This window comes from Fibrobacter sp. UWP2 (assembly GCF_900141705.1).
GTDB lineage: Bacteria > Fibrobacterota > Fibrobacteria > Fibrobacterales > Fibrobacteraceae > Fibrobacter.
Genome location: NZ_FQYM01000006.1, coordinates 57,009 through 114,679, shown reverse-complemented (window position 1 = coordinate 114,679; position 57,671 = coordinate 57,009). Strand labels below are relative to the sequence as shown.

Annotated in this window: 45 protein-coding genes (2 of these 45 cut by a window edge); 35 read left to right on the top strand and 10 right to left on the bottom strand. The window is 54.5% G+C overall.

Annotation, left to right across the window (positions count from 1 at the left end):
• The 5 genes from ileS to BUB55_RS05125 form a co-directional block, all read left to right on the top strand.
• A protein-coding gene (ileS, locus tag BUB55_RS05145; protein WP_073188807.1) for an isoleucine--tRNA ligase crosses the window boundary here: on the top strand, positions 1-1,382 show its end. Its footprint begins 1,804 nt before the window's first position; the window shows 1,382 of its 3,186 coding nt (coding positions 1,805-3,186); the start codon falls outside the window, past its left edge; its stop codon occupies positions 1,380-1,382.
• Positions 1,383-1,480: 98 nt separating this feature from the next.
• Positions 1,481-1,756, top strand: a complete 276-nt coding sequence (locus BUB55_RS05140; RefSeq protein WP_073113499.1) for a UPF0175 family protein — start codon at positions 1,481-1,483, stop codon at positions 1,754-1,756.
• The gene (locus BUB55_RS05135) at positions 1,753-2,253 is read left to right on the top strand and encodes a PIN domain-containing protein (protein ID WP_073188805.1); all 501 of its coding nucleotides are present in this window, start codon (positions 1,753-1,755) and stop codon (positions 2,251-2,253) included. Before BUB55_RS05140 ends, BUB55_RS05135 begins: the two co-directional genes overlap by 4 nt.
• A gap of 495 nt (positions 2,254-2,748) precedes the next feature.
• A complete protein-coding gene (locus BUB55_RS05130) occupies positions 2,749-3,366 on the top strand; it encodes a hypothetical protein (RefSeq protein WP_143152910.1) in 618 nt (205 codons plus the stop codon).
• On the top strand, positions 3,335-4,021 hold the full coding sequence (locus tag BUB55_RS05125; protein WP_083596888.1) for an FISUMP domain-containing protein: 687 nt from the start codon (positions 3,335-3,337) through the stop codon (positions 4,019-4,021). Before BUB55_RS05130 ends, BUB55_RS05125 begins: the two co-directional genes overlap by 32 nt.
• 297 nt (positions 4,022-4,318) lie before the next feature.
• Here the strand turns inward: BUB55_RS05125 and BUB55_RS05120 are convergent, their stop codons facing one another.
• Complete coding sequence (locus tag BUB55_RS05120; RefSeq protein WP_083596887.1) at positions 4,319-6,085, bottom strand: glycoside hydrolase family 44 protein; 1,767 nt, start codon at positions 6,083-6,085, stop codon at positions 4,319-4,321.
• Positions 6,086-6,371: 286 nt separating this feature from the next.
• Here BUB55_RS05120 and BUB55_RS05115 point away from each other — a divergent pair, with 286 nt between their 5' ends.
• The gene (locus BUB55_RS05115) at positions 6,372-6,959 is read left to right on the top strand and encodes a uracil-DNA glycosylase family protein (RefSeq protein WP_073188800.1); all 588 of its coding nucleotides are present in this window, start codon (positions 6,372-6,374) and stop codon (positions 6,957-6,959) included.
• Positions 6,960-6,970: 11 nt separating this feature from the next.
• On the top strand, positions 6,971-7,780 hold the full coding sequence (locus BUB55_RS05110; RefSeq protein WP_073188798.1) for an alpha/beta fold hydrolase: 810 nt from the start codon (positions 6,971-6,973) through the stop codon (positions 7,778-7,780).
• A 33-nt stretch (positions 7,781-7,813) separates the two neighbouring features.
• Here BUB55_RS05110 and BUB55_RS05105 read toward each other — a convergent pair whose 3' ends face one another.
• On the bottom strand, positions 7,814-8,701 hold the full coding sequence (locus tag BUB55_RS05105) for an MBL fold metallo-hydrolase (protein ID WP_073188796.1): 888 nt from the start codon (positions 8,699-8,701) through the stop codon (positions 7,814-7,816).
• Between the two features lie 96 nt (positions 8,702-8,797).
• Between BUB55_RS05105 and BUB55_RS05100 the strand changes: the two genes are divergently transcribed.
• From BUB55_RS05100 to BUB55_RS05020, 16 genes are all read left to right on the top strand, one after another.
• Complete coding sequence (locus tag BUB55_RS05100; RefSeq protein ID WP_073188794.1) at positions 8,798-10,171, top strand: anaerobic C4-dicarboxylate transporter; 1,374 nt, start codon at positions 8,798-8,800, stop codon at positions 10,169-10,171.
• On the top strand, positions 10,171-10,602 hold the full coding sequence (locus BUB55_RS05095; protein WP_073188792.1) for a very short patch repair endonuclease: 432 nt from the start codon (positions 10,171-10,173) through the stop codon (positions 10,600-10,602). The genes BUB55_RS05100 and BUB55_RS05095 overlap by 1 nt, the downstream gene beginning before the upstream one ends.
• 16 nt (positions 10,603-10,618) lie before the next feature.
• Positions 10,619-11,326 (top strand): DNA alkylation repair protein, encoded by a 708-nt coding sequence (locus tag BUB55_RS05090; RefSeq protein WP_073188790.1) that lies wholly within the window; start codon positions 10,619-10,621, stop codon positions 11,324-11,326.
• A gap of 70 nt (positions 11,327-11,396) precedes the next feature.
• Positions 11,397-12,284, top strand: coding sequence for a sulfide/dihydroorotate dehydrogenase-like FAD/NAD-binding protein (locus tag BUB55_RS05085; protein ID WP_073113492.1), 888 nt, complete (start codon positions 11,397-11,399; stop codon positions 12,282-12,284).
• On the top strand, positions 12,284-13,783 hold the full coding sequence (gene gltA, locus BUB55_RS05080) for an NADPH-dependent glutamate synthase (protein WP_072809078.1): 1,500 nt from the start codon (positions 12,284-12,286) through the stop codon (positions 13,781-13,783). Before BUB55_RS05085 ends, gltA begins: the two co-directional genes overlap by 1 nt.
• Positions 13,784-14,126: 343 nt before the next feature.
• On the top strand, positions 14,127-14,810 hold the full coding sequence (locus tag BUB55_RS05070; protein WP_073188787.1) for a DUF4956 domain-containing protein: 684 nt from the start codon (positions 14,127-14,129) through the stop codon (positions 14,808-14,810).
• 11 nt (positions 14,811-14,821) lie between these two features.
• A complete protein-coding gene (locus BUB55_RS05065; protein WP_073188785.1) occupies positions 14,822-15,910 on the top strand; it encodes an HlyD family secretion protein in 1,089 nt (362 codons plus the stop codon).
• Entirely contained in the window at positions 15,910-17,289 is a 1,380-nt protein-coding gene (locus BUB55_RS05060) for a TolC family protein (RefSeq protein WP_073188783.1), read from the top strand. Before BUB55_RS05065 ends, BUB55_RS05060 begins: the two co-directional genes overlap by 1 nt.
• Position 17,290: 1 nt before the next feature.
• The gene (locus BUB55_RS05055) at positions 17,291-18,109 is read left to right on the top strand and encodes a polyphosphate polymerase domain-containing protein (RefSeq protein ID WP_073188781.1); all 819 of its coding nucleotides are present in this window, start codon (positions 17,291-17,293) and stop codon (positions 18,107-18,109) included.
• A gap of 47 nt (positions 18,110-18,156) precedes the next feature.
• On the top strand, positions 18,157-19,836 hold the full coding sequence (locus BUB55_RS05050; protein ID WP_234971807.1) for a lamin tail domain-containing protein: 1,680 nt from the start codon (positions 18,157-18,159) through the stop codon (positions 19,834-19,836).
• A gap of 120 nt (positions 19,837-19,956) precedes the next feature.
• Positions 19,957-21,732: a TolC family protein gene (locus BUB55_RS05045; protein ID WP_083596886.1), complete on the top strand. Its 1,776-nt coding sequence runs from the start codon at positions 19,957-19,959 to the stop codon at positions 21,730-21,732.
• A 3-nt stretch (positions 21,733-21,735) separates the two neighbouring features.
• The gene (locus BUB55_RS05040; protein ID WP_073188778.1) at positions 21,736-22,755 is read left to right on the top strand and encodes an HlyD family secretion protein; all 1,020 of its coding nucleotides are present in this window, start codon (positions 21,736-21,738) and stop codon (positions 22,753-22,755) included.
• An 8-nt stretch (positions 22,756-22,763) separates the two neighbouring features.
• A complete protein-coding gene (locus BUB55_RS05035; protein ID WP_073188776.1) occupies positions 22,764-23,972 on the top strand; it encodes an ABC transporter permease in 1,209 nt (402 codons plus the stop codon).
• Complete coding sequence (locus BUB55_RS05030; protein WP_073188774.1) at positions 23,965-25,155, top strand: ABC transporter permease; 1,191 nt, start codon at positions 23,965-23,967, stop codon at positions 25,153-25,155. Before BUB55_RS05035 ends, BUB55_RS05030 begins: the two co-directional genes overlap by 8 nt.
• A 134-nt stretch (positions 25,156-25,289) precedes the next feature.
• The gene (locus BUB55_RS05025; protein WP_234971806.1) at positions 25,290-25,982 is read left to right on the top strand and encodes a zinc metallopeptidase; all 693 of its coding nucleotides are present in this window, start codon (positions 25,290-25,292) and stop codon (positions 25,980-25,982) included.
• A gap of 8 nt (positions 25,983-25,990) precedes the next feature.
• Positions 25,991-26,275 (top strand): hypothetical protein, encoded by a 285-nt coding sequence (locus BUB55_RS05020; protein WP_073188770.1) that lies wholly within the window; start codon positions 25,991-25,993, stop codon positions 26,273-26,275.
• 12 nt (positions 26,276-26,287) lie between these two features.
• Here BUB55_RS05020 and BUB55_RS05015 read toward each other — a convergent pair whose 3' ends face one another.
• Positions 26,288-27,505 (bottom strand): segregation/condensation protein A, encoded by a 1,218-nt coding sequence (locus BUB55_RS05015; protein WP_083596885.1) that lies wholly within the window; start codon positions 27,503-27,505, stop codon positions 26,288-26,290.
• A 40-nt stretch (positions 27,506-27,545) separates the two neighbouring features.
• Positions 27,546-29,375 carry a glutamine--fructose-6-phosphate transaminase (isomerizing) gene (gene glmS, locus BUB55_RS05010; protein ID WP_073188768.1) on the bottom strand — a complete coding sequence of 610 codons (1,830 nt, stop codon included), beginning with the start codon at positions 29,373-29,375 and terminating at the stop codon, positions 27,546-27,548.
• A 161-nt stretch (positions 29,376-29,536) separates the two neighbouring features.
• On the opposite strand from glmS, the gene BUB55_RS05005 reads away from it, so the two are divergent.
• Entirely contained in the window at positions 29,537-30,634 is a 1,098-nt protein-coding gene (locus BUB55_RS05005) for an FKBP-type peptidyl-prolyl cis-trans isomerase (RefSeq protein ID WP_083596884.1), read from the top strand.
• 93 nt (positions 30,635-30,727) lie between these two features.
• On the top strand, positions 30,728-32,071 hold the full coding sequence (locus tag BUB55_RS05000; RefSeq protein ID WP_234971805.1) for a M23 family metallopeptidase: 1,344 nt from the start codon (positions 30,728-30,730) through the stop codon (positions 32,069-32,071).
• Between the two features lie 9 nt (positions 32,072-32,080).
• Here BUB55_RS05000 and BUB55_RS04995 read toward each other — a convergent pair whose 3' ends face one another.
• The 3 genes from BUB55_RS04995 to BUB55_RS04985 form a co-directional block, all read right to left on the bottom strand.
• Positions 32,081-33,592 carry a S41 family peptidase gene (locus tag BUB55_RS04995; RefSeq protein WP_083596883.1) on the bottom strand — a complete coding sequence of 504 codons (1,512 nt, stop codon included), beginning with the start codon at positions 33,590-33,592 and terminating at the stop codon, positions 32,081-32,083.
• Positions 33,593-33,624: 32 nt separating this feature from the next.
• Complete coding sequence (locus tag BUB55_RS04990) at positions 33,625-34,893, bottom strand: S41 family peptidase (RefSeq protein WP_073188765.1); 1,269 nt, start codon at positions 34,891-34,893, stop codon at positions 33,625-33,627.
• A gap of 61 nt (positions 34,894-34,954) precedes the next feature.
• The gene (locus BUB55_RS04985) at positions 34,955-35,707 is read right to left on the bottom strand and encodes a leucine-rich repeat domain-containing protein (RefSeq protein WP_073188763.1); all 753 of its coding nucleotides are present in this window, start codon (positions 35,705-35,707) and stop codon (positions 34,955-34,957) included.
• 247 nt (positions 35,708-35,954) lie between these two features.
• Between BUB55_RS04985 and BUB55_RS04980 the strand changes: the two genes are divergently transcribed.
• The 4 genes from BUB55_RS04980 (at position 35,955) to sprA (ending at position 47,911) form a co-directional block, all read left to right on the top strand.
• On the top strand, positions 35,955-36,791 hold the full coding sequence (locus BUB55_RS04980; protein WP_073188762.1) for a TIGR02147 family protein: 837 nt from the start codon (positions 35,955-35,957) through the stop codon (positions 36,789-36,791).
• Between the two features lie 15 nt (positions 36,792-36,806).
• The gene (locus BUB55_RS04975) at positions 36,807-38,771 is read left to right on the top strand and encodes an FISUMP domain-containing protein (RefSeq protein ID WP_073188760.1); all 1,965 of its coding nucleotides are present in this window, start codon (positions 36,807-36,809) and stop codon (positions 38,769-38,771) included.
• Positions 38,772-39,047: 276 nt separating this feature from the next.
• Positions 39,048-40,937 carry an AIPR family protein gene (locus BUB55_RS04970; protein WP_073188758.1) on the top strand — a complete coding sequence of 630 codons (1,890 nt, stop codon included), beginning with the start codon at positions 39,048-39,050 and terminating at the stop codon, positions 40,935-40,937.
• Positions 40,938-41,107: 170 nt separating this feature from the next.
• The gene (gene sprA / locus BUB55_RS04965) at positions 41,108-47,911 is read left to right on the top strand and encodes a T9SS outer membrane translocon Sov/SprA (RefSeq protein ID WP_234971804.1); all 6,804 of its coding nucleotides are present in this window, start codon (positions 41,108-41,110) and stop codon (positions 47,909-47,911) included.
• A gap of 30 nt (positions 47,912-47,941) precedes the next feature.
• On the opposite strand, the gene BUB55_RS04960 is transcribed toward sprA, so the two are convergent.
• The 3 genes from BUB55_RS04960 to BUB55_RS04950 form a co-directional block, all read right to left on the bottom strand.
• Positions 47,942-48,709, bottom strand: a complete 768-nt coding sequence (locus BUB55_RS04960; RefSeq protein WP_073188756.1) for a tetratricopeptide repeat protein — start codon at positions 48,707-48,709, stop codon at positions 47,942-47,944.
• Between the two features lie 6 nt (positions 48,710-48,715).
• Positions 48,716-50,530, bottom strand: coding sequence for a BatD family protein (locus tag BUB55_RS04955; protein ID WP_073188754.1), 1,815 nt, complete (start codon positions 50,528-50,530; stop codon positions 48,716-48,718).
• A 339-nt stretch (positions 50,531-50,869) separates the two neighbouring features.
• Complete coding sequence (locus BUB55_RS04950) at positions 50,870-51,907, bottom strand: CofH family radical SAM protein (RefSeq protein ID WP_073188752.1); 1,038 nt, start codon at positions 51,905-51,907, stop codon at positions 50,870-50,872.
• Between the two features lie 153 nt (positions 51,908-52,060).
• Here BUB55_RS04950 and BUB55_RS04945 point away from each other — a divergent pair, with 153 nt between their 5' ends.
• The 6 genes from BUB55_RS04945 to BUB55_RS04920 form a co-directional block, all read left to right on the top strand.
• Complete coding sequence (locus BUB55_RS04945; protein WP_234971803.1) at positions 52,061-53,470, top strand: esterase; 1,410 nt, start codon at positions 52,061-52,063, stop codon at positions 53,468-53,470.
• A 97-nt stretch (positions 53,471-53,567) separates the two neighbouring features.
• Positions 53,568-55,088 carry an ATP-binding cassette domain-containing protein gene (locus tag BUB55_RS04940; protein ID WP_073188851.1) on the top strand — a complete coding sequence of 507 codons (1,521 nt, stop codon included), beginning with the start codon at positions 53,568-53,570 and terminating at the stop codon, positions 55,086-55,088.
• Positions 55,089-55,131: 43 nt separating this feature from the next.
• Complete coding sequence (locus BUB55_RS04935; protein ID WP_073188751.1) at positions 55,132-56,259, top strand: Mrp/NBP35 family ATP-binding protein; 1,128 nt, start codon at positions 55,132-55,134, stop codon at positions 56,257-56,259.
• Positions 56,256-56,552, top strand: coding sequence for a DUF971 domain-containing protein (locus tag BUB55_RS04930; protein WP_073188749.1), 297 nt, complete (start codon positions 56,256-56,258; stop codon positions 56,550-56,552). Before BUB55_RS04935 ends, BUB55_RS04930 begins: the two co-directional genes overlap by 4 nt.
• A gap of 59 nt (positions 56,553-56,611) precedes the next feature.
• Complete coding sequence (locus BUB55_RS04925) at positions 56,612-57,457, top strand: sigma-70 family RNA polymerase sigma factor (protein ID WP_073188747.1); 846 nt, start codon at positions 56,612-56,614, stop codon at positions 57,455-57,457.
• Positions 57,457-57,671, top strand: the 5' portion of a protein-coding gene (locus tag BUB55_RS04920) for a tetratricopeptide repeat protein (RefSeq protein WP_073188745.1). It continues 1,501 nt past the right edge of the window; the window shows 215 of its 1,716 coding nt (coding positions 1-215); the start codon lies at positions 57,457-57,459; its stop codon lies beyond the right edge, outside the window. The genes BUB55_RS04925 and BUB55_RS04920 overlap by 1 nt, the downstream gene beginning before the upstream one ends.

The window sequence follows — 57,671 nt, the reverse complement described above, 5'->3', positions numbered from 1 at the left end:
AAGACGGCTCCAAGATGAGTAAGTCCAAGCGCAACTACCCGGACCCGAACGATCTTATCGAACGCACGGGTGCCGACGCCATCCGCTTGTTCATGATCAACTCCGCCGCTTTGAAGGCCGAAGACCTGCGCTTCAGCGAAGAAGGGGTGAAGGGCATCGTGAAGCAGGTGATGCTGCCGCTTTGGAACGCTGTTGCATTCTTTGTCTCTAACCACAACGCTGACGCCGCCAAGGGCCAGCTCAACTGGCGCCCCGGTCAGGAAGTCAAGAGCGAGAATGAACTTGACCGCTGGATGCTTGCAACGCTGCAGGATTTGGCCGCCAAGGTTGAAGTGGAAATGAAGGCTTACCGCCTGTACAACGTGGTGCCCGCCGTGATTGCCGCGGTCGATGACCTCACGAACTGGTACGTGCGCCGCAGCCGTCGCCGTTTCTGGAAGTCCGAAAACGATGGCGACAAGAACGCCGCCTACGCTACCATGTACAAGGTGCTGGTGGACTTCTCCAAGATTCTCGCCCCGTTCCTCCCGCTCCTCGCCGAAGAAATCTATCAGATTCTCGTGCGCGAAGTGGATGCCAATGCTCCGGTGAGCGTACACCTCTGCGAATTCCCCAGCGCCGACAAGTCCCTCATGGACGAAAAGCTCGTGGAACGCATCGCCATGGTGCGTGGCATGGTCGAAATGGGCCGCGTGATTCGCGCTACGAACAACGTAAAGAACCGTATGCCGATTGCTAGCATGACGGTGGTTGCTCACGGCACCGAAGAAAAGAACGTCGCTGAGACCATGAAGGACTTGATCCTCGAAGAACTCAACGTTCGCGAAATGAAGTTCCTGGAAGACGAGACGAAGCTCGTGCAGCTCTCCGCCAAGCCGAACTTCCTCGCTATCAAGGCGAAGGGCCCGGATTACGCGAAGAACATGAAGGTGATTTCTGCCAAGCTGAATTCGCTGAGCGTCGATGAAATCAAGGCTCTGCAGAATGGCGAGACGATTAAGTTCGACTTCGGTGAAGTCGGTGCCGACTGCCTGATGCTCAACCGCATCGTGGCCGATGGCATGGCCGTGGAAGCCAACCAGCACTTCACCGTGGCTCTGGACCTCAAGATCACGGACGAACTCCGCCGCGCCTGCGTGGCCCGCGAACTCGTGAACCGCATCCAGAACCGCCGTAAAGATCAGAACTACGCCATCACCGACAAAATCGAAGTGACGCTGTTCTCTGCAAGCGACGTATTCAAGCAAGCAGTCGCGGAGAACGAGGCTTACATCGCCGGCGAGACGCAAGCAGTCGCTATCAAGTGGGCTGCCGCTGCCGATGGCCTCGAAGCCAACGACGCCGATGGAGAGGCATTCAGCTTCACGACGGTAAAAGCCTAAATACTCTCAAAAAGATTCTAAAAACGCTCTTTCCTTGCGAAAGGGCGTTTTCTTTATTTGGTCTTTTGTTTGAAAAAGTGTATATTTATAGATGAGGTATGAATATGCAAACCGCAACAATTGAAATAACGACTGCGATGGAACCTTATGTAAATAAGCGTGACATGTGGCTGAAGCAACGTGCGATGCTCCTGTACCCCTATATCCAGAACGGGACGATTTCGCATGGCCGTGCCGCCGAGATCCTTGAAATGGACAAGTGGTCTCTTATCCAGTTGTATGGTTCTATGGGCATTCCGTATATTGACATGGACGAAGCGGAACTTGAGCGTGACATTGCAAACGCCCTTGCTGCATGTGGAGAGTCTAAGTGATAGTTGTCTCTGACACGACACCATTACTGACTCTGTTCAAAATTGGACGGATCGATGTTTTGAATAAACTATATAATTCCGTTCACATCCCTTTTGCTGTATTTGAAGAACTGACTCGTAATACTGAATACCCTGAAGAAGCAGAGTATTTTAGGAATTGCCCGTTTTTAGAAGTTCATTCGGAACTTTCCGCAGAAAGAGTATCCCTATTGCAACGAGCGACTGGTTTGGGTCTGGGCGAAAGTGAAGCGATTATCTTGGCAGATGAAAAACAACCGAGTCTTTTGCTGATTGATGAAAGCAAGGGGCGTGTTGTTGCAGAGAGCATGAAACTGACGATTACCGGAAGCATAGGCATTCTCTTTGCCGCATATCAGAAGAAGTTGCTTACTGCAGATGAAATTGACCAAAGCGTTACTATGCTTAGGGGCATGAACCGCTTTATCGGTGAAAAACTTTTTAATTTGCTGTTGTCGTTGGTCCACGATAAGAAATAGGCCCTTTCTATTCCTTTTTCTCCCTAAAAACACTCTTTCCTCTTTACAAAATAGCGAAGAATCGCCATTTTCATTGCAAAAAAGAACTTTTTTGTAAACTATCAGGGCTTTTCGCCCGTTTTTATGTTATTTTTAAAGAGTAAAAGAGTTTTTGCTCTTGTTCTCCAAACGGAATCTAGACACTTCCAAATACACGAGGACAAGGCGAACGCTCACGCAGATATGCCGTTTTCGGCATATCTCGGTTTGTCGTGTCAGCTATTCGGCTGATTTATGGTCGTATCGACCAATGGCAACAGCCCTTTTGGGGCGTGGGTCGTTTGTGTTTATCGTGTAGAGGCAGTCTAGAGCCCCGTTTGGATAAATGCAACGATCTGCGCCTTTTTTGTATTCATACAAAATTTGGCGAAGTTCCTTGTTGAGCAGGGGCGGAATTCATTAAGACTATGATTTCAAGGCTTTCAATTCTGAAGATTGACAAGCAAGGAGATTGCAATGAACAAATTTATAGCAAAAGTTGAAGTTCTCTCATTAGACTTTTTTATCAATTTGGCTTACGGGCTAGAAGAACTGTCTCCTAACAACCAACTGTTGACAACATATGGTCCGATGCTTGAATTTGCGCAACGTGCTATAAGCAAATTTGACAAAACAATGTTAGTTGGTTTAGCCCATATGGCATATGGTTGGATGCCGACAATGATTCAGAATATAGCATTGGAAGGAAATCCTAGCGAATGGAAAAAACAAATTACTAAAGGCTGTGTTGATGGCTCTTTTCTTTCAGAGGTCACTCGGCTAACCAACGACTCTATTGTTGGTGCTAGTAAACTTCTTCACTTTGTCAATCCTGAATTGTATCCGATATACGATTCAAGAGTTTATAAAACGATTCTTGGCAAGCCGAAACATAATCTTTCAAAAGATATTAACAACTACATAAGTTACACGAATAAGTTAAGATCTCTTGTAATGGATAGAAAAAATATCACAAAGATTTCAAGAATCAAAAAAGAACTTGTGCGAAAAAACTTTATTCCTGCTAAATGTTCTAAGATTCGTGTCCTAGAAGTTTGTCTTTATGCTTCAGCAGATAGCATTTCCTCCAAGTGAATTTCAAATGTATTTAACAACAAACAAGGAGTCAATCATGAGAAAAATAAATAAAATAATATTGTGTATGGTTACAATATTAGCCACAACATCTTTTGCATTAGCAGGAACCGTTTCCGATAGGGACGGATACAAATACAAGACTGTAAAAATAGGAAAGCAACATTGGATGGCTGAAGATTACAGGTTTGAAACAAAATTTTCAAAATGTGCAGATTACCGTGGTGTGGATCCTGACGATTGCATTAGGGAGTATGATTTTCTTTCAACAATTGATTCAGATGAGAATATCTGTCCTAAGGGGTGGAGATTGCCAACAACCAATGATTTTATGAAATTAACGCAGTTTGTAGCTTCTGATTTAGTGACAGAAAATATGACTGCAAAACAAGAAAGGCGTATATGGAGTGAAATCGGCAGCCGTCTTAGTTCAACGTCATGCAAGGGCGGAAAAAATTCTGTTGGTTTCAATGCATCATGTATGTTCGACAATGTAGGACCTGTATATTATGGCCAAGTTAATGGTGGCAAGAATAGAAAGGTTGGTGAAACAGCTTTTGAGTGTTATAAAGTAAGTGGATTGGGACTATCACCTGTCGAATGTCCAAAAGGAGGTTGGGCCGTTTATTTACGAGTCAGGTGTATAGAAGAATAAACTTAAAGTTATTTTGGTTATTAATCGTTAGGGATAGTGACCCCTTGGGGACAAGACTCGCGAAGCGAGGCTTGGTTGCAAGAGCGGCGCGGGTGTGCCGCAGGTGCGCACGGGGCGCCTTGCAATATAGCTCGCCCTTGCCGTAGGCAAGGGAACGCCAAAAAAAATTTTGACCGTAGCACTCCGCTGCGGTCTTTTTTAATCTGTGCGATTTTAGTCAAGTTGCAACTAAGCGGCAAAGCCCTTACTCCGCGAATCCCGGAGGGGGCAGGTGCATGCCGGCCATCAGGAGTTTTTTTATCGCAGAATATAATACCCGGGGCTTGTGCGGGTGTGCGTGACGTTTCGGCCCTTGGTGTCGAAGATCCTTGTGGTTCCGTATTGGGGCGCGGGGCGAATCGTGGCTTTTGGCCTGATGGCGTCTACGACGATCGGCGTTGCCGTAGTGAGCAATACCGCAGTAATTGACTTTGCGGGGAGTTTGAGTGCAACCTTGTTGTCGGAGGCTGTCGCGGTTCCTGCCTGTAGCGCGTTGCTTGTGTGCGAAACGAATGTTTCGCCTTGGAGATTTTGCAAGGTGAGCGTTTTGACCTTTCCGTCGGAGGCGAAGTTTGCGAGACTGAGGTTCACGTCTTGGGCGTCTTTTTCGGCGCGGTTCACGAAGATGACCGTGAGCGAGTCGCCCTTGTTGCTGATGGAACTGTAGGCGGACACCAGCGAGTCATTGCTGGAGGTGGACTGCACGCGGTTCGGGTGGCCGTAGCGGCTGAACAGGTGCACCGTTTCGTACATGCCGTCGCCCCATGTCCACGGGGTGAAAATCTCAACACCGTTGTCCTGCATGGTTCCGAGGAAAGACGCATAGATGAGCGCTGTCACCATAGGATCAGAATCGTTCAGGTCTGTCTCGGTGATGCCGAGCGTGATTCCGTGATCCTTGCCAAAGTATTTTTCGAGCCAGTTGTTGATGCGCACGAAGATGTAGGACCTGTAGCCCTTCTCCTTGTCGCTCCAGTCGCACTTGCCTGTGGCGCAGCGCACACCGTTACCGCCCTTGTAGTAGTAGGTGGTGTCGAACAGAACGCGGTGCCAGTTGACGCGGCTTTCGTAGTCCTTTTCGGTGGGGTACCAGTGGATGTCAAATACGTCGAGGAGCCGCATGCCGCTCGCCTTTTGCGCTTCGGCGATTTTCTTGGTGAAGAACTCGAGCCAGCAGTATTCCTGGCCGTCGATCTTGGGCCTGCTTTCGTCGTTGTAGGCATTGATGTGGCACCATTGCCATTCATTAGCGACCACCGGGCCGGTGAGCTTGATATCGCCCCAGGCGGCGCGCGCCTTCTTGGCCACGTCGATATAGCGCTCTACGAGAAAGTCTCCCGTGACGGGCAGGTCCAAGTCGTTGTGCGTGCCGCGCCAGATTTCTATCTCGTTGTCCATGCTCCAGTATTTAAAACGGCTCATGTCGTACTTGAGTTCATCCTTCCAGTGCGGGATGATTCCGACCGTAGAATCGGCAGGCCATTCCATGTTGTAGAGCGAGGCGTCGCCCGCCTTGATGAGCGTCTGGCCGTCTTCCGATACTTCGCCACCGCCCGCGAGGTCGAATGACCGTGACGGATACGAGCCGTGTTCCTGTTTCCAGTTCCAGTCGGGGAAGTTGTATTCGGTGCTGCTTGCCGCGTAGCCCGTGAGCTGGAAGGCGTACATCGCGTCGACGCCCGGCATCTTGTCGAGCACCTTTTTTGCGGTGATGTCCCAGTCGTGCGCATACACGTTGTTGAACCAGTCCGGGTGAACCGTCATTTTGTGGCGCCAGTTGTAGCGCGTGGAGTTGTTGCCGTTGTTCGCGCGCATCATGTGGATGCCCGCGTCGAGCATCTGTGCGATAAACGCCTCTTCGGTGGAGTCGCTTTCGGCCTTGGTGTCACTGATTTTATCGATGTTACGCCCGTAAATGTATGGCGAAATCTTCTTGATGCCTTTTTGCGCGTCAACGGAAATGTCGATGGCGGCGGTGGACAATGTCGCAGCGCCTGCGACGATTGCGGCTAGAATACGTTTCATAAAACACCCCTTTAAAAAACAACCATTCTTTAAAATAATCTCTTTTTTAAAAAGCGGTTATGAGGCCGGAGGGTGTTTGTGGACATTGATGTTGATTTGCATTTGCTGCAGTATCAAGCAAACTTACGAAAAACTTACGGATTTTGAGGTGTGAGATAAAGCACTTTGTTTTACTAGAAAATTTACAAAAAAAAAGGCGATTTTTGTGGCGAGTTTTTCGCTGAAATTCACTTCACTCATAATGGATTCTTGTTTTTTGAACAATATATAAAGCTACATTCACGGCATGGAAATCCCCGTCGAAAAACATCCGCTCAAGCCGTTTTTGCCGGCAAACGCCAAACTCCTGATGCTCGGGAGTTTTCCGCCGCCGCGGCATCGCTGGTGCATGGACTTTTACTACCCGAATCCGCAAAACGACATGTGGCGGATTTTTGGGCATGTTTTTTTCGGGGACAAGACGCATTTTTTGAACGAGGACAATCGCACATTCAACCGCGAACGTGTGGTCGAATTCGTTTTGCAAACGGGTGTAGCACTGTACGATACCGCTTGTGCCGTGCGGCGCCTCAAGGCGAACGCGGCGGATCAGTTTTTGGAAGTCGCCGAGAATACCGACATCGCCAAGCTTTTGAAAAAAATCCCGGAGTGCCGCGCCATCGTGACGACGGGGGAGAAGGCGACCGATGTGCTGTGCGAGTGGAGCGGCGCCGAGAAGCCCGCCGTAGGTAGCTTCAGCCGGTTCACCTATAAGGGTGAGAAATTCTTGCAGTTCCGCATGCCGAGCTCGAGCCGCGCGTATCCCATGAAGCTCGAAAAGAAGGCGGAATACTACGCGGCGATGTTCCGCACTATTGGGTTTAAAGTGTTTTAGAGGTGTTGAATATGGAAAATTTGGTACATACGGTTTCAACGGAAACATTCGAGATGGACTACGTGCGCTTTGGTTCGGGGCCCAAAAACCTGGTCATTGTCCCGGGGCTGAGCCTTAAGCCCATTACGGCTTCGGCGGCTTTCGTCGAGAAAGCCTACCGCATGTTTGAGGAAGATTATACGGTTTATTTGCTGGATCGCCGTAAGGATGTGCCCGAGGACTTTTCGCTTCAAATGATGGCGGACGACATCTCGGCTACAATGGACGCCCTCCACATACAAACTGCCGATGTCTTTGGAACGTCGCAGGGCGGAATGATTTCGCAGTTACTGGCCATAGAGCATCCCGAGAAGGTACGCCGCCTGGTGCTGGGCTCGTCTACGTCCCGTGCAAAAAAACTCCAGCTCGAAGTGATTGGCGGCTGGACGGCTGCCGCCCGCGAGGGTAGGACTACCGACCTTGTGGAATCGTTTGTGGACAATGCGTTCTCTAAGGCTTATTTGGAACGCTTCCGTCGGGCGTTACTCAAAATGTACAGCCACATTTCGGATGCCGAGCTGGACCGCTTCGCCAAGATTTCCAGCACCTGCGGACTCATCAACACGCAGGACCGCCTGGGTGAAATCAAGTGCCCGGTGCTCGTCATCGGTGCGTCGGAAGACCATGTGGTGACTCCCGAGGCTTCCCTCGAAATTTACGACAAACTCAAAAGCGAAGGCGTTCCCTGCGAACTCTACATGTACGAGGGCTATGGGCACGCCGTTTACGACGAAGCCCCCGACTACAAGGACCGCCTGCTCGCGTTTTTCAGGAAGGGGTAATGTGCCCGCGTCATACCGACGCGTTGAAGTGCTTTACTTGGCGAAGCCGGGTTCCGGCAAATGCATCCCTGCCATAGTGAGGTTGTTCTGTTTGGCGTAATCAAGAATGCGCTTGCGGCTTTCGATGGATTTGGCCTTATCCATGTCGTAGTTCGAATTGATTTCGGGGTGGTTTATTTGCAGGGCGAAACCGTGCATCAGGTCGCCGATGATTAGCATCTCGCCGTAACGGAAGGCGGTATGCCCAGGCGTGTGGCCCACGGCGTCAATTGTAAGCACCTTGTGGGGGAGGCTGTCGCCGAACGCGAACAAGTGCAGGCTGTCGGCGTAGACGCCGAGAATCGCCTTCTGCATGTCGTTCTTTTCGATGTCGTTCATCCAGGCGTCATGCTCCACTTGGCTCAAATATACTGCGGCGTTCTTGAATACTCGCTCCATGCCGGCGTCCGTCTTTTTGACAAGTCCTGAAATGTGGTCCATGTGCAGGTGCGTGAGGTAAATGAGCTTGATGTCGTCGGGGTTCACGCCGAGTTCGCCCAGGTGCCGCGCGAGCTGCCCGCCAAAATCGCCGAGGCCTGCGTCGAACAGAATGTGCTCGCCGTCGATTTTGGCGAGGAACGTGCTCACCGTCGCCGGGATGCCGTCGGGCATGCCGATGCTTGCGTACAGCGAATCGCTCGCGTCGCTAAAGAGCGTGCGCGGGTTCAGCTTGGTGCCTTCGTTGTCCTTGATCCAGGTGAAGGTCGAAGCGTCGCTCAATGTGACAATCTTAGTGTCGGTGATTTGTGTCGCATTTTCGGCCTTCGCGGCGGGTGTGGCGCTTTCAATCTGTGCCGCGCTTTCGGCCTTGTTCTCGGTATTCGAACTGCAGGCGGCGAGCAGTCCCGCGAGCGCGCTCACGGCAATAAAAGTCATTTTCATAGGGAAACTCCGTTCGTTTATATCAATATATTAAGAAAATTTGTTCCCCTTTTCGCTTTTTCGAGTATATCTTTACAAGAAATTGAGAGGTAATGCATGACAATCGCGATGATTTTGGAACTTCTGGTGGTCCTTTTGGCTCTTTACGTAGGCTCCCGTTACGGAAGTCTCGCCTTGGGTGCCATCTCGGGAATCGGCCTTGCCATTTTGGTACTCTGCGTTGGCATGACGCCGGGGAAGCCGCCTTCCGATGTTATCTACATCATCATCGCGGCGGTCACGTGCGCAGGCGTGATGCAGGCGTCGGGCGGCATGGATTGGCTGATTCAGCTGGCCGAGCGGCTTTTGCGCAAGCACCCGAACCACATTACGTTCCTCGCCCCACTTTGCACGTTCTTCCTCACGGTACTCGTGGGTACGGGCCATGTGGTCTATACCCTCATGCCTATCATCTGCGACATCTCCCTTAAAAAGGGCATCCGTCCCGAGCGCCCATGCGGCGTCGCTTCCATCGCATCGCAGGTGGGCATCACGTGCTCCCCGATTGCGGCGGCGGTCGCTTCGTTCGTCATCATCTCGAACGCGAACGGTTTTGGCGTGAACAACCTGCAGGTCATCGCCATCACCATCCCGGCGTGCCTTTGCGGGCTCATGGCTGCGGCTGCGGCCTCGTATAAGCGCGGGCTCGACCTCGACAAGGATCCTGCATTCCAAGCGCGCCTCGCCGATCCCGAAACAAAGAACTACATGTACGGGAACACCGTTTCCGTGCTCGACAAGGAAGTCCCGAAGTCCGCAAAGGCGGCGGTGTTCATTTTCCTTGGGGCGCTCGCCATCATCGTGCTGTTCTCCATTTGCCAAATTCTCGGTCACGACATCCGCCCGCTGATCCCGACGGGGAAGGTAGTCGACGGAGTCGCCCAGATGAAACCCTTGGCCATGAACATCATCATCCAGATAATAATGATTTCTGCGGCGGGCCTCATGATCGTCTTTTGCAAGGCGAACCCCAAGAAGGCCGTGGCCGGCGCCGTGTGGCAGAGCGGCATGGTAGCGGTCATTGCCATTTACGGCATCGCATGGCTCGCCGACACCTACTTTACGAACTACATGGACGTGATGCAGGGCGGCCTCAAGGGCGTCGTGGAACATTACCCGTGGGCGATGGCGTTCGCCTTTTTTGCGGTGAGTGTGCTCATCAACTCGCAAGGTGCGGTCGTGGTCGCCATGCTCCCGCTTGCCTACAAGCTCGGCATCGAGGGGCCGGTGCTTCTCGGAATCTTGCCGAGCGTCTACGGCTACTTCTTTATCCCGAACTACCCGTCCGATATAGCGACGGTGAACTTCGACCGTTCGGGCACGACCGTCATTGGCAAGTACCTGTTGAACCATAGTTTCATGATGCCGGGCCTCATTTCGGTTGTCGTTTCGACCATCGTGGGGACGCTCATTGTGAAGGTTTTCTATTGATGAAGAAAAAGCGAGCTCCGTTGACCCGCTCGCAAATGATGCAGGCGGTACATTCCGAAAATACGAAGCCCGAAGTGCGTGTGCGTAGAGAACTTTTCAAGGAAGGGTTCCGCTACCGCTTGCACCGCCGTGACTTGCCGGGCACTCCCGACCTGTTCATTTTGAAATATGGTGTGGTCGTGTTCGTCAATGGCTGTTTTTGGCACCAGCACGGCTGCAAGTTCACCTCGCGCCCCAAGAGTAATTCCAGTTTTTGGAATAACAAGTTCGACAACAACATTGTGCGTGACGTAAAGACCGCCTGGAAACTTTCGCTTTTGGGCTACCGCGTGGCGACTGTCTGGGAATGTTCCTTGGCTGTGGACTTTGACCACGCCATAGAACGCCTCGTTGCCTTCATTAAAAGCGACGAGGAGACGATTGAAATTTAAAGCGGGATGGAAAACGATGACGGAATTCCAGAAGAAACTTTTTGATTTGCGTGATGTTGAGTACGCCGCCTTCCAGGCGAAACTCACGCCGACGGTGCCGGCGGAACTTTTCATTGGCGTGCGCGTGCCGCAGGTGCGGACCCTCGCGAAGGAACTCGTAAAGTCCTCGCAATACAAACCAACGAAATTCGCGCAGACCGCGGTATCCAAGTTTCTCTCCCAGCTTCCGCACAAGTATTACGACGAGAACATGCTGCACGGGCTTCTGATCTCTGAGATGGAAGACTTTGACACGTGTGTTGCCGCGGTTGACGATTTTCTCCCCTTTGTAGACAACTGGGCCGTATGCGACATCATGAGCCCGAAGGTTTTCAAAAAGCACAAACCGGAACTCCTCAAAAAAATCCGCGAGTGGGCTGGGAGCAATGACGTGTACACTTGCCGCTTTGGCCTCGAAATGCTGATGAAGTATTTCCTCGATGCGGACTTTAAGCCTGAGTACCTCAAATTGCCCGCGGCAGCACGCGGCGAGGACTACTATGTAAAGATGATGGTCGCTTGGTTCTTTGCGACGGCGCTTGCCAAGCAGTGGACTGCGACGATTCCCTATATAGAAAAGCAGAAACTGGCCCTCTGGACGCATAACAAGGCAATACAAAAGGCAGTCGAAAGCTATCGCATCACCGACAGCCAAAAGGACTACTTGCGGAGTTTGAAAAAATGACCTTTTTGGGCTCGTTTTTGCCGGACCTTGGGTGCCCGAGTCCCCAAACCTTTCTATTTTACAGACCACTATGGCAAAAATTCTCTTTAAAAAACAGTTATCTCCTGCGGTATTCCAATTCCGCGTCGAGGCCCCGCTGATCGCCCAAGAGCGTAAGGCCGGCCAGTTCATCATCCTCCAGACGAACAAGGACAACGGCGAACGCGTGCCCCTCACCATCGCCGATGCCGACACGACTGAAGGCTCCATCACCCTGATTTTCCAGACCGTCGGTAAGACCACCACCGAACTCTCCAAGTTCGAAGTCGGTGACGATATCCCGGTGCTCGTGGGCCCGCTCGGTTCCCCGACCCACATCGAGAATTTTGGCCACGTGGTTTGCGTGTGCGGTGGCGTGGGCATTGCCCCGATGCACCCCATCGTTCAGGCCATGAAGAAGGCCGGCAACAAGGTCACCATCATCATGGGTGCCCGTAACGAGAGCCTCTTCCTCATGAAGGAAGAAATGACCGCCCTCGCCGACGAAATCATTTTCATGACCGACGACGGCTCCTACGGCCGCAAGGGTCTCGTGACCGAACCGCTGAAGGAACTCTGCGAAGACACGAAGGGCAAGCCCGACATGGTGCTCGCCATCGGTCCTCCGATCATGATGAAGTTCTGCGCCCTCACCACCAAGCCCTACGGCGTGAAGACCGTCGTGAGCCTCAACAGCATCATGGTGGACGGGACCGGCATGTGCGGTGGCTGCCGCGTGACTATCGGCGGCAAGACCAAGTTCGTCTGCGTCGACGGCCCGGAATTCGACGGCCACGAAGTCGACTGGAACAACATGCTCCAGCGCATGGGCGCCTTCAAGCCCCAGGAACAGGAAGCCTTGCACCGCTTCGGTGCCAATGACGGCCACAAGTGCAACATTGATAAGATGGCTGACGCAAAGGCCAAGGAGAGCAAGTAATGTCTGAACATTTGACTCGTGAACAGTTGGACGCCGCCGCCAAGGTGGAACTTGAAAAGATTAATGCCCTTCCGAAGCCGCTCAAGCCCAAGGACAAGACTGCCATTCCGGCACAGCCCATGCCGCAGCTGGAACCCAGCTACCGTGCCCGCGTGATGGAAGAAGTCGCCCAGGGTTACACCGAAGCTCAGGCCATTGTTGAAGCTAACCGCTGCCTCGCTTGTAAGAACCAGCCTTGCGTCGAAAGCTGTCCGGTGCACATCGACATTCCGGCCTTCATCGCGAAGATTGCCGAAGGCGACTTCAAGGCCGCTATCGCAAAGATTAAGGAAACCAGCTTGCTTCCGGCAATCTGCGGCCGTGTTTGCCCGCAGGAACGCCAGTGCCAGATGAACTGCACCATGGGCAAGATGCACAAGGACGTGAACCAGGCTGTGGCCATTGGCCGTCTGGAACGCTTTGCTGCCGACTACGAACGCAACAACGGTGGCGCCTCTGTGCCGGCCGTGAAGCCCGCTACTGGCAAGAAGGTGGCTGTGATCGGTTCCGGTCCTGCCGGCCTGGTGGTTGCCGCCGACGTGCGCCGCGAAGGCCACGACGTGACCATCTTCGAAGCATTCCACAAGCTGGGTGGTGTGGTCCGTTACGGTATTCCTGAATTCCGTCTGCCCAAGAAGATTGTGGACAACGAAATTGAATCCCTCGCTGCCATGGGCGTGAAGTTCGAGACCAACTTTGTGATTGGCCGTACCCGCAAGCTCAAGGATCTGATTGAAAAGGACGGTTTCGATGCCGTGTTCGTCGGTACCGGTGCTGGCCTCCCGCTCTTCATGAACATCGAAGGTGAAAACCTGGTGGGTGTGTTCGCCGCTAACGAATACCTGACCCGCGCTAACCTCATGCGCGCCTACGACAAGGAACATGCCGATACCCCGATGTGGCCCGGCAAGAACGTGGTGGTTCTCGGTGGCGGTAACGTCGCCATGGACGCTGCCCGTATGGCCCTCCGTCTTGGTGCCGAAAAGGTCCGCATCGTTTACCGCCGCAGCATGAACGAACTCCCAGCCCGTAAGGAAGAAGTTCTCCATGCCCAGGAAGAGGGTGTCGAATTCTGCGTTCTGCAGAACCCGGCCAAGATCCTTGGCGACGAAGCCGGCCACGTGCGCGGCATGCTCGTCGACAAGTACGAACTCGGCGAACCCGATGAAAAGGGCCGTCCGCGTCCGGTCAAGGTCGAAGGTGCAAGCTTCGAAATCGAATGCGACACCGTGCTGGTTGCTATCGGTAACGGTTCCAACCCGCTTATCAGCAATACCACGCCGGAACTCTCTGTCGACAAGAAGGGGCACATCCTTCTCGAAGATGCCGCCGCCAACAAGACCTTCATGGAGAAGGTTTATGCCGGTGGTGACATCGTGCTCGGCGCTGCAACCGTGATCCTCGCTATGGGCGAAGGTCGTCGCGCTGCTGCAGGCATCAACGAATTCCTGAAGAAGTAATTCTTCCTCAAATCTTGGATTTGATAAAAAAGGATGGCTCCGGCCATCCTTTTTTTGCTATCTCCGTTGTTAACCGGTGCAACGTGTATCTTTCTTTTTTCAAACTTTTTGGGGGTACAAAAGCTATTTTTACTCTTGGATTTGACGTATGGGATCCAAAAGCTGCAAAAATGGGGCGAAAATCCCCCGTTTGAGCTGTTTTTAGGAGTTTTGCAAGTTTTTTGTTCTGCCATTTTTACATTGGACGGCTCTAAAAAGTTCGTTTTTTAAGTAGATTATGGAAGCGAAAAACATAAAATGATGCTTGCGAGAAATCGCGGGTAAAACCATATACGGAGTAACTATGCTCGACCTTCTTGCGGTCCAATCCAGCGGCGCTAATGCCACCATCATAACCTTGGTCTACTCACTGCTTTTAGCGTTCATCCTTTCTTCCATTATCGGTTGGACTTACGAAAAGACCTTCCTTGGACTTTCTTATTCCCGTAACTTTGTTCAGGCCCTTGTGCTGAGCTCCATGGTCGCCTGCACGGTGATGCAGGCCATTGGCGATAACGTAGGCCGTGGCCTCGGTATGTTGGGCGCCCTCTCCATTGTGCGCTTCCGTACGAGCTTCAAGGACCCTCGCGACATCATGTTCATATTTATGAGTCTGGGTGCAGGCATTGGTTGCGGTGTGTTCAGTTGGGGAGCCGCCCTCGGCGGTACCATCGCCTTCTGCTGTGTCGCCTTCTTGCTTTCCCGCACGGGCCTCGGCACTAAGCACTTCTTTGATGGCATGCTCCGCTTTGCCCTCCCGAACGAACCGCATGTGCGCGGCCAGATCGAAGATATTATGAAGGGGAACCTCAAGACGTTCATCCTCATTACCATGCGTGAAGTGGACGGCGGGGCGCGCTTGGACGTGGCCTACCAGATTCGCCTGCGTGCAACCAAGCCCGCGGCCGAAATTCTCACGATGTTGTCTAAGGTCGAGGGCATCTCGGACGTACAGTTCATGATGCAAGACGCCACCACGGAAATGTAAGGAGATGAAAAATGAATAAGCTTGAAGATCTCCTCGATAATTTTTGGAACGCCCACAAGTCCAACGCCGGAGTGGCTTACGTGTATGGCCACAAACTCTCCCTCGCTTGGATCCTGGCTCTTATTGCTGCCATTGGTCTAGGTCTCCTTTATCAGGGTAAAATCGCCATGTTCCAGGGCATTGCCGAAGCGAGTGAAACCATCATCAGCGCTCCGGCTGCTACCGAGATTGTGAAAATCCATGTGGTTCCCGGTCAAGAAATCCAGGCTGGTGACACCATCATTGAACTGAACCGCCCGGACCTGAACCTCCGCATTGCCGAACTTAACCGCGAACTTGACGCCATCGAGGGCCGTAGCAGTCTGGGCACTGCCGAAATCAACCAGAAGGTGGCGGCCATCAAGGCCGACGCCGCCTCCCGCAGTTCGAACCTCCGCTCCGAGATCAACCGCCTAGAAACCGAATACAAAAAGAACAAGGAAATCTCGGCGAAGCTCAAGAGCCTGTCTTCTTCGAAGGCTAGTGGCGATGGCAATGACGCCATGACCATGCAGATCAACAGCCTCAAGAACGAACTTGCCTTGGTGCAAAAGAGCGCGAACGAACAAATCGCCCTCCTCCGCGGCAGCAGCAACCTTCAAAAGTCGACGGGCAAGAGCGAAGCCGAAACCCTTCGCAAGGAATTGGAATCCCTCCAAAAGGAATTCCAGGAACTGACCGTGGTGAGCAAGGAAAATTGGGTCGTGGGCGATGTGAACGTCCGCGAAGGTGAAAAGGTCTCGAGCTTTACCCCGGTGGTGACGCTCACCCGCAAATCCCCGACGCTCGTTCGCGGTTACATCAACGAACAAGTTTACCAGCGCATGGACGTTGGCGAGACGGTCAAGGTGATGACTCTCGGCGGCACGGGCAAGGCTGTGGAAGGCGAGGTCGTCGGTCTTTCGAGCCGCATTGTGCCGTTCCCGACCCGCATGTGGAAAATGGCCGAAATGCCGGTCTACGGTCGTGAAGTCACGATCAAGATTCCTGAACAGAACCCGTTCCTGTTGGGCGAAATGGTGACCATTTCTGAATCCAACAAAATCCTCAAGGGCAAGTAATGAAGTCTTTTGCTATTCTCCCTCTGTTGGCGGCGGCCTCCGTTTTCGCGGGCCCGCTCACATGGGACATGTTGATCAATTCTGTTAAAGATGACCCCGTACTGCAGGCGTCCGAAAAACGTTCCACTGCGGCCTCCACGGGAGCCCCTGTCAAGCTGTGGGAAAACGTTGAACTGCGCTACAAGCTGGACGGTTTCTCTTTTGCAACGCACGACTTTGAACTCCGCTTTAAGCCCAAGTCGTTTGGCTCGGGTAGTGCCGACAAGGCGTATTACGAAAGCCAAAAGAATTACCAGAACGCCCGCTTGGCGGTGGACCGTTCCTTGGTGCTTTACGAGCGCTACGAGCGCGCCCTGCGTTATACGAATCGCCGCAAGATTGCCGCGCTGAACCAGCAGGTTTACCAGGTGAACCAGGACCGCATCGAGGTGCTCCACCTCAAGGCGGGCGCCTCCTCCTTCAACACGCAGGACCTGATCTCGGCCATTGAACGCGAGGCGACCCTCCGTGCCGAACTCATGAGCGACAGTGCCGCTCTCCGCGATGCCGAACTCAAGATGAAGTCGTGGGTCTCGGACTTTGAAGGCGTCGAACTGGACAGCTCCTTCCTCCCGACCATGGACGAACTGGCGACCAGTCTCGAGAAGGGCTTTGAAATTGACGAGAACGCCCCGCTTATTATGAAGGCGAAGAGCAAGATGGAAAGCGAGCGCGCTAAGGCCAAGCAGGATTTGGCGAAAAACCGCGACTACATTTCGCATATTGGCATTGGCTACGAGCTCAAGATTGAGTCCCTCATGGAAAAGTACAAGACACTGGAACCGGCCGATGTTTATGGTACTGGCGCCTACGCCGACTACGTGGACGACTTTGAAAAGGAAACGGGCTGCGATGGCGTGATGGGCTGTACCGAAACGGCCAATATCCTGGTGCCCGATTACGACAACCGCAAGACTGCCGACAAGTTCTTTGTGAATTTGGCTGTAAAACTCCCGTTCTTCGACAGCAATAACGGCAGCGCCATCAAGAACCAGGTGGCAGAGCTCGATGCCGAGAGCGATTACCTGGATGCCGTCCGTCAAGTGAACCAGAGGGTGGGGCGCCTTTCCGAAGAAATCGTGGCGCTTGTTGCCCAATGGAAGGTGCAAAAGGAATTTGTTCAAAAGGTGAACGCCGGAAGCATTTTCGAGGACTTTGCCCAGAGCGCCGGTTCCGACCCGCTCCTGTTGCTCCGCGCTCGCGAGAGCGCCCTTGAAAGTGACATGAAGGCGGTCAAGCTCGAAGCCGACATTTTCGACCGCTACCTCATGCTTTTGGACTATGCGGGCGTGTTTGCCAACACGAGTATCCACAACCATCTTCGCGAAGGATTGAAGTAATATGGCAGAAGCCCGCGGATTCAGCCTTCTCGAGCGGTTCGAGCTCAAGTACCATATCCCCGTCGAATGGGCGGACCGGATCGGGGACTTCCTTAAGCCGTATTGTGAAGAGGACCATTATTCGCAGATTACGCCGGGGCACTTTTACTGGATTACGAACTTGTATTTGGATTCGCCCAGCTGGACGTTTTTGGGCTGGAAAAAGAAACAGCTTTTGGACCGCTTTAACATGCGTGTGCGCACCTATGGCGAGCATCCGGCGCAAGATGGCACGTTCCACTTTGAATGCAAACGCAAAATTAGGAACATTTGCTACAAGAGCCGTGCGACTATCAAGGGCATTAACCCTGGTGAGGTTTGGAACATGAAGCCCGAGGAATGGCCATGCAAAACCGACAAGGACCGCATGTACCTGAACGACTTCATTTACAAGACCAGGCTCCACAATGCGCACCCGAGGCTCCTCACGCAATACAAGCGTCGTGCCTGGTTCGGACTTCGCGAAGAGTACTCCCGCGTGACCATCGATACGGGCATGCGGTTCCGTGAAGAGAATGGTTTTGATTACACGGTGGATCCGCACTACATGCACTCAACGGGCATCCCGAGGTTCTTCCAGCCGGGCTGTGATGCCGTGCTGGAGCTCAAGTGCCCGGCTTCCCAAATGCCGTATTGGATGTTCGACCTCATCAAGACTTTGAATTTGAAGCACGGGGCGTTCTCTAAATTTGGCAATGCCGCCGCCGAATGGAAACGAGTATACGAAAATCCACGCCGTTTCAAGAGTCCATATTGGACAAAGCTTTGCGGAAACTTTTAAAAAAATATATATAGGATTAGGACATTAACGAGGATATCCTTATGAACATGAAAAAGTGGTTATGGACTGGCGCCTGTATCTCCTTGATGAGCGCTATGGTTGCCTGCTCCAGCGATGATAGCAGCGAAGAAGAAAACAACCCGGTTCAAGGAGGCGACACCCCGGTGCTTTCGTCGGGCGCGACTCCGGCTTCTGCAGGTAATGATCCTAGTTCTTCGGGTTCCACCCCGGCGTCGGCGGCTACGCCTGGATCTTCGAGCTCCAAGGGCTCCTCCATCTATAGCTCTTCGATGTCCGATACGGACGCTCCGCAAATGGCCTGCTCCGAGATTATGTACAACGCCCCGGAAGGTGACGGCTCTGCTTTGGAATGGATTGAAATCTACATTGCGGGCGGCATGGACATGGACGCCATGACGAATTTCGAAATGCACTTGAGTGGTGCGGTCGACTATGTGTTCCCTGCAGAACCTTTGAAGAAGGGCGAATACATTGTTGTGGCAAACGATGTCAACTTGTTCAAGACGGTTTATCCCCAGTTTGCCGGCCGCGTGTTTGGTCCCTGGACGGACCCTGATACGTACAAACTTGTGAACGAAGGCGACGTGGTGAACGTGAAAATCCGTGGCGAGGGCGACGTGAGCTGCGCCTTTAGCAACGAACCTCCTTGGCCGAGCCTCGCCAACGGCAAGGGAAGTTCCCTGGTTTATGTGGGTGGCAACGCGGCTCAGTCTGTGGCTTGGTGCGCCAGCAAAACAGCAGGCGGTAACCCCGGTGTGGGTGGAGACGCCTGCGTAGAGGTTTCGAATACGGTCCGCATCAACGAAGTTTCCCCGAATGCAACCGGTGCCAATGCCTGGCTTGAACTTTACAATTCGGGCGATGAGGCGGTCGACATCACGGGTTGGACTGTCTATGTCCAGCGCCGTGGCGAGACCTTGACCATCACAAGCGGGTCAGTCCCGGCCAAGGGCTTCCTTGTATTGAATGCCACCGAGAACTTTGACAAGGAACTGGTCGTGAGCGACCAGGGTGGTGAAATTTACCTCTATGGTGCTGTTCCGGGTCAGGAATCGAGCATTTGGGTCTCTGCTGGCCAGTATACGACTGGCGTTCTTGACTTGGCCGATGGTTCCATTGCCCAGGGTCCCATGACCACGGCGACTCCGGGTGCTGCCAATTCTTCTTTCAAGATTGGTTCCGTGTACATCAACGAAATCCATTACCACCCCGCCGAAACGAACAACGCAGGCTTGGGATTTGAATTTATGGAAATCGTGAACAACACCGCTGCCGACCTCAAACTTTACAATGCGACGATTGGCAGGGGCTGGAAAATTGAAGGCATCAACATGACGTTCGGTTCGTCTGATGTTATCCCGGCGAACTCGATGATGGTGCTTTTGCCGGACTCCATGGCAAGCCAGGGAGCCAAGGTGCGCTCGGCGTTCAAGATTGCAGAAACGATTCCCATAGCCTACTACAAGGGCAAGCTCTCGAACCGCAGCGAAACCATTGCCATTAAGGAGCCTTACGCTATTGAAAACCCCGGCACTACAAACGAAAAAATCTTCTATACTTGGCACGATGCCACGCTTTATTCCGATTGCTGGCCAACGCTCAAGGAAGCTGACGGTTTTGGCTATAGCCTGCAGCGTAGCGACAAGACGACCATGGGTTACGAGGAAAATGCGTGGACTGCTGCAGCCCCGACCATGGGTAAGTAAATTGTAGTATTGGTTGTTTTGTATTTCATTCGAGAAAACCCGACGTTGGTCGGGTTTTCTTTTTTGTTGGTCAGTGGCGGAGTTGCTTGCAAAAGGGCTTTTTTTTATTTTATTACCGGTATGAAAAAGAGTTTACTTTACATAGCTTTGGGGAGTGCTTTGGCGCAAGCGGCGTCTTTGTCTCTGCAAGATGCGCTGGAAATGGCCAAGGCGGGAAACTCTCAAATCAAGGCAGAGAAAGCCAAGGTCGAGATGGCGGAGAGCGGGCAGAGCGAGGCCCGTTCCCGTTTTATGCCGACGGTTACCTTGAGCGCGGGCATTACTAGAATTGACGACCCCATATACATTGATTTGACCGAAGTGCAAACGGCGATGAGCGGCCTTGCTAGCGGGCTGGGCTCTGCCGCAGGGGCTGCAGCCTACTCCAAGGCCTACATTGACACTTACAACCAGGCGTACCAGCAGGTTTACGCGCAGGCGACAGGCGCCGGACTTGATGCCGCGACGGCTACCGGCATGGCCGAGAGCAAGGCGAAGGAGATGGCGCAAGAAAACGCCGACACCTATGCCAAGGATGCCACGCAAAAGATGGCGGGCGCCCAGGCTCAAATTGATAACGCCGACTTTAAAAAGAAGGTTCAGGACGACTGGTTCTTTAACGCCAGGCTGAGCGTGGTTTGGCCGATTTTTACGGGCCTCAAGATTTATTCGGCGTATGACGCCGCCAAGGAGAACGTGAACGCCCGCAAGGCTGAGTTCGACATGGCGCAAAACTCCATTTTGCTTGATGTGGCGACCAAGTACTTTACGCTCCGCCTTGCCGAGGAGCTCTCGGTGATGCGCGAGACGACCAAGAAGAACCTGGCCGAGCATTTGGAACGCTCCAAGAAGCTGGAAGCGGGTGGGCAGATTAGCAAGGCGGAACGCCTGCGTGCCGAGGTGGCCCTGGCCGAGGCCGAGAACGCCTACGAGGATGCTCTGCGCGATCAGTCGCTTGCCCGCATGGCCCTGGCGAGCCTGCTCCACACCGATACGAGCCTCACGGCGACAACGCCGGTGGAAGCCCCCGAGAACGTGCGCTCCATGGAAGATTTTAAGGAGATTGCCAAGGAAAAACATCCTGGGCTTCGTCAACTGCGTACCGAACGCAAACGCAGCCAGGCGGCGATTGGCGCTGCCCGTGCCGATTACTTCCCGACTATTGCCCTCTTTGGCTACAAGGAACTCTACACCAAGGATTTGACGATTTTGGAACCGGAATGGGCGATTGGAGCCAAGGCACAGTGGGATTTGTTCAAGGGTGGCGAGACCCGCTCGAAGGTGAGTAACGCCAAGGCTTTGGACCGCTCGCTCTCGAGCATGGAAGAACAGACTTTGGACAACATCGACTTGCTCGTGGAAAAGCGTTGGCGCGAACTGGAGCATGCCAAAGGACGCCTCGCGAGCTTGGTGAAGACTCGCGAGCTTGCCGACGAAGCGCTCCGCAGCCAAACGAGAGCCTACGAGGCGGGCCTTGCGACGGGTCTCGACGTGGTCGATGCCGAACTGGCTTTGTCGCGTTTGCAGGTTGCCGATTTGAAGGCGCATTTTGATGCCGTGATTGCATGGCTCGGATTGCTGGAGGCTGCGGGCGAGGTGGCCGATGCGGGCACGATGCTTGCCGCCAAGCAGCGTCCGGTCGAGAAACCGGCAGAAGTTGTGCCCGAGCAAATCCCGGCGCAGGCTCCAGCCGAAACGCCTATCCAGACTCCTGCCGCAGCCCCTGCTGAACCTGCCGCTAACCCGGTGGCCGCTCCCGAGGGAACGCCCGCTGCTGAACCTGCCGCTAACCCGGTGGCCGCTCCCGAGGGAACGCCCGCTGCCGAACCTGCGCCAAAAGAAATTAAAGGAGAGTAATAGATGAACGTATTGAAACTCATCGGAAAAGTCCTGGTCGTTTTCGCTTTGATTGCGCTTGTAGTTCTTGGGATTCTCGCTTTGCAAAAGTTCGCGACGGAACCGCGCGAAGCCTACTTGCAAGGGCAAATTGAAGCCCGCCGCGTGCTGGTTGCTGGCAAGGTCCCCGGTCGTGTCGAGAACTTGTTCTTCCGCGAAGGCGACATGGTCGAGAAGGGCGCCATTGTGGCGGTGATTAGTAGCCCCGAAATCGAGGCGAAAAAGATGCAGGCTCAAGGCGCTTTGGGTGCCGCCCGTGCGCAGGCCTCCAAGGCAAAGAATGGTGCTCGCAGCGAAGACATCACTGCGCTCAAGGCCATGGCCGACCGCGCGCAAGATGCCGCCAACCTGGCCAAGAATACTTATGACCGTGTGCAGAAGCTTTTTAACGAAGGTGTGATTCCCCTGCAAAAGAGGGATGAGGCCGAAACGCAAATGAAGGCGACGCAGAGCGCTGCCGACGCCGCCAGGGCCCAGTACAACCAGGCTGTCGCCGGCGCCCGCAGCGAAGACAAGGCCGCCGCCAACGCGCTTGTGATGCAGGCCCGCGGTGCCACCGCCGAAGTGGACGCGTACTTGGAAGAGACCAAGATCCGCGCCCCCATCGCCGGTGAAGTTTCCGTGAAGCTCGCCGAAGAAGGCGAGGTCGTGGGCTCGGGCATGCCGGTGGTCGCCATTACCGATCTCTCCGATTCCTGGGCGACTTTCCACCTCCGCGAGGACCTGCTCAAGAACGTCTCGAAGGGCAAGACTTTTGAAATCTTTATCCCGGCGCTCGGCAAGACTGTTGAGATGGAAGTGAGCTACATTGCCTCTGTGGGCGACTACGCCACCTGGCGCAGCTCCAAGGAAAGCGGCGGGTTCGACCTCAAGTCATTTGAAGTCCGCATGCGCCCGAAGGCCGTAATCGAAAACCTCCGCCCAGGTATGAGCGCGCTCTTCCCCGTGGCTAGCATCCAGGCAGAGAACATCGTCAACCCGTAGGCATTCCTGTGTTCCGGGATTTCTTTAGGGCTGTCCGCAAGATTTATTTCAGCCACAACATTGTGCTGTGGCTGATTGCGCTCATTTTGCCCGTTGGCGTTTCGGTGTTCATGCTCGACGTTTTCTCGGCCGAGATTATTCAGCACATCCCCATAGGCATTGTCAAGCAGGACCGTTCCGAGCTTGCCGATAGGCTTTCGCGTGCGCTCGATGCGAGCCCTGTGCTTGACGTTGTGCTGGAGTGCGAACAACTGTCGGATTGCGAACATGCGGTAATTCGCGGAGAACTCCAGGCGTTCATCGTGTTCCCCTACGACATGGAACGTCGGGCGCTCCGGCTTGAAACTCCCGTGGTGCCGGTGTATTCTAGCGGGCAGAACTACCTCACGAATACCTTTGCCGCCAAGGAAGTCCGTTCTATATTCTCGACAATCGGCGGAGACCTTTTTACTCGCGCCATGGAAGAACCCGTGCGCGTGGAACTCAAGTCCGTGGGCAACACCCTGGGCAACTACCAGGGCTTTTTGGCGATGGGCCTCATCACGTCCATTTTCCACTTGGCTAGCATGCTGGTGGCGGTTTACGTGATGAGCCTGCCGTTCCGCGACCATCGCGTTCGCGAATTCCTCGCCGCAGCGGGCAATTCCCGCGTGACGCTCGGGCTTGCGACGGCTCTCCCGTTGGTGCTGGTGCAATGGCTTTCGCTGGTAGGCACGTATGCCTACGCCCACCGCACGCTCTCGCCAATGACTTTTGACGAATTCATCGTTGTCTCGGTGGCACAGCTCGCCATGGTGCTCGCTTGCGTCGGTGCCGGGATTTCGTTTGTGGGCATTACGGGCAACATGCGCATGGGCACGAGTGTCGCGGGCGTTATCGGGAGCCCCGCCTTTGCCTTTGCCGGGCAAACGTTCCCGCTCATGGCGATGCCTTTGGCAGTAAAGCTTTTTGCGATGATCCTCCCGCTTACCCACCTTCTCAAGGTGCAGGCGGCCATGTTGCTTGGCCCCATAGGGAAGGCGCAGGCCTGGGACCCCATTGTGGTTCTCCTCGCCATGGCGCTTTTCTGGAATCTTTTGGGCGGACGCCTTATGTTTATGCGTTGGAAGCGTGCCGCGAAGAGGGAGGCCGCTCGCAACCTTCCTCAGTACAACACTTTGACGGGGACCGAAATCAAGCCCGCATCCGCCATGGTGGAGGAGGCTCCGCATGATTGAACTCTTTAGGCGCATATTCCGCGTGGCGTTTGCCGAATGGAAGCTTTTTTATACGGATCCGGCAGCGGTGCTTTTGCTTGTGGTGGCGGGAGTGCTCTACGCGTTCTATTACCCCACGCCTTACGTAAAGCAGACGGTGACGAAAATCCCCGTTGCCGTTGTGGATTTGGACCATACGATGATGTCGCGCGAACTGACCCAGATGGCGGCTTCGACGCAGCAGGTCGAGGTGCGCTACATCTACTCCGAAATTCGCGAAGCCGAGATGGCGCTTGCAAGCGAGGACATCTATGGCTTCATGGTCATCCCGCAGGATATGGAGAAAAACCTGCGCAATGGCGAGAGTGTAAACGTGAACGTGTTTACCCACGGAGCCTACGTGATGCTCCACGGCAATATCGGCACGGCGTTCACGACGTGCGCCCTCACGGTGGGGGCGACCACCAAGGTAAAGCGCATTGCGCTCGGCAAAAAGGTGCCAGCGGCAAAGGCGATGGCGATGCGTGACCCGGTCCCGCTCAGCATCCAGACGCTCTACAACAATACTGGCAGCTATTCCAATTACGTGGTTCCTAGCGTGCTTGTGGTGATCCTCCAGCAAACGCTGGTCATTGGCATCTGCATTTTGGGAGGCGCCCGCGCCCACCGCAGGTTCCGCCGCAAGCACCGTGAAAGCCCGGTGGAGAACGAGACTCTCCCTTACCGCTATTTTGGTCGGTCGCTCGCATACTTTTTGCATTACTGCACGTTCATTTTGTTCTACCACTGTGTCATTTACAACGTCTTTGATTTCCCGCGCCGCGGAGAAGTGCTCCCGATGGTGGCGTTCGCCATCGTTTTCCTCTTCGCGGTCATCAACTTTGGGATGGTGATTTCGCAAGTCTTTTTGCGCCGTGAAACGGCGATGCAGATATTCCTCTACGCATCCATCCCGATACTCTTCCTCACGAACTTCAGCTGGCCTACCGCCCTGATGCCGGCATGGATGCGCGGCTTCTCGTGCTTGCTCCCTTCGACGTTCGCCGTGCCCGCGTGGCTTTCGATTGAGCAGCGCGGCGCCGATATCTTTGATGCGGCGGGGCTGTTGATCCCGCTTGCGAGCCAGGCCGTGTTTTACCTGCTGCTTGGGCTTCTTTTGACGCACGTGCGCGACGACTCGCGTCTCCTTACGGGCGACATGTGATTTAGACGAAAGAATGCCCCTATGGGCCTACATACGAAGGACGAAAGATTGTATTTTTATAGCGATAAGGATTCTAATCACTAACCACTAATCACTAACCACAGTTTACTTCTATGATGTTTGATCCTTTATATATGACCATCCTATTGGTGACGCTTGCCCTCTCGGGCATTGTCTCCATGCTCGTTAAAACCCGCTTCGCTGCCGGACAAAAGGTAGCCATCTCCAGCGGGCTCACCGGTGCCGATGTCGCCAAGGCCATCCTCATGGATGCCGGGATTACCGACGTGAAGGTCCTGGAACACCATGGATTCCTTTCGGACCATTACAATCCGCTCAACAAAACGCTGAACCTCTCCAAGGAAGTTTATTACGGTCGCAACGCCAGCGCTGCCGGTGTCGCCGCGCACGAGGTGGGGCATGCCATCCAGCATGCGCAGGGGTATTTCCCAATGTGGCTGCGATCTGCCATTGTGCCTGTTGCGAACATTGGCAGCAATCTCGGTCCGTGGCTCGTAATTATCGGAATCGTGCTGATGGGTGCCGGACGCGCTCTCGGCTATTCTCTTGCTCTGGCGGGAGTCGTTCTCTTTGCTGCCGCCACGCTCTTTACGTTGGTGACGGTCCCTGTGGAGTTCGACGCCAGTTCCCGTGCCAAGAAGGCGCTTGCCCGCATGGACGTGGTGGCGCAGGGTCGTGAATACAACACGGTCTCGGGCGTGCTCTTTGCCGCGGGCCTCACGTACGTGGCTGCCGCGATTTCTTCCATTCTGCAACTGCTCTATTGGGCGTACCGCGCGGGGCTTCTCGGCGGGCGCAGGGACTAGGAGGCCTTATGGCTGTAAAGACGCTTACCATCGAATGCCCCATGTGCAAGGGCGAAATCGTCGTGGACGCCGATACGGGCGAAGTCCTCTCGCATAAGGAATACAAAAAAGAGGTCAAGTCGTTTGACGACTTCCTCAAGGAACAAAAAACGCGCAGTTCCGACCTCGAGGCGAAATTTGCCGCGGCGCAGGAGGCGCAAAAGAACCGCGCCGAGCTCTTGCAAAAGAAGTTTGATGCTGCCAAGCAGAACAAGGACCTCAAGGATCCTCCGCCGAGCATCAACTGGGATTAACTTGTATTGAATTTATTCCTGGGCTCCGTAAATCACGGGGCCTTCTTCGTCGTCGGAATTGCTTTCGTCGCTGGCAGATTCCGCGGCAGTTTCGGTTGCAGGCTGCGCGACGTTCTGTTCGGCGGGTTCTGCGATAGGCTCTGTAACTGGCGTTGGGGTCTCGGGTGAGGCGGCGACCTCGGGTGCGGCCACCGATTCTGTTCTAGGGACGGCGGGATTATCGTCCTGCATCAGGTCGGCAAACGGGTTCTCCTGCACTTCGCTCAGGTCTTCGCGGCCCTCGAGCATTGCCTGCAAATCGTCCTCGGTCACGTTCCTGCCGCGGGTGGTCCACAGCACCGCTTCCTTCATCACCGCGGCGATGTCGCCTACGCTGCCCTGCTGGCTGCGGGCAAGCGCTTGGTTGCGAATCTCTTCCACAAGGCCGGGTTTCACGTCGGGGTCTTTGGAGAAGAACACGGTTTCGTTAGCCATTTCTTCGGCGTATTCCGCGTTGTTCTTTTTGCGGTAAATCCAGATAGGTCCAAAGAGCTCGCTCTGGCGGAACACCAGCTCGTCGGTCTTGATCATCTCCAACAGGGCCATGAACGTCACCGCCGCCACGATGGGGTGGGAGTCGTTGTCGAGCAGGTCCTCAAAGAGGGCACGTCCGTTTACGCTCAGGTAGTTGTTGATGGCTTGCTGACGGTCCTGGATGGTTACGTAGTCCAGCTCAATGTGGTGGACCGTTTCCGAAATCTTGGTCTTCAAACTCTTGGTATAGGCGCGGAACAGCTGCCAAATATTGGCGTCGGCGAGGGTGTCGTCCTCATTCTGCGTTTTTTCGAGGCGCCCGCGGCTGTAGGTGCCAAAGTTCTCGCCTTCCATTTCTTGGAGACCGCTGGCGACCTGCTTGTAGCGCTGGTACTCCAGCATCTCCTTCATCAGCTGTTCGCGGTCGGCGTTGAACTCCTCGACCAGTTCTGGGTCGCGCTCTTCGGCGGGCAAAAGCTCTTGCACCTTGAGTGCCATGAGACGGCTCGCCATGTACAAAAAGTCCCCCGCCTTCGAGAGGTCTGTGTCGCCGATACGGTCCACCCATTTGCAAAAATCGTCGGCGATTTCGGCAATGGGGATTTGGTCCAAAGACATTTCCTTTTTTTGGACCAGGTACAGGAGCAAGTCCATGGGGCCGTTGAACGACCCTATGCGTACTTCGTAGTCTTCTTGCTCTTCGACTTCTTGCATCATGGGATAAATGTAGTAACTAGCAACTGCGCCATAGGCGCAGCTACTCCACCGTCACGCTCTTGGCGAGGTTGCGCGGCTGGTCCACGTCGTTGCCGCGGAGCACGGCAATGTGGTAGGCAAGCAGCTGCAGCGGCACGCAGGTGACAATCGGCATGAGCATCGGGAGCGTCTGCGGCACCTTGATGATGTGGTCGGCAATCTCGTCGAGGGGGTGGCAGTCTTCGGTGGTCACGGCAATCACGCGTCCACCGCGTGCCTTGATTTCGCGGACGTTGCTGATCACCTTGTCAAAGAGGGAGTCCTTCGGGGCGATGACCACCACCGGCATGTTCTCGTCAATGAGGGCAATCGGTCCGTGCTTCATTTCGGCGGCGGGGTAGCCCTCGGCGTGGATGTAGCTGATTTCCTTGAGCTTGAGCGCGCCTTCCATGGCGACCGGGTAGTTGAAGTGGCGGCCCAGGTAAAGGAAGTTGCCCGCCTTGGAGTACTGCTTGGCTATCGCCGCGATGTCGTCGGAGAGCTTCAGGGTCTTCTCGACAAGGGTCGGGAGTTCGAGCATGGCTTTCGCGATGTCGGTGCCGTTCTCGATCGAGAGCCTGCGCTGGCGTCCGAGCAAAAGTGCAATCATGGCGAGCACTGCTACCTGGGAGGTGAACGCCTTGGTGCTCGCAACGCCGATTTCGGGACCGGCGTGTAGGTACACGCCGCCGTCGCTTGTACGGGCGATGGTGGAGCCCACGCCGTTACAAATGGCAAGCGCCGTGGCGCCCTTTTGCTGGGCTTCCCTCAATGCGGCGAGGGTGTCGGCGGTTTCTCCGCTCTGGCTAATGGCGAGCACGAGCGTGCCCGGCTTGATAATGGGGTTCCTGTAGCGGAACTCGGAGGCGTATTCCACTTCAACAGGCACGCCTGCCAAATCCTCGATCATGTATTCGCCGACCATGCCGGCGTAGTAGCTGGTGCCGCAGGCGGTAATGATGATGCGGTTGATGTTCCTCAGTTCCTTGATGTTGGTGTCAAGGCCTGCGAGTTTGGCGTTGCCTTCGGCGGTGAGCAGGCGTCCGCGCATGGTGTTGCGGAGCACTTCGGGCTGCTCGAAAATTTCCTTGAGCATAAAGTGGGCGAACCCGCCCTTGGCGACGGCGTCGGCGTCAAATTCCACGTTCTCGACTTCGCGCTGCACTTCGTTGCTGTTCAGGGTCACAATGTTGTAGTGTCCGTCCTTGATCTCGACAACGTCGTTGTCATCGAGGTAAACCACTTTTTGCGTGTAGTTGATGATGGCAGAGACGTCACTCGCCAAAAAGAATTCGTTGTTGTTGCCGATGCCCAAAATGAGCGGGCTTCCGCGGCGGGCACCAACCAGGGTCCCCGGTTCCTCGCTGCAGATGACGGCGATGCCAAAGGTCCCCTCGACTTTGGAGAGTGCCTTGAGGACGGCAGCCTTGAGGTTGCCGCTGTAGTACTTGGCAATCAGGTGAGCGACGACTTCGGTGTCGGTCTCGGACTTGAACTGGACGCCTTCGCTGATGAGCTTGCCCTTGAGGCTTGCATAGTTCTCGATGATGCCGTTGTGGACAATCGAGATTTTCCCGTCAAAGCTCGTGTGCGGGTGGGCGTTTTCCTCGGTCGGGGCACCATGGGTGGCCCAACGGGTGTGGGCGATGCCAACGGTCCCCTTGAGGGAACGGGCCTTGAGTTTCTGTTCAAGGGCGCTGATTTTTCCCGAGGCTCGGACAACGTCAATTTTCCCGTTTTCGACCAGGGCAACGCCCGAGCTGTCGTAGCCGCGGTACTCCATCTTTTTGAGACCGTTGACAAGCACTGGCAGGGCTTCATTTTGACCGATATAGCCTACGATTCCGCACATATAAATTTCCTTGAAAGAGGAAGTTTTTCCCGTATTCCTTTACGGTACTATGTATTACGCGCAAAATATACGAAAAGATTGTGTAAAAATTAATTTTTTGTGCGATAAATCACACTTGTTTTGCTATTTTAAACATGTCAGTTTAAAAAAAGAGGATTCTTATGAAGACTAAATTGATTGTTGCTGCAAGCGCTATTGCCTTGCTTATGGCTGGTTGTGATCAGCTGTGCCAGGGTACCCAGACCAAAAAGACCTTGGTGACCGAAAAGGACAAGTACAGCTATGCCCTCGGCGCCCATTTTGGTAATCAGGCCCATTTCCAGCTGGTGACCCGTGACTCCATTGATTTGGACATCGACCTCTTCATCCAGGCCTTCAAGGAACGCTACAACGACGATTCCGCTGCTTTCTTGATGAACGATTCCGTCATTTTCCAGACCCTCACGGAACTCTCCCAGAACCGTCAGGCCGAAAAGATGAAGAAGGATAGCCTCGCTGCCGAAGCCAACAAGGCCGCCGGCGAAGCCTTCCTCGCCAGCAACAAGACTGCCGAAGGCGTTGTGACTACCGCCAGTGGTCTTCAGTACAAGGTTATTACCGAAGGTACCGGTGCCGTTCCGGGCGATTCCGACATTGTCAAGGTCAACTACACGGGTACGCTCCTTGACGGTACCAAGTTCGATAGCTCTATCGACCGTGGCCAGCCGCTTGAATTCCCGATCAACGCCGTGATTCCGGGTTGGACCGAAATGCTCAAGCTCATGAAGGTGGGCGGCAAGGTCACCGCTTGGATTCCGAGCGACCTCGCTTACGGTCCGCATGGCCGTGGCCCGCAGATTCCGGGCAACAGCCTCCTCGTGTTCGAGATGGAATTGATTGATACTCACGCTGCCGCCGCTCCGGCCGCCGAACCTGCTAAGGCTGAACCTGCCAAGGCCGAAGCCAAGCCTGCTGCCGAAAAGAAGGCCGCTCCGAAGGCCGAAGCTGCCAAGCCGGCTGCCGCTCCTGCCGCCAAGGCCGAAGCCAAGCCCGCTGCCGCCGCTCCGGCTGCCGCTCCTGCCGCCAAGGCCGAAGCCAAGCCTGCCGCTGCCGCCCCGGCTGCTGCTCCTGCCGCCAAGGCCGAAGCCAAGCCCGCTGCCGCCGCTCCGAAGGCCGAAGCCAAGCCTGCCGCCGCCGCTCCGGCTGCCGCTCCGAAGGCCGAAGCTGCCAAGCCGGCTGCCGCTCCGGCTGCTGCACCGGCTGCACCGGCTGCCAAGTAATTTCGTGTTGAAATTTCAAAAGGCACCTCTCTCTGTGAGAGGTGTTTTTTATTTTTGTGCTGATTAAAATAATCCGTTTTATTTGAGGTCCCCGTGATTCGTTGCTTGTTTGTTTTGCTCTCCCTGGTGCTATGCCTTGCCGGTTGCCGAGAAGAGGTGCAAATTCAAAGGTTGGCCCAGGAACAATCGGTGTTAACGCGACAGGTGGATTCCCTGAAAGCCGAGATCCAAAAGGGGCAAAATCTTATTAGCAACACCCGCGTCATTAGCGACACCGTTTGCGCTGGCGAAGGACCGTTTCACGTTTTTACCCGTTTAAAACAGCAGGTGAGCGGCGGTGACCCGGCTCTCTTCAAGATTGCCGAAGAGGACCTCGGCAAGGTCTACCTCGCCATGCAAGACAGTGTGGAGTTTAAGCTCCGCGTCGGCGAGACCTTTTACGTGATGGTCGATTCCAACAATCGCGTCCAAAAGTTCCGCTACGCCGTGAACCCGATTACCGTGCACTTGGTGAGCCGCACCGATACGGGGTTCGTCTATTCGCTTGTCGACAAGCCCGTGGTCAAAAAGCACTCCATTTACGAGGGCGTTCTCGAAGAGGGGAGTACCCTGAACGGGATCCTCTTTAAGGTGGGGATACCGGGTCGTATGGTGGGCGTCGTGAGCGGAGTGCTCCAGTGCAAGGTGGCGTTCCCCCTGGCACGTGCCGGCGACCGGTTCCGCATTTTGCTCGAGGATACCTATTACCAGGATTCCATTTGGGTGAGCGGCAAGGTGATTTACGCCGAGTTCGAAGGCCGCATTGTGGGCCATCACGAGGCGTTCCGCTACGAAGACGAAGACCCTCGCAGTTCTTATAACGCCCACTACACCGAAGATGGCGACGCCTTGATTTTTGACGGGCTCCGTTACCCCCTGGAGCACCTCCGCATTACGAGTTCCTTCGGTTCCCGAGTCCACCCCATTACCGGCCAGCGCAAGGTCCATTACGGTATTGACTACGGCGCCCCCACGGGGACGGTGGTGCATGCTGTGGCCGAGGGCAACGTGACGGTTTCGGGTTACGACGAGTTCAGCGGCAACAAGATCGCCATCCGCCATAGGGACAATTCCGAGAGCTGGTACATGCACCTGCAATCGCGCGGTGTGGCCGTGGGCTCCAAGGTCTCGCCGGGCCAGGCGATTGGCCGCGTGGGCTCGACGGGCCGCAGCACCGGTCCGCATCTGCATTTTGGTTTCAAGAATGCGCAGGGCGCCTGGATCAACCCAGCTTCCAAGACGATGATTGCGACTCCCAAGCTGGCGGGTGCCCGCTTGGCTCGCTTGCAGGAGCAGGTAAAGGAAATCCGCAAGCAAATCGACTTGACGCTTGCGGCTCCTGCCGTGAAGGCGAACGACACCACCGATGTGATGGTGCGTATGCGTCGTTTGGACTAGCGATAAATTTTATTTGCGGCCAATTTTCCCGAACGGGCGGCTGTTGGACTTTTTGTACATGCCGAGGCTGTTTCGAGTCGGGATGACTGGCTTGACCGGCGCCTTTTTCGATAAGACCATGTATTTGTTCTGCACCACGGAGGCGTAGCCTGCCGTGCGCTCGCGCTTGCCTTCCTTGGCTATGGCGAGAGCAGAGTCCATCATGGCCGTGGAGATGCTCTCGTCGACATCGGGGAGGATGCCGTACATGTGGTAGGTTTGGTGGTTGCGGTCAAAGACCATGGCGTTTGTGAAAATGATGGCGCCTTTTTGGTAGGAGGGAAGCATGCTGTAGCCAACGCCCTTGCCGTAGGTCAGTTTGCCGACCACCGGGGACTTTTTATTGGTGACTACGCCTAGGATGTTGTATTCGGCGCAGCTCGCGGAGTTCTCGTCGGCGAGGAATACAATGTAACGGTCCTTGGCAATGCCGTCTTCGGTAACAAAAATCGTGTCAATGGCGATGATGGGGTCGCCAGTGATGGTGTCTGCGGTGGCGTGGTATTCAAAGCTGATGATGTCGTCTTTTTTCAGGACTTCTGCGGCGATGGCTTGGCACTGGTTGCCGTCGCCACCGGGGTTCCCGCGCAGGTCGATGATGGTCGCCTTGGTGTTTTGCGTCGCTTCCAGGGCTTCCAAAAATTCACCATAGGTACCGCTGTCGCTGGGGGTGTTCTCGTTGGCGTATTCCAGAATGCGGATGACCGCAACGGAATCGATAATCTTGTAGGTCACGGACGGTTGTAGGTACGGGGTGATGGTCACTTCCAGGATCAGCTCCGTGCGCTCGCCGTTTACGTTGCGGGCGATGTTCACCGCCTTCTTGTTCCCGGCAAAACCTTGGGAAATGAGTTTGAACAGTTCCTCGGAATCCACGATGGTTGCGTCTATAGAAAGGATGGTGTCGCCAACCTGGATCCCCGCCGTGGCTGCCGGAGAATTGTGGTAAACCTGCATTACAACAACAGAGGACTTTTCGCCGTTGTTGATAGTGTGGACGTTTACGCCGACGTCGAACGAGGAGTCCCTGGATTCAAAGTCTTCCAAAAAGTCGTCGAAACTCATTTGGGAAGGGTCTATGTAGGCGGTGTATTCGTCGCGCAGCGTGGCGAACATAAAATAGATGTCCTTGATGGAGTTGGAGATATTTATGTCGGCGCGGATGGCGGTTTCTCCAAAGCCAATGTAGTCTGTGCGTTCGCGCAGCTGTTTGTACCATGTGGTTCCATTGGGTTTCAAGGAGTCGCTGTGGGCGAACAGGTAATAATAGCCCAGGACCTCGTAGGCGTACTCGAATTCTTTTTCGTCTTCGCTAAGGTTGTTCCAAATATAGTCGTATTCTTCTTGGGATTGCGCATCGCCTATTGCCGCCAGGCCTTTGCCATTGTATTCAATTTCGTCGTCCGCATTATCTACGGTGCAGGCGCATGTCAGGAGGGCCAAAAACAGCAGGGAGCCTAGTAAAAGAGAATGTTTTTTCATGAGAAATTCCTTGTGCTACAAAGTCAATATAATTATTCAAGTTCGTTTTGTTGGAGGATGGCTCCGCCAACGTTTGGATTTCTCTCGATAATCGAGAAAGGCGACAAGTCCTCGGGCGTTTTTCCTGGTTTGGCAAGAGCCCCCGATTTGGATTTGACAAAATCGGAAACGCATAATACCATGTCCCCGTCGCATTCGTAGTCGGGGACGATACCCTTTTTGTGGTAGGAATTGCCCTTGGGTGTCTTGAATTCCAGGTTGGTGATGATGGCGAGTCCGCCGGCTATTGTTTTCCAGTTGGTCTGGCCGATTCCCTTGCCAAAAGTGGTCTTGCCCAGGATGGGCGTGTCGGTGAGCTCCGAAACCGAGGCGGCGAAAATTTCGGCACAGCTCGCGCTGCCGCCGCTGGCGAGAATCACGAACTTGCCTTTTTCGCCGGGATCCCCTTTGACCGCTTCCATGGAGAGTTTTTTGTAGGCGTTTTTGCCATCGGGGGCAAAAGTGCGCCACTCGCGTGTCGATAGCGTCCCTTGGCTTACGAACATGTCGGCGGCGCGCACGCATTGCGAAACGTGCCCGCCGGGGTTTTTGCTGATGTTGATGACGCGCGTTGACTTTTCGTTTTGGGTGGAGTCCAGGTAAGCTTTGAGCTCCCCGACGGTTCCGCTGTCTTTGTCGGCGGTATTGAGCTTGAATTCGGTGATGGTCACAAAGATGACGCTGTTGAGGGTGTCCACAAAAACGGTCGGTGCGTACACCGTCTCTTTTGTTAGGTTGTATGTAGTCTCGGTGGAGTCCCGGTAAATGACCAGCTCCACCTGGGCGCTGGTGTCGAGAATGGCGTTGTAGGTTGCAAAGGCGTCGTCCCCGGCCAGCTCGACCCCGTTGACGGACCTGATGTTGCTGTAGCGGGGGATGCCCGCCCTGCCGGCAGGGCCGTCGGGGTAGACCCGGTAGGTGAAGATCGGGTACAGCGAGTTGGCGAGGAGCATGTACTCCATGCCCACGTCCCCTTCCACGATGCTCGTGTTGATGCTGATGGAAACCGCTTCGCTTTTGCTGGGCGGCACGTAGCGCGTGTAGGGGTCTTTAAGCGCTTCGTACAGGGTCTGCACGGAGTCGCCCTCGGGGTCCAGGTTTGGGAGTTCGTCTTCAAAGAGGTAGGTGCGCTGGAGCAACCAGTAATTGTATTCGAATTCCGTCGGCGTGGGAGTGCTCTCTACCGGCTGTAAAAAGTCGCTGCACGCTGCAAGTAAAACGAGGGCAGGGAGAAGAATAGTTCGGAGTTCAGATTTCAACATCCTAAACCTGCAATTCTAGTAACTCAGAACTAGTGACTATCAACTTCGCCGAAGGCGGTGCCTACTGGTCGATGCTCAAGTTCTTTTTGTCGAGGAGGACGCGCGGCACGCCGGCATCCATCGGGTTCTCGATAATGGAGATGGTCTTGAGGCTTTCGCATTCGGCGAGACTCTCGGGGAGGGTCGAAAGCTGGTTCGTGTCGAGCACGAGTTCGCGAAGCTTGGCGAGCTTGCTGAATTCCGAGGGGACCGTGGTCAGCTGGTTCCCGGAGATCATCAAAATCTCGAGGTTCTCGAGTTGGCCGAGCGCGCTGGGGATGCTGGTCAGCTCGTTGTTGTCGAGGTAGAGCTTCACCAGGCTCTTCATGTTGCCGATGGAGGCAGGAATTTCCGTGAGCATGTTGTCGTGCAGCGAGAGCTTCACGACCTTGGTCCAGTTGCCAATCTCGGTGGGGAGGTCCATCAGCTGGTTCTTGGCGATGTTCACCGTGTGCAGGTTCTTGAGGTTGCCGATGGAAGCCGGCAATTCAGAGAGGCTGTTGTAGCCCAGGTACAGGTGGTCGAGCTGGGTGAGGTTCCCGATGGTCTCGGGGAGTTCCATCAAGTCGTTTTCGCTGACCGAGAGGCTCTTGAGCTTTTTGAGTTTTCCCAAGTCGTCGGGGAGTTCCACCAGCTTGTTGCGGTCGAGGTTGAGTTCTTCAAGGGAATCAATTTCGAACACTTCCGGCGGTACAATACGGAGTTCCTGCTGGGACAGGTCCAGTGAAGTGGCCTTCTCGGCTTTGGCTTTTGCAATCACATCCATCAAATTCATAATGCAACTCCTCGGGTTCTTACCCAATAAATCATAGCATTTTTGGAATGGCTCGTAGGGCATGGAACTAAAAAAACATGGTTTTGGCGTTTTTACGCCCCCGTTTAGGTATTACCCGTTTTTCATTGTATTGCAAAATTAAAAAATTTTGAATTTTGCTCATAAACTGCGTAAATTTTGCTAAAAACCGAATATTTGTATTGCACTATTGTTTGCATCCCTCTAGGGAAAGAGGTAGTTTATAGGCATGAAACAGGTTACAGAATACACAGATTACCGTCATTACATATTGGACTATTACACCGAGCGCAAAATGAAGGGTGCGTTCACGTGGCGCGAGTTCGCCCGTAATGCGGGGTTCTCTTCGCCGGTGTACTTGAAGCAGGTGAGTGACGGCCAGTTCAACTTGAGCGCGGAGGCGGTTGAGCGCGTGGCCGCCGCCATGGGCCTTACGGGGCTCGAGCTGCTCTACTTTCGCGCCATGGTCAAGTTCAACCATGCGCCCGATGACCGCAACAAAAAGCGGTATTTCGAGGAGATGCTCTCGATTGCGGGCGATGGCAAGGTGAAGGTTTTGGAGGGGGACGCCTTCAAGTTCTTTAGCAGCTGGAAAAACCAGGTGATCAGGGAACTGGCCTACGCCATGCCAGGCGCGAAGCCCCTGGAACTCGCCCATGCTTGTCGACCCAAGATTACGGCAGCCGAAGTTTCCGAAACACTGAAGTTCCTTACCCAGGTGGGGTTACTGCGCAAGGACGAAAACGGAAACTACAGCGTGGTCGACAAGGCCGTGACGACGGGACCCATGGAGGTCACGCCCGTCGCGGTTCGCGGCCTTCATCGCGAAATGGGCGAGTTCGCGCTCGAGGCCATCGAGGGGGTCCCCCTTTCGGAACGTCATTTTTCGGGCCTTACGCTGGGCGTTACCCAGGAGGCCTACCAAAAGATTGTAGAAGAAATTGCCGCCTTCCGCAAAAGGGTGGTGGCCATCGCCACCGCCCAGAGCGAGACGGATCAAGTGTACCGCTTGAACTTGCAGTTCTTCCCCATGACAAAAATCACAAAGAAAAATTCAAAACAATAGGCTAGGAGCAGTATCATGAAAAAGTTTAGCATTTATACAACGGCAGCGCTCATGGCGCTTGTATCAAATTTCGCAGGCTGTTCCTCGGACGGTGACGGTTCCGTCGCCGGCAACAGCTCCGAAGAAACGGGAATCATCGCCTTGGAAAAGATTTCCATTGCAGGCGTGGCCCGTGTTGGCTTGATCTTGGAAGATGACCAAGAATCTGATTCTGTACAGCGGGAAGAACCGTTGATTACGATATTCAATAATTTTGACAAGGGTTCGGTGGTGACCCTCCATGAACTGGATTGCAAAACGTTCGACGAAACTGGACGAGATTATCTGGGTAATGTCTATGATGACGAGGGCGCCTACAAGGTCGATAGTATTACGATTACGTGCCCGTATGTTTTGGTTGAGGTTTCTGGAAAACTCAATAAAGGCTATTACGATGATGGTCGCACGGCTTCTCTCCGGGCCTTGGTGGACTTACAAACTTCTAAGGACGTGAATGTCAACGTTTTGACTGGCCTTGCTGTTGAGGGTATTTTGAAAAATGTCAAGGCGGGTTCTAGTTTCGCCAACGCAAAAAAGAATGCGGAACAGGCCGTGCTCAAAACCTTTGGAATCTACGATGGCCTTGCGAGTTTTGATTCCATGGACATTTCGGGTAATACTAGGTCGGACGGCGCCTTGTATGCCGTAAGTTACCTGCTGCGGAACTTCTTGTATTATACGCAGAATGTGGTGTACTTGTCCCAAAACATTGCCAGTGGGGAGGAATGGCTAGATGATTCGCGCATGTTGCAATTTGACCTGCAGGGCGGTACTTACAACAAGTCGACCATAGGTAAGGGAGATTTGGCTGACATGGCGATTCGGGCTCGAATGTACAGGTGGCCGAACGAATGGGTGGCAAAGTACTTGCAGAACTATGTTTTGGTGGGATTTGATTTGGATCGGTGTCAGGAATCCAACCAAGGTACTGAAGTCACCTTGAAGGAATATTACGTGGCACGCTGTGACTCGGGGCTATGGCTCGTGAAGGCGAATTACAGCAACTATGACTTTGGTTTGAGCTACACTACAGGTACCATGGTGGATTCGAGAGACAATCACGAATACAAGACGGTCACCTATGATGTGGACGGAGTTGTACAAACCTGGATGGCAGAAAATCTGAATTATGCCGGTGTTGATAGTTTGCTGTGCCCCGGTGGAGAGAACGCTAATTGCGATACCTATGGGCCTCTTTACCCGTTGAATGTGGCTATGGGAATCTCCAATACGCAGAAGTTCCCGTTGGGTATTATAAGGTTCGGCTCTATGGAAAACTGCCTTGATGAGATGAAGGATGGTGCAGATTCCAGCGAATGGCGCGCCCATTGTGAGAAATATTTCGATGGAACGTATCTGGTTGTTGGCGGGACCTATAATAGGGGCGAGTACGCTTATGGAAATCTCAATCGTTGCGTGACCGATATGGAAGACAGTGTTTCAACCGAGGATGCAGAGGATTACTGCGGTGTTTTGTTTGGCGAATTACGAGATTTCGGATGGTTTAAGGCTGAGGAAGGAGGCTACGCCATGTTTTATGCCGCCGACGAGGATAGCGTTTACCACCTGCAGCCCCAGGGCATTTGCCCTGAAGGTTGGAGACTCCCGACGGATCAGGATTTCAAAGCTCTTGAAAAGTGGGTTGGGAAAAGCCGATTTGGCGTGGTCATGAAATCGACGACATGGCCCGAAGCATGGGTAGGAGGGCGCCTTATGTTGGAAGGGGCCGATGCCGTTGGGTTCAATGCGCTTCCGGCGGGCTATGCCGGGGAGGACATTTGTCAGTTTGAAGAATGTAATTTAGGTAAGGGGGCGACTTTTGCTCTTCAGGGAGGCTCATTCTATGTAATTAGCTCTGATTATGCGGCAGGATACGCGCGTATAGGCAACATTGCAGTTTCCGTCCGCTGCATCAAGGATTCTGCCGAAGCTCGCGAATAAAGCCCCAAAAAGAGCGCCATACGCCGATTGCCCAAAATGTACGGATGAGCCCTTGTGTAAACAAGCCCGTCATCCGTACAGGAGGGCTTTTTTTATAAAATTTACACGGATGTGCACTAAAATGTCCGTGTAAACAATAGTTTTTACAAAAGATTTGTGATTTTTGTTCCAAAAATGGTGTTTTGAAGCTATTTTTAGGTAGCGAAATACGGCATAGACATATCTATATATAACAAAAATATATGATATGTCTTCAGTCTATAAATTGAGGAAAAAATGGAACTAACAAAATCGCAGGAACGCCGCTTAGCATTTGTCGCTAGCCTCTTGAGTTTGAACCCTAACGACCCGAACGATCGAATAAAGGCTCTCCGGCACCTGAACCTAGACGAAAACGGATGTTTTCACGGATTCCAGTACTCCCAGGGCTTTATGGAATTCTTCATCTTCCTCGATGAAGACACTCCGCTCGAAAAAGTGGTTGCCCACCTGAATGCCGACCTCAAAATGCTTCAAATCGCCGTTTTCCGTACGAGCGACCCCACGAACCCGTTCTTCCTTTCGCTTCGCGAAGAAGCCGACCCGTGGGCCGTCAACAAGATTGACGACGACGAGGATGAAGACGAAGACGCGCCGGCCAGCCGTCCATACATGGAAACGCTGCAGATCACGGTCTTGCGCACCCGCAGCAGCCGCGACGTTACCGACAGCGAATTGGAACGCACCCTCAAGGACATGCGCCGCAAGCTGAACATTTGGAAGAACGACGTCAAGGCGAAACTCGAAATCATCGCCGAACACGACGACCTCACCAAGGACTTGCGCTCTGCCGACGACAAGCTCGAAATCGTCATGCAGTCCGAACCTTTGCACCTCACCAGCGATCACGGCGAACTCTTCCTCGGTTTCTGCCCGATCCGCACGATTTTCGATTACCACGTAGCACTCGGCAAGCGCCTCAAGACAAAGCACAACATGGCCATTGTCAGTAGCAACATCCGTACTTACCTCGGCAACCTCACTCACACGAACGCCGCCCTCATCGACGCTTTCCAGACCATGGAACGTAATGACGACGAGAACGTGAACATCGACGACTTCCCGTTCTTGCACAACGGCATGACCCTTACGGGTGATGACCTGCGCGCCAAGGAACGTGACGGCAAGAAGGTTCTTGTGATTGAACGTCCCAAGATTATTAACGGTGCTCAGTCCCTCTTTACGTACGAGCAGTACGCCAAAAAGAGCAAGAAGCCCGTGAACCCGCAGGTCCTTGTGAAGGTGGTGGTTCCCTACCCGGGAGCAGACAACTTCCTGAACCAAGTGACCATGGCGAACAACCGCCAGAACCCGGTGTTTAGCTACCACCTGCGTGCCGCCGACGACCTGCAGTTCTTTATTTGGCAGCGTTACCAGGAAGAAGGCTTCACCTACGTTTACAAGGACGGCGTGCGCCTCAAAGCCCGTACCCGTAAGCTCGAAGTGCGTATGCGCCCCGAACTGGCAAAGACCTTGTTCATGATGGACGGCAAGCTTAGCGAATGCCGCAGCAGCGATTGCATCTTTGATAAGGAAACACTCTACCAGCGTTGCTTTGGCGCGTTTGTGCGTGTCGCCCCCGATAAAGAAAAGGACTTTGTCCGCAAGACCATCGCCTTCACCAAGGCTTGGCAGCTCTTGAGCCGCCTCCCGATCAAGATCCGCAAGGTGACTCCGGGCAAGGGCGTCTCCATCGAGGCGAACGACGACAACCCGCTGACCAAGATTACCTTCAATGGCCGTTTGGAAGACAAGTTCATCTTCCGCAGCGCAGTCAAGGACCTGGTGGTCGCCTTGGCACTCCGCCACTGGCTTGTGTTTGGCGATCCGATCCAGGACTTTGAATGGCTTGTCGAAAACGAACTCAACTTCAACGACTCCATCCTCAGGTACGCATCGAAGATTTACACCGAAGACCTCAAGGGTATTCTCATTAGCGAGTTCAAGGACAATCCGGCTTACTACGACACCATCACGACTATCGACAAGGATAGCGGTGAATCGGTGGAACGCCGCCTGTGGAAGGGCTTTGCGAACACCGCGACCTACGACAAGATGCTGGAACTTCTCATTAAGAAGAACTCGTCTTGGCGCCAGTGCCAGGGTGGTATCGAAGCGTTTATCTAACCGCTCGGTAGTCAATGCTTACAAATTTGCCCTCGGTTTAGAACCGGGGGCATTTTTTAACTCTTTTTTTGCTAATTTTCCCGAAAATCTCATTTTCTACTGAATTTGGCGATGTCACATTCTGTATTTTGTGATGGTTGAATTTGAATAGGTTCTTACATAGGACCCATGTGGGTTTATTTGCTTTTTGTGCGCTGCTTCTGGGCGCAAGTAGTTTGGCTTTTGGCCAGACCGATACCACGTCGGTACCCTCCGCAGAACCAGCCGACCCGGCCGAAACAGAATGGCAGCCCACGTACCAGTACATGCCTTTGCCTCCCTCGGCGACGCCGCTCAACAGCATGCTCCCATTTGGCGGCATCGGTTCTTCGCCGCGGTTGATGAAGACCACCAAGGGTCAGGTCTTTAGTCACGACATCAACATCGCGACGCGTGAACTCGATGTGAGCGAGAAGCGCGTGAATGGCGTCTCCCGCGACACGACTACATTGTGGACGGCGCACTACCCCGAACTTACGGACTACGTCTCGGACATGTACGACGTGGGCCGTAAGAACCTTTGGCTGAATGGCCTTGTGGGGCAGAGGGACGAAGGTTACGAGGCGCCCGAGACCGGTTCCATGTTCGACATCACGATCCCGGTGTCGATGCCCGCTTGGATGAAGGACTTTGGCCTCGACAAGCCGAAGCTTATGCTGCAGGGAACCATGGACATTCGCCTGAAGGGCTATGGCGAGAAGGACGATGCCGAAGGCAGTACCAAGACGAGCCTGTGGCCATCGCCCACGCTTACGTACGACCCGAGCTTTATGGTGAAGGGTAAAATCGGCCCCTACATCACGGTGGAGATCAACAACGTGGAGAGCGGGCTTGGTGTGCAGAACCAGGTGCGCGTGGTGTACGAGGAATCGTACAAGGATGAATTTGAAGACTACATATTGCAACGCGTGGAAGCCGGTACCACGTCCCTCTCCTTGACGGGTACGGCGCTCACGGGTTACTCCGAAAACCACCAGGGCTTGTTCGGCATCAAGGCCGACTGGAAGCTGGGCGACTGGCGCCTCACGACTATCGCCTCCCAGGATGGCGGAAGCCAGGAGGAGTACACCATCAACGCGAGCGAGACGACTACCGAGTTTCAGATCTTGGACAAGCAGTTCATTGCCTACCGCTACTACTTCTTGAATCACGAGGCGAGGGACAACTACATCAATGCGGCCATTGCCGGCAGGACCACATCGAGTTTCCCGGCGACGAACCTCAAGCTGTACAAGAGGAGCGGCCTGAACGCCTCGAACGACGTGCTCGACAACATCACGGTGGTGTACAAGGCGCCGAACGGCAAGACGGTTGAAAAGCTGGTGGAACGCATGGTGGAGATTCCCCAAAGCGATTACACCTACGATCCCAAGACGGGCATCCTCAAGATTAACGGCGTGAACCGCAACACCTTGTTGGCGGCGAGCTGGAGCAACGACGGCACGGGACGTACGGGGACCACGGTTCGAGACGGCGCCCGCGTGGTGCTGGTCCAGTGGGACGCGACGCTCTCGGAACTGACGGACATCGACAAGTTGATGCTCCGCAATGTTTACTCGGTGGGCATTACCGAAGCGAGCAGCAGCGGCTTTATTTTGCGCATGAAAAACAAGTCGGGCATGACAGGAACCTACCTCAAGACGCTCGGCCTCGCGGACACTACCACAGGCAGTCCGTTAGTGAACGACGCCACGATTTTCAAGAAGGATGCTTCGGGTAACTTTACGGGCGAAATGTGGCTGCCCTGTAAGCCGCTCTCGGAATATACGGGGAGCCGCACTACGGAGCGCGCCCGTGAGAACTGCTTGGAACCGCTTCGCTTGCTGGACTCCACGGGGGCGACGGCGCAACTCTATACGCTCCCTGTCTATAACTTGAACCGCTACACGAGTCGTTTCTACTTTGAGTCGGTGGGCAAGCGCCGCAACTCCACCATCAGCGTGCGCGACCCGAACTCCAGTTACTCGGTGAGCGCGGGCTCCTGTATGGATATTTCGCCGGGAACCGAAAAGCTGACCGCCGGTTCCACGACGCTCACTCGCGGCGTGGACTACGAAGTCAACTACGAACTTGGCCAGATTGAACTTTTGAGCGAGCGCGCCCTTGACCCGAACAAGGAAATCAAGGTCACGTTTGAGTGCGAACCGCTGTTCGAAATCGACAACAAACTTTTGCTGGGCGCCCGTGCCGAGCTCCCGTTGGAACGCTACGGCTTTGGCGAAGGCTCCCTTTTTGGCGTGACCGCCTTGTACAAGAGCCAGAGCACCACGGCCGAGACCCCGACTTTGGGCAACGAACCGTTCAACAGCTTCCTTTGGGGCATGAACCTCCGCTTGCAAGATACGGTGCAGGCGTTGACCGACCTGGTGAACAAGATCCCGTTCATCAACACCTCTGCTGTTTCGAGCTGGCTCTTTGAAGCGGAATTTGCCGCAAGCCGCCACAACGCCAACACGAGCGACGATGCCGAGGCGTTGGTCGAAGACTTCGAGTCGACCGTCAACGGCCTGGTGTTCCCGCTCTCAAGGCTTTCTTGGTACCAGGCTTCGCCTCCGGGTGGCGTGAAGGACAATGTGTCCACTTACATCCCGAGCCTCGATTTCCGTCACAGGGGTGAATTCATTTGGCACAGCAACTCGACGGAACTCTATAAGTACATTTACCCCAATGTGGGCAACTCCGATGTGGACAACCAGCACCTCACCGTTTTAAAGATGACGCTCCGTGCCAACGACAACCTGGCGGGCAATTCTTGGGGCGGCGTGATGCGCCCCAACAGTAGCTATTACCAGGACTTGAGCGAGAGCAAGTACATTGAAGTGGTGGCGCGCGGCAACGTGGGTTCCATTTACCTCGACTTGGGTTTGATGAGCGAAGATATTTCGATTAACGGTGAAGAGCCGAACGGCATCTACGACGGTGAAAACGATTTGGGGTCCACAACAGCCCTGCACGACAAGGGTATTGACGGACTCTCGGGCTCTGACGAATACCGCGTGGTTTGGGACTGCCGTACCTCGGACTGTATTTCGACGACTTACAACACGCTGAATGCTGACGCTTCGACGACCGACATCGCCCGCGATAACTACGACGATGACTTGGAGGACGAAAGTGACCCGCCGGTCAACATCAACGGTACCGAAAACAACTCGGGTGAACGCGCCTACGATACCGAAGACATCAACAAGAACGGATCCCTGGATACCGACATCAGCTTTGTGCGTTACCGCATTGACCTCTCTGATACGGACCCCGCCAACTTCGAGGAACTCAAGAACGGCTGGCGCAAGTGGCGCATCCCCATGAACCAGTACGATACGATTGTTTCGCCTACGGGGAACGACTACAAGACGATTCTCTCCGAAGCGCTGTTCACGCGTTTGTGGGTGGGCAAGTTGAACCCGGGCGTCTCCGAGGCCAAGGTCCAGATTGTGAGCTTGAGCGTTGTGGGCAACGCGTGGGAAGAGTCTACGGTCGCCGACCTGTACAAGACCAGCACTAACGAGAATTCGCAGATTGTGGAAGTCAACGGAGTGGAGACCGAGATCAAGGAGTCGGTGGCGACCCGCGATACGAGCTTCATCAAGGTGACGACCATCAACAACCGCGAAAATTCCAACAAGTACTTTAAGTCCCCCAACACCAAGACGGAACGCGATACCGATTCCAACGCCCCGCTCAAGGAGACTGCCCTGGTGCTCGACTACCAGAACATGTCGCCTGGTCAAGAAGTGGGCGTGACCCGTATCTTTGAAACCGACAAGAAGGATTTTTCGGCGTACAAGTCCTTGAAACTCGAAATCCATTACCAGACCGACGCGACGACGGTCCCGGTGCGATTCGCCATGCAGTTTGGCGAGGGCTCGCTCGAAGGCTCTTCCGATTACTACGAATGGAGCTTCCGTCCGGTGAACTACGTCTGCGCCTCTTCGCAGCGCGCCCAGGACTGCCACGAACAGAACTGGATCGACAACGCCTTTGCCATGGACATCGAGGACTTCTCCGATTTGAAGCTCGGACGCCACCCGCCCTTTACCGAGGCGACCATCAAGGACTTGGGAGGCGATAGGGAAGAACAGCTCAAGCTGGTGGGTAACCCCTCCATCACGAGCGTGGACTGGATTCGCTTTGTGATTATCGCCGATTCGTCGGCGAGCCCGGACGACTTGAAGGGAACGTTCTGGATTGATGACCTGCGCCTGGGCGACATGGATACCGAGTGGGGCTATGCGGCACGTACCGGCGCCCAGGTGAACTTCGCCGACTTTATTTCACTCTCGGGTGCGGTGCGCTACCAGGATGGTAATTTTGCGACGCTCTCCTCGACGGGCGGCTCTCCCAAGCCCAAGCTCTCTGAAGCGGCTTCGCAGCTGGATGTGGCTGCCGACATTAACGTGAGCCTGAACAAGTTCCTGAACGACAGCATGGGATTCCACATCCCCATGAACCTGGGTTACAACAGCACCACGGACCGTCCGTACATGAAGCCGAACGACGACATGATCCTCAAGCGCAGTAGCTTCTCGGACCTCACAGGCGACATGTTCCAGAACGAGCTCTCGGTGACCAATCCCAGGGAAGAACAGAGACTGCGTGACGAGGGCGAGTCAAAGGGCTACGAGACCTATGTGCGCACCAAGACGTTTGGCATTAGCTACAGCAAGGATTACGTTGCTGCCGATACCAAGCTGGGCGAGGTGCTTTCGCAGGCCCTCTTGGAACGCCCTGCGATTAGCTACTCGTATAGCGAATCCGAAGGGCGTGGCGCCACCAGCGCCGACTCCACGTACTCTTACCACACCACGTTGGAGTACAAGCTGGGAACCTTCTCCATGTTCAAGTTCAAACCTTTTGACGCCCTCTCCAAATCGGAGAATTCGTTTGTGAAGGCGTTTGCCAAAACAGAGTTTGAACCGTGGCCGCAGACCTTTGACCTCACGCTGTTCGACTTCACCTACGTGCGCCATGTGGACCAGGACCGTGACCCGGACTTTGTGGAGCCGCAGGTCGACAAGGTGGTGACCTACACTGCCGATTTGAACCACAAGTTGAACATGCGTTGGAACATCCTTTCGTTCCTTTCTACGTCTTACTCGTTGAGTATTCGCCGCGACATGTACGGTGGCGGCGACCGCGAGGCGTTTGTGAAGGAGAACTTCTTTAGCCCCGACGATGGTGGCCTCTTTGCCAGCGACTATATTTTTGACTATGACCACACCGATCGCAAGGTCTACGTTTCTAGCGACAGCTTGGTGATCATCCCGTACGACACCATCCCGAAGGTGAATGAGGACGGTGCTGAACTCGCCATTGACATGCAGAACCCGGATTCTTACACCATTCTTTACGATAGCACCCGGTTCTACAAGGTCGATAGCGTGGGCCGTCGTGAATACGGACGTTCCTACGGTATTTTGCGCAACGAACGTTCCCGCAGTCAGCAATTCAAGATTGGCTTTAACCCGCGCCTGATTCCGTTCTTGCCGTTCAACACGACGTTCTCTTCGGACTTCACTCAGCAAAAGACAATCCCCGACGACTTTGACCTTTACGACCATACGGGCATCGAGAAGAACTTCTGGACCATTTCGCAGACCAACCGCTTTGAGTTCAGCCCGACGTTCAAGATTCTGGACCTTGCCAATTCGTTTGGCAAGGAGAATGCGATTGCCAAGGCGCTGGATAAAATCAAGTGGCGTGAAATCCGCTTTAACTGGACCACCAGCACCAACACCATAGGCGAGAACTTTACGCTGGCGCAGCTGTACGAAGAACAGAACGTGACGCCGCTGCAATACTACTTGTACGGCCTGGGCTTGGGCAACGGCTACCGCAACCGCGGCTTCTATAACATTGTTACGGGCGACATGGGCCTTGACCACCGCGACGATTACCGCGACTTTGCCGAGTACAGGAACCGCCATGTGGATACGCTGGTGTACCAGGGCAACTTCCGCCATACCGTGGCGCGTCAGTTCCAGGTGGGGACGGGTGTCACGCTCCCGATTTGGGACATTGGCGTGACGGGCGATTTACAGTGGCGCGAGGAATTCTCGCAGGCCCGCGAGTACCCGCTATACCTCGATACGACTACCGTGTGGCCCAAGATTGGCATTGGCATTAACGTGCCCAACTTCTCGCAACGTATTTCGTTCCTCAATGGCTTCCGCAGCGTGAGCGCCGCGCATCACTTTGACTACACCAGGACTACTACGGTGCGCCCGTTCCAGAGCGCCGAAGATTCTTGGAGCGACCAGCTTAACTTCAACCCGCTTATCCGTGTGACGTTCTTGACGCAAAAGAACATGCGTATCGAGAACAGCGTCCGCATGAAGATCGAATCGACCGATCGCAGACCCAAGGAAGAAGTCATTGGCATTACCAGCTGGCCCGATTCCACCGGCAACGGCCTCGATACCTCTGACTACTTCTGGGATACGCCGTGGATTCATACCTCGCTCTACAACGATTTTGCCTTCAACATTGGCGACGACTTTAGCATTTCGTACCCGCTCAAGCTCAAGAAGGGCTTCAACTTCTTCAAATGGTACTTCAAGTTCGAAAACGATATCGACCTCAAGCTGACTGCGGGCTACGACTACAACAAGACTATCCGCAAGGAATATGACCCCGATCCGGGTTACACCATGTGGAACAAAGAAAGCGGTACTGACGGTGTGTTCCGTGATTTCAGATCGACGGGCTATAACTACGTCGCGTATAATCCAGAACTCACGCTCACCGACCGCACGGTGCCCTCGCGTACGCACGAGTGGTTCATTAGGCCGAGTGCCGCCTACATGTTCAACAGGATTGCCTCGATGAGCAGCTACATTGAGTACCGTCAGATCCACGAAAAACTGGACGACGAGACGCCGCACTTGCGGCAGATTCTGCAGTTCGAGATTGCGTTGATGCTTCGCTTCAACTAACCGAGTCTTCCCCCGGGCGCCGACCTCGCGCTACTTCACGATTCCGACTTCGGAGAGTTTCACAAAGCCCTTGACTTTTTCGCCTAGGCGGATTTCGGCAAAGTTGCCTTGGATGCCGAGGACTTCGAAACTCGTGCCTTCGGAGAGCGTGTTGAGCGTTTGGGACTTGTCGCTCGGGGCGCTGGTCACGTCGGCGTCTTTGGCGGTGACAACGCCTGTGATGTCGGTCTCCAGCACAATCACCTTGTAGGCGGCGCTGGCTCCAACGACGCAGAATACAATCGAGAGCGCAAAAACGACTCCCGTGCAAATGTTCTTGTTGCGCTCTCCTGCCACCAGGCGGCGGGCGATGAACACGAACGCGATAATCCAAAAGATGACGAGCAGCACAAAAAGCTGGGCCTTGAGCGAAAGCGCGTGATGGACATTAAAGAGCGTCGCGAGGATGGGGTTCTCTTCTTCGTCTTCGTCCACCTTGTCTTTGGTCATGGCCTGGGCATATTTGAGGTTGTGCTGTATGTCGTCGTCATTGGCGCGCAGGCGCAAAGCCTGCTTGTAATAGAAGATGGAAAAGCCCAGGTTCCCGTTGCGGAAATAGGCGTTGCCCAAGTTGTAGTAAAGGTCGGCATCGGCCATGCCGTTGTCAACGCAGGTGCGCCATTCGTCAATGGCGCGTTCAAAGTCGCTCTCGTTGTAGGCCTTGGTGCCCGCTTCGATCCCGGGGCAGGAGCTTGCGGCAAAGGCGCTTGTGGCCAAGGCGAGTGCAGTCAAAAAAATCAACGTTATTTTATTCATCATATTCGCCTATTTTAAAATGTTCAGCCCTTCGCAGAGCTTTTCGACGTCCTTGAGCATTTGCGCCTGTTCGTCGGCGCTCGCCGTTACCGGGGCGAATCGCACAAAGGAGCATTTTTCGAGCCAGCTGTCTATGGCCGTGACGGTCTCCGCCTTCACGCCGAGCTTTTCGAGTTCCTCCTTCATTTGCGGGCGGGTCATGCCCTTGAATTCCTGGTTCGTGAGGTTGCTCAGGTAATCGATGAGCCCGTTCTCGAGGGCGGCAAAAAATGCCTTGCCGTCGCCCTTTTGCAATGCCGCGCGGGCGTGCGCGAACTTTTCTTTGAGCATCTTGTTCGCTTTGCCCTTGCGCACGAGGGCGGCGTCGCTGTTGTGCTTGCGGCGGCGCGTGATGAGGAACGATACAATAAAGTAGAACGGGATGGCGGCGGCAAAGGCGACCCAGAAGGTGATGTTCCTGTGCGGGGTGCCCGACTCGGCCTTGCCCGTGACTTGGTGAATGAAGCGGATGTCGGAACCCAGCGATTCGATTTCTTGCTTTTGCACGGCGGCGGGGCCAACTGCGGCGGCGGGGGATTGGAACATGGCCTCGGCGACGGCTTCACCCTTTTCGACTTCGATGGTCCAGGGGCCCGCGACGGTGGACTCGTACTTCTTTTTAGAAGGGTTGAACCAGGAGTAGCTTATGGCGGGGATTTCGAATGTACCCTTCTTTTTGGGGTAGAGGAACACCTTGATCTCTTTGGTCGTAATGACCTTGTTCCCGGCAATTTTTTTTGAGATGTTGTTCTCGGGCGGCACCGAGCGGAAGTCGCCAAAGTCGGGAAGCTTGGGGTCGGTGATGGTGCCCGGCGTTCCGTCGCCCTTGATTACGATGGCGAGTGTGAGCGCTTCGCCCACCTTGAGTTGCGTGCGGTCAAAGTCGGCTGTGAATTTGTAGTCGCCCACCATTCCCGAGAAATCGGCGGGCTTGCCCTCGGCGGGGAGCGGCTTTACGGTAATGTTGATGGTGGGCGAGTTGGCCTCGGCCTCCACCGATTCTTGCCTTACGCTGCGGCTGGTGAACGACATGCCGCCCATCTGCTTTTTCTCTTCGACCACCTTGGGCTCGCCGCGCTTGGTGTACTTGAACTTGAACGGCGGGATTTGCAATGTGCCGCTTTTGGTGGGGGAGAGCCAGGCGAACTTGGCGCTCGCCTGCATTTCGCGGCGGGCGCCTTCGACGGGCTTGAATTCCATATTGTTGAGGTCGCTCCGGTGTACAATGAAGTCGTTGCCGGTGTTCATGTCGGTGGCCTGCAGACCGCCTTCGAAGTGCTCGTAGGTATGGAACCCGAGGGTCACGCTGAACTGTTCGCCTTCGTAAATGGTCTTTTTGCTGGGCGTGAGGCTCACAGAGATTGCGTCGTCGTTGTACGATTTTTGCACGCTCACGGGAATGCGGCTGCTGATGACTTGCGGCTGGCCGCCTATTTCCCAAGTGATTTGACCGACGTCGATCTGCCCCGTCTTTTTAGGGGCGCGGACGCTGAACGAATAGACGCGCGCCTTGTAGGCTCGTGCCCCGCCGCCAAAAAACGACTCGAACATGTCTTCCATGCCGGGGCGGATCACCTGGTCGCTACTGTCAAGACTCAGGAAGGTAAAGCCGTTGCGGGTTTCGAGCTGCGGCACGCCCCTGGATTCAGGGAGTTCCTGCAAGGGCATAATCAACTGCAAATGGAAAGTCTGGCCGGCCTCGATGCGGTCCTTGTCAACTTGGAGGCTCGGGCGGGCGCTGGCTATAGCTGCAAAAGCGAGGCAAATCAGCAAAATACGTTTCATGGCTTTAAATTTACCAAAAATGCCACTTGCAAAAAGAAGGGGAGTGTCAAACTTGTGTAATTCTTTAAAAAAATCGCTCTTTATATATTTTTTTCCCTTGACGCGTTAGTAAAATTTTGTTAATATTGGCGCCGTTGAACGAAAATGCGGAAAAAACGCAAAAAAACGACGATAAAAAGTCATTTTACGAAAAAAAAAGGAGTCTTTAATGTACTGCATCCTCGCCGCCCTCTTGGTCAAGGGCTTCAAAAAATACGCTAAGCAATACAAGTAATCATTTTTCTAACTCTCTCAAAACACCTCGGCGAAAACCGGGGCGTTTTTTTTATGCCTGCGGCGTCAATCAAAGTTGAGGGAGCGTCGGTAGGGGGTGAACCCGGCGTTCTTGATGAACGATTCCGCCTCTTCGATGGTGGTGACCCCGTGGTTTTTGAGCACGTTCTCCTCGATCACAATGCTGTTGATGTCGTCGGCGCCCGCATGGAGCCCGAGTTCGCCCAGGGAGAGTCCCATGCCGAGGAGCGAGACTTCGATGTGCGGCACGTTGTCGAGGTAGAGGCGGCTGAGCGCGAGCAGTTTGAGGTACTCATCGCCGCGCACGTGGCGGATGGGGAACTTGTTGGTTTGCGGCTGGAACGTCCACACCACAAAACTCTTGAAACCGCCCGCGATATCTTGCGTGGAGCGCACGTATTCCAGGTGCTCCACGATTTCTTCGGGCGTCTCGATGCTCCCGAACACGATGTTTGCGCTGCCGGGGAGGCCCTTTTTGTGGCAGGCGGCCATGGCGGCGCACCATTCCTTTGCCGAGAGCTTTTGGGGGCTCAAGAATTCACGCATGCGGTCCGAGAGAATCTCGGCTCCGGCCCCTGGGACGCTCGAGAGGCCCGCTCCCTTGAAAAGGTCCAACAATTGTTCGAGTGGCATTTGGTTGAATTCCGCAATGCGAACAAGTTCCACCGGCGAAAAACCGCGTACCTTGACGCCCATCTCTTGCGTGAGCATTTTCAGCACATCGGTGTAGTAGCCGAGCGGAATCTCGCGGTTGACGCCGCCCTGCAAAAAAATCTGGTCGGCGCCCTTCGCCTTCGCTTCGATTGTCTTTTGCCGGATTTCGTCCAAACTAAGCACGTAGGCGTCGGCGCTTTTGGCGGGGCGGCAAAAACTGCAAAAACTGCAAGTGACTTCGCAAACGTTCGTGTAGTTCACAATGCGGAAGGCGGTATAGCCCACGCGCCCTCCGGGGAGGCGCTTTTGGCGCATGGCGTGGGCCGCTTCGGCGACCTCGGTCCACGGGGCTTTTTTGAGCAAGTCCAGGGCTTTGGCGGAGGTCAGGCGGGCTTCGCCGTCAACGACTTTTTGCAAAAGGGAATCCATGCGTTTTAATGTAAAAAAAATTTTGAAAAAGAGGCCGTGTTGTGGACGAATTGTCCACGGAAAACGGCTCGGCAAAAGAAGGGAAAAAGGGTTTTGGGAATATTTTATATGATGAAGGAATATAAGGGAGGTTTTATGAAATATTCTTTCTGTATGGGATTATCTGTCGCCATTTTGGCGACTGCCGCTAACGCATTTATTTTGACCGGCAAAGTGTCGGACGAAAAAGGAACTGCCGTCAAGGGCGCATCGGTCAGCCTGACCGGGCTCAATCTTTCGACAAAAACCGATGGCGTGGGGGCGTTTACGCTCCGCGATACTGAGATTATGGCGCTTAACGCGGCCTTCGTCCCGGGATTCGTCAACGTGAAAAACGGCGTGCTCTCGTACCTGCAGGCGAGTTCTGACCCGGTGCAGGTGCAGATTTTTGACGCTGTGGGCAACCGCGTTTTGAACAAGGTCTTTGCGGGTTCCGGTTCGGTGGACCTGCGCGGCTTTGTAAAGGCCGAGGGCACTTACTTTGCCCGCGTGCGCATGGGCTCCGCTATGCAAAACATCAAGTTTACTGCCAACGGCAGCTACGGTTCCTCTTTTGGGAAGCCTGTGGTGCGTAGCCTCGCTAAGGAAGGCGGCGAAAACCTGCAGGTGGTGGCCGAGGGCTTTGACACCTTGAACGTGGCGCTCACGAACCTCGATACCAACCTCGCCTTGACGCTCACCAAGCCCAAGGGCGCCGAGCCCGAATACGCCTACGGATGGGGCCTCAAGAACGACCCCGTTCCGACTCGTGGTTGTGGCAAGGCTGCTCCGGGAAACATCCCCAAGAGTGGTAGCTGGGACTTCCAGTGGAGCAAGGGCAAACGCACCGTTCGTATTGACATTCCCGACAATTACGACAACAATAAGCCCTACAAGCTCGTGTTCGGCATGCATTGCATGGGTGGCTGGGCCGGCGGCGTGCAGCAAGAAGGCTATTATGGTTTGAAACCGCTTGATACCGAAAAAACGGCCATCTTCATTGCTCCGGAGGGCAACGGCAATCAGGCTCCGTGGGGTCAAGATGATTACACGTTGTTCGATGAACTTTTGGCTTTTATGGAATCTAATTATTGTATTGACTCGAGCCGCGTGTTCTCCACCGGTTTCAGCTACGGCTCCATGTTCAGTAATGGGCTTTCTTGGAACCACCAGGACGTGCTCCGCGCCGTTGCCGTCTACGAAACCGCCGAACGCAACATTTGGCTCCCGCAGCGCCAGAACAAGGGCATCGGCTGGATGGGCGTGCTCGGCCTGCAAGACAACCTCTGCACTCCGACAATGGGTCGCGCTGCTCGCGATATCATCTTGGAACTCAACTCCGAAGGCGGCAAGGCGAAAAACGAACGCGCCCAGGAATACAGCGGCAACGGTCCGCACGTCTGCTACGATTACACGACAGTTGAAGAACGTTTCCCGGTCCGCTGGTGCACGCAGAACGGCGGCCACATCTGGGACCACAAGGATCCTGGCCAGAACAAGTCCTGGGTTCCGCAGGCCACATGGGATTTCTTCAACAAGTTCTAATGTGATTCTTTCATAAAATTCTCTCAAAATAACGGAAGTCCCTCGGTGAAAAACCCGGGGGATTTTTTTGTATGTGCGTTTTTCTACATTTACGGGCATGGAATTTAAAAGATTCGAGGCGTTGATTGAGAAGTTCCCGCAGGTGCAAATCTTTAGCACCGAGGGCGAGGACCTAGATCGCGTCATTATGCATTTTTTGAACCAGCGCGAAAACGTCTCCGTGATGTCGGAGGCAATCCAGCGTAAAATACAACACGCACTGGCCCCATTTTGGCAACAGCGTTTTATTAGCCTTCACGACGAAGAAGCCCCGCTGGTGCGGAACCTGCTTTTGAACAAGAAGTTCTTTTTGCAGACGGACCGCTACATTGACGATGTCCCGTTCCCGCTTACCGACCCGGCAAAACTCCCTCGGGCTCTGGAAATTGCCGACCTGAGCGAGAGCATTTTGAACCGCAAGCTTTTGAGCCTCTCGAATGGCGAGCTGCGCCGCGTGCTTTTGGCTCGCATATGGATGGAATCGCCCAAGTGGATTTACTTTAACGATTTGTTTGGCGGGCTCGACCCAGAATACCGCGTGCATTTGGCCGAGCGCGTGGCTGAACTTGCTCATGATGCCCATGACGGTGCAGGCCAGGTCAACCTGGTGGTGCGCCTTGCTCGCGAAGACGAACTGTTCCCAGGGATCCCTGCGTTTGTGTATGCGAACAAGACCTTCATGCAGTATGCGGGCGAGTTGCCTTCTGAAGTCGCAAAGCCTAAGTTTACGAAGGCGGAACTGAAGGACTACGAGATTGTGAAACTGACACGAAAGTGTCATCCTGAGCAAACGAAGTGCGTCGAAGGATCTCAAGGCTCGTTAGATTCTTCGACTTCGCCTAACGGCGGAGTTTACCCTGAGCCTGTCGAACGGGCTCAGAATGACACTGAGGACAAAGTTCTCTTCGACCTGAAAAACGTGAACGTGCGGTTCGGTGACACAATTGTGCTCAAGAACCTCAACTGGACGGTGCGCGAGGGCGAGCATTGGGCGGTGATGGGCGAAAACGGCGCCGGCAAAAGCACGCTCCTCGGCTTGCTTACCGCGGACCACCCGCAAATGTATTGCAACGACATCACCCTTTTGGGCGAGCGCCCGGGCCATGGTCTCAACATTTGGGAACACAAGGCAAAACTCGGTTACTTTTCCCCGGAACTCGCGCTGCAGTATCGCGAGGACCTCGAACTGCTCGACGTGCTTTGTACGGGGTTCACGCCCAACCTTTGCCGAGCCGAGAACATCACTTGGGAAGAGAAAGCGAAGGCCCGCGAGTGGCTCAGCTACTTGGGTTTTGATGACCCCACGGTGAACGTGCGCAAGCTCTCTCCCATCGACAAGCGCCTGGTGCTCATGGCGCGAGCCGCTATCCGCCCGCCCAAAGTGCTTTTGCTTGACGAACCTTCCCAGGGTCTCAAGGGCGAATACCGCGAAAAAATTTTCCACCTGTTGGACTTGCTCTCAAAAGAGACGACCATTATTTTGGTGAGCCACTACGAAGAGGAATGGCCTCCCTGCATTACGCACTTGCTGCGCATGCCCAAGTTTTCGCTCGACAGCCCATCTACGGCGGGCGTGTAGTTAATTTGTGTGTAATTCCTAGGGTGATCTTGATGAGGATTTTATGACGCTGAACGAACAAACCATTTTGAAGGCGCTCTCTGCTGTGCAGGATCCGGACCTCCACAAGAACATTGTGGAGCTTGGCTTTGTGCAGAATATGAAAATCGAGGGAACCTGCGTTTCGTTTGAACTCAAACTTACGACCCCGGCTTGCCCTATTCGCGATCGCTTCAAGGACCAGAGCATTGCGATTGTAAAGTCCTTGGGGGCGACCGAGGTGGTGGTAACGCTCACCAGCAGTCAAGGCCGGGTTGGCGACGAGAACGCGGCGACCAAGGCTCCGCAAAATTCCCACATTGGCGAAGTCGCGCATGTGGTGGCGGTGGCCAGCGGCAAGGGCGGCGTGGGCAAGTCGACTGTGACCGCGAACCTCGCCATGGCCTTGAGCCTTTCGGGGGCGCGCGTGGGCATTTTGGACGCCGACATTTACGGCCCCAGCATGGGTCTCATGTTCGGCATCGACAAGGCACCCGTGGTCCATGACGACAACTCCATTTCGCCGGTCGAGGCGAAGGGCGGCATTAGCATTGTCTCTATGTGCATGTTTGCCGATAGCGACAAGGCGACCATCTGGCGCGGCCCCATGGTGAGCCAAATGATCCAGCACTTTATCCATCACGTGCGTTGGGGCAAACTCGACTACCTGCTGGTCGACTTCCCTCCAGGAACGGGCGACATCCAGCTTACGCTCACGCAAAACTGCCCCATGGCGGGCGCCGTGGTGGTGACGACCCCGCAAGAGGTCGCACTTGCCGACTGCCGCAAGGGAATCGCCATGTTCGACTCGGTGGGAGTCCCCGTGATTGGCGTCGTCGAGAACATGAGTTACTTTATTTGCGACGGTTGCGGCAAGCGCCACAACATATTCCCCGCGGGCGGCGGCGAACGCATTGCCCAAAAGTGGGGCGTGCCCCTCATTGGCAAAATCCCCATGGAACCTGCGGTGGCGGGCTGTGGCGACGAGGGGGCTCCGGCGGTGCTGCGCTACCCGAACTCCGAATCGGCGAAGGTCTTTATGCAAACCGCCGACACGGTGGTGAGGGCGCTCGCTGTGTTCGATGCCGAGGGCGACGGCGTGCTCAAGAACTTCAACTACGAATTTGAACAACTGCCGGTGGAGGAAGCATGATTCAGCCCAAGAAAGTTTTTAGGACTCCCAGCGGCAAGTTGGGCGTTGAGTGGAACGATGGAACGCGCGGTGCTTGCGATGTCCGCACGCTCAGGCTCGCATGCCCGTGTGCATTGTGCGTCGATGAGCATACCGGCGAAAAACTATTGGACGATTCCACGGTGCCCATGGATGTGAAACTGGAACGAATCCAATCGGTTGGGCGCTATGCGGTGTCGCTTGCCTTTAGCGACGGGCATGGCTCGGGAATTTACCCGTACGATAAACTCAAGGAATTGACGGAAACGGCATAAAAAACCATATTTGTGAAACTTTAGGATATCCCGATGGTATTGAAAGGTGTAGGAAAGGTATGAGTGATTTTAACGAAGCACTTTATTTTCGCGACTTGAATCGTTACCCGACTCTGTCCCCGCAAGAGGAGTCGGCGTTGTTGACGATTATCAAAAAGGGCGAAACCGAAGAAATTCGTAAATCGGCTCTCCAGCGCCTGATCCGCGGCAACCTCCGCTTTGTGGTGAGCGTTGCGCGCAAGTACCAGGGCCGCGGCCTCGCCTTGCTCGATTTGATCAACGAGGGCAACCTTGGACTTTTCAAGGCGGCAAAACGCTTTGACATGGACAAAGACGTCAAGTTCATTAGCTACGCCGTGTGGTGGATTCGCCAGTCCATTCAAAAGGCCCTGTTTGAACAGGTGGGGGCGGTCCGCATCCCGCCCAACAAGCTCGCCCTGGTCAACCGCTTTAAAAGAGCCCTCATGCTCAACGGCGGCGATTACGACAAGACCATCTCGATGGAAGAATTCGCCCCCTACGAAAAAGACATCGTGGAGGTGATGGAAAAGATTGTGGACATCTCCCTGGATGCCCCCATTGGCGACGACGCCGGCAGTTCCGCCGACTCCGTGAGCACCCTCATGGACGTGCTCGGCTCCGACGGCAACCAGGACGACGACATGGAGAAAGAGGAACGCAAAAAACTCATCCAAGAGACCTTGGCCTCGCTCCCTCGCCGCGAAGAGGAAATCCTCCGCATGTTCTACGGACTGGACACGGTCGAAGATACCACGCTCAAGGATATTGGCGAAGACTTGCGCCTGAGCCGTGAACGCGTGCGCCAGATTAAGAACAAGACTTTACGTCGCTTGCAAAAGAGCAAGGAACACAAAGAAAAACTCTCTGACTTTTTGGAGCTCTAATGGCTACCTCTACGGTCGTGGCGCGCAAGGCTGCCTACCTGTTCTTGACACTCTGTGTGGGAGCGCTCATCGCTTTTGGCGCATTCCGCCTTTACGAGGAATTTGGTCCGGCCAAGATTTCGGTGGAGGCTATTCCCTTTGGACTCCCGGCGGGGAGCTCCGTGCAGCGCGGCGATGCCCCCGACCTGGATGCCGGTGTGGTGAAACTCCCGGT

Coding starts and splice junctions, on each gene's coding strand:
- BUB55_RS05140 (WP_073113499.1), top strand. CDS start 1,481: ATGAATATGCAAACCGCAACAATTGAAATAACGACTGCGATGGAACCT.
- BUB55_RS05130 (WP_143152910.1), top strand. CDS start 2,749: ATGAACAAATTTATAGCAAAAGTTGAAGTTCTCTCATTAGACTTTTTT.
- BUB55_RS05125 (WP_083596888.1), top strand. CDS start 3,335: ATGCTTCAGCAGATAGCATTTCCTCCAAGTGAATTTCAAATGTATTTA.
- BUB55_RS05120 (WP_083596887.1), bottom strand. CDS start 6,085: ATGAAACGTATTCTAGCCGCAATCGTCGCAGGCGCTGCGACATTGTCC.
- BUB55_RS05115 (WP_073188800.1), top strand. CDS start 6,372: ATGGAAATCCCCGTCGAAAAACATCCGCTCAAGCCGTTTTTGCCGGCA.
- BUB55_RS05110 (WP_073188798.1), top strand. CDS start 6,971: ATGGAAAATTTGGTACATACGGTTTCAACGGAAACATTCGAGATGGAC.
- BUB55_RS05105 (WP_073188796.1), bottom strand. CDS start 8,701: ATGAAAATGACTTTTATTGCCGTGAGCGCGCTCGCGGGACTGCTCGCC.
- BUB55_RS05100 (WP_073188794.1), top strand. CDS start 8,798: ATGACAATCGCGATGATTTTGGAACTTCTGGTGGTCCTTTTGGCTCTT.
- BUB55_RS05095 (WP_073188792.1), top strand. CDS start 10,171: ATGAAGAAAAAGCGAGCTCCGTTGACCCGCTCGCAAATGATGCAGGCG.
- BUB55_RS05090 (WP_073188790.1), top strand. CDS start 10,619: ATGACGGAATTCCAGAAGAAACTTTTTGATTTGCGTGATGTTGAGTAC.
- BUB55_RS05085 (WP_073113492.1), top strand. CDS start 11,397: ATGGCAAAAATTCTCTTTAAAAAACAGTTATCTCCTGCGGTATTCCAA.
- gltA (WP_072809078.1), top strand. CDS start 12,284: ATGTCTGAACATTTGACTCGTGAACAGTTGGACGCCGCCGCCAAGGTG.
- BUB55_RS05070 (WP_073188787.1), top strand. CDS start 14,127: ATGCTCGACCTTCTTGCGGTCCAATCCAGCGGCGCTAATGCCACCATC.
- BUB55_RS05065 (WP_073188785.1), top strand. CDS start 14,822: ATGAATAAGCTTGAAGATCTCCTCGATAATTTTTGGAACGCCCACAAG.
- BUB55_RS05060 (WP_073188783.1), top strand. CDS start 15,910: ATGAAGTCTTTTGCTATTCTCCCTCTGTTGGCGGCGGCCTCCGTTTTC.
- BUB55_RS05055 (WP_073188781.1), top strand. CDS start 17,291: ATGGCAGAAGCCCGCGGATTCAGCCTTCTCGAGCGGTTCGAGCTCAAG.
- BUB55_RS05050 (WP_234971807.1), top strand. CDS start 18,157: ATGAAAAAGTGGTTATGGACTGGCGCCTGTATCTCCTTGATGAGCGCT.
- BUB55_RS05045 (WP_083596886.1), top strand. CDS start 19,957: ATGAAAAAGAGTTTACTTTACATAGCTTTGGGGAGTGCTTTGGCGCAA.
- BUB55_RS05040 (WP_073188778.1), top strand. CDS start 21,736: ATGAACGTATTGAAACTCATCGGAAAAGTCCTGGTCGTTTTCGCTTTG.
- BUB55_RS05030 (WP_073188774.1), top strand. CDS start 23,965: ATGATTGAACTCTTTAGGCGCATATTCCGCGTGGCGTTTGCCGAATGG.
- BUB55_RS05025 (WP_234971806.1), top strand. CDS start 25,290: ATGACCATCCTATTGGTGACGCTTGCCCTCTCGGGCATTGTCTCCATG.
- BUB55_RS05020 (WP_073188770.1), top strand. CDS start 25,991: ATGGCTGTAAAGACGCTTACCATCGAATGCCCCATGTGCAAGGGCGAA.
- BUB55_RS05015 (WP_083596885.1), bottom strand. CDS start 27,505: ATGATGCAAGAAGTCGAAGAGCAAGAAGACTACGAAGTACGCATAGGG.
- glmS (WP_073188768.1), bottom strand. CDS start 29,375: ATGTGCGGAATCGTAGGCTATATCGGTCAAAATGAAGCCCTGCCAGTG.
- BUB55_RS05005 (WP_083596884.1), top strand. CDS start 29,537: ATGAAGACTAAATTGATTGTTGCTGCAAGCGCTATTGCCTTGCTTATG.
- BUB55_RS04995 (WP_083596883.1), bottom strand. CDS start 33,592: ATGAAAAAACATTCTCTTTTACTAGGCTCCCTGCTGTTTTTGGCCCTC.
- BUB55_RS04990 (WP_073188765.1), bottom strand. CDS start 34,893: ATGTTGAAATCTGAACTCCGAACTATTCTTCTCCCTGCCCTCGTTTTA.
- BUB55_RS04985 (WP_073188763.1), bottom strand. CDS start 35,707: ATGAATTTGATGGATGTGATTGCAAAAGCCAAAGCCGAGAAGGCCACT.
- BUB55_RS04980 (WP_073188762.1), top strand. CDS start 35,955: ATGAAACAGGTTACAGAATACACAGATTACCGTCATTACATATTGGAC.
- BUB55_RS04975 (WP_073188760.1), top strand. CDS start 36,807: ATGAAAAAGTTTAGCATTTATACAACGGCAGCGCTCATGGCGCTTGTA.
- BUB55_RS04970 (WP_073188758.1), top strand. CDS start 39,048: ATGGAACTAACAAAATCGCAGGAACGCCGCTTAGCATTTGTCGCTAGC.
- BUB55_RS04960 (WP_073188756.1), bottom strand. CDS start 48,709: ATGATGAATAAAATAACGTTGATTTTTTTGACTGCACTCGCCTTGGCC.
- BUB55_RS04955 (WP_073188754.1), bottom strand. CDS start 50,530: ATGAAACGTATTTTGCTGATTTGCCTCGCTTTTGCAGCTATAGCCAGC.
- BUB55_RS04950 (WP_073188752.1), bottom strand. CDS start 51,907: ATGGATTCCCTTTTGCAAAAAGTCGTTGACGGCGAAGCCCGCCTGACC.
- BUB55_RS04945 (WP_234971803.1), top strand. CDS start 52,061: ATGGGATTATCTGTCGCCATTTTGGCGACTGCCGCTAACGCATTTATT.
- BUB55_RS04940 (WP_073188851.1), top strand. CDS start 53,568: ATGGAATTTAAAAGATTCGAGGCGTTGATTGAGAAGTTCCCGCAGGTG.
- BUB55_RS04935 (WP_073188751.1), top strand. CDS start 55,132: ATGACGCTGAACGAACAAACCATTTTGAAGGCGCTCTCTGCTGTGCAG.
- BUB55_RS04930 (WP_073188749.1), top strand. CDS start 56,256: ATGATTCAGCCCAAGAAAGTTTTTAGGACTCCCAGCGGCAAGTTGGGC.
- BUB55_RS04925 (WP_073188747.1), top strand. CDS start 56,612: ATGAGTGATTTTAACGAAGCACTTTATTTTCGCGACTTGAATCGTTAC.